This window comes from Tropicimonas sp., assembly GCF_047971885.1.
GTDB lineage: Bacteria > Pseudomonadota > Alphaproteobacteria > Rhodobacterales > Rhodobacteraceae > Tropicimonas.
In genome coordinates this window covers 1-56,173 of sequence record NZ_JBKEAE010000021.1, presented here as the reverse complement: position 1 = coordinate 56,173, position 56,173 = coordinate 1, and the positions used below count along the sequence as shown (strand labels likewise).

Genomic DNA, 56,173 nt, shown 5'->3' with positions numbered 1-56,173 from the left:
TGGCGGTCGGTTCGTCGAGGATCAGCACCTTGCCCGACATCTCGACCGCGCGCGCGATGGCGATAACCTGCTGGATGGCGATCGAATAGCTCGACAGCAGCAGGCCCGGGTCGATCTTCAGCCCGAAATCCGACAGGATCTCGTGCGAGCGCCGCATCATCTCGCGCTTGTTCAGCAATCCGTGGCGGGTCGGCTGCCAGCCGAGAAACAGGTTGTCGGCGACGGTCATGTTCTGCATGAGGTTGACCTCCTGATAAACCGTGCCGATGCCCAGCTCCTGGCTCTGCAGCGGATCGCGCGGATCGACCTCCCGGCCATCCAGAACGATCGTCCCGCCGTCGCGGTGATAGGCGCCGGTGAGGCATTTGATCAGGGTGGATTTTCCGGCTCCGTTTTCGCCCAGCAGGGCGTGGACCTCACCGGGATAGAGCGTCAGTTCGACCTGATCGAGCGCGATGGCCCCGGGGAAGAACTTGTTGATTCCCGTCGCTTGCAGCACGGGTGCAGTCGGATTCGACATCTTTACCTCCCGGTTCCTGGGCGCCACCGGCCCTGAGGGCCGGCGGCAGTTCGGGCCACCGGAAGATTCCCGGCAGCCCGGGGAAGAAGGTCAGTAGCCGAGGCCCTTCTTCATGTCATAGATGGCCTGGTTGTCGTCAGCCGAGGTGAAGAGCTTCGATTCGGTCTGGATCCATTTCTCGGGCATCGCCCCGTCGGCCCAGTAGGCATCGAGCACGTCGAACGCGGGACCGGCCATGTCCGGCGTCAGTTCGACCGTGGCGTTGGCTTCGCCGTTGGCAATGGCAAGGTGCATGTCGGGCACGGCGTCGATGGCGACGACAAGGATATCCTCGCCCGGTTTGGCACCCGCTTCCTTGATCGCCTGGATGGCGCCCACCGCCATGTCGTCGTTGTGGGCGTAAAGCGCGCAGATGTTGCCGGCGCCTTCGGCCTTGAGGAAGCTTTCCATCACGACCTTGCCCTGTGCGCGGGTGAAATCGCCGGTCTGGCTGCGCACGATCTCGACATTCGGGGCATCGGCGATGGCCTTTTCGAAGCCGGCCTTGCGATCGATGGCGGGCGACGAACCCGTCGTCCCCTGAAGCTCGACCACGCGGCAATCGCGGCCGCCCAGCGTATCGACCAGCCACTTGCCGGCAACCTCGCCCTCGTAGACGGTGTCGGAGGTGACGGCGGTCATGTAGAGATCGTCGGGCGCATCGATCTTGCGGTCGAGCAGAATGACCGGGATCTCGGCATCCTGCGCCTCTTCCAGAACCGAATCCCAGCCGGTGGCGACAACCGGCGCCAAGAAGATCGCGTCGACGCCCTGGGCGATGAAGCCGCGCAGCGCCTTGATCTGGTTTTCCTGCTTCTGCTGGGCATCGGCAAACTTGAGGTCAACGCCGCGCTCTTCGGCCTGCTGCTTGGTCACGGTCGTTTCGGCCGCGCGCCATCCGGATTCGGAACCGATCTGCGAAAAGCCGATGGTCTTGTCTGCGGCAAGGGCGCCGACGGGGGTCAGCGCAATGGCGGACAGAAGAAGGGTAGAGATGGTTTTCATGTTAGCCTCCCAATGAAAATCTCCTCGCACAGCAATAAGTATTACTTTTGGGAGTCGGTAAATGGACGTTCGGGCTGCAAACATGGCCAATACTCTTGGCGCAGCGGTTACTGCCCCGGTGGGGAGAGTTGTTATGGGATTGTTTCAATCCACGGTTTATCCGGCCCGGCAGGATACCGTCGATGCCGCCATCATGTCAGCCAATTCCCCCGCGCGAAAGGAAGAAATCGGGGTGGGCGCGTTCAAGCGGCTCGATCTGGCCGAGCAGTTGCGACAGATGGTGCCGCATGACGCGGGTTGCAGCCTCGCCGTCACCCGCCCGGATCGCATCGACGATCGCGGTATGCTCGGCAAGCGCCGCCGCGGCACGGCCCTCGTCCGGAATCATAAGCAGGCGCGCGCGCCGCAGCTTCAGTGAAAGCTGCCCGGCCAGATCGACCGCCTTGCGGTAACCGGTGAATGACAGGATCAGGGTGTGAAACGCCTCGTCGGCCTCGAGAAAGCCGGGATAATCGCGATCCTCGACCAGCAGTCCCTGAAGGCGCAGGTTGCGGGTCAGTTGCGCAAGCTGGTCGTCGGTCCGCCCTTCGGCGACCCGCGCCGCCGCCGTCGTTTCGATGGCATCGCGCAGAAAGGACTCTTCGCGAATTTCATCGAGCGAAAACCGTGCCACGCGGGTGGCCGATTGCGGGATCACCTCGACCAGCCCTTCCGCACCGAGAAGCGTGATCGCCTCGGCGACCGGGGAACGCGACACGCCGAACCGGGCGCAGATCGCCGCCTTGCGCAAAACGGTGCCGGGCGGAAAGGTCAGATCGAGGATCGCCTTTCGCAGCGCCGTATAGACCCGTTGCGAAAGCGGCCCGGTCATCCCCTCGATGCTCGCCAGCGCCTCGACCGGCGGTGTCTGGTCGGCCGTATTTTCGATTGCGGCGCTCGACATGCGGACTCCTTGCCATCTGAACTGGCATGTTAGTTGACATATGTTGCATGTCAAGCTAACGATCCGCGATATCATCGGCAGCCAGCATGGCCACCCCGGGAGGTACGGAATGACACCCAAAGCCGACGCGATCCGCCTCAACCCCGACGACAACGTCGTCGTCGCCCTGACCAACCTGAAAGCGGGGCAAAAGATCGGTGCCGTGGACGCGCCGCTGGTCCAGCCGGTCCCACGCGGCCACAAGATTGCGACGCGCGCGATCTCGAAGGGCGAGAATGTGCTCCGCTACGGGCAGATCATCGGTCAGGCCAAAGCCGATATCGCGGTGGGCGAACATGTGCATGTCCACAATCTGGGTGTGGGCGAGCACACGCAGGATTACGCCTTCGGCACCGCCGCCCGCCCCCTGCCCGCCCCAACCGACAAGCGCAGCTTTCTCGGCTATCATCGCGCCGACGGCCAGGTGGGAACACGCAACTACATCGGTATCCTGACCACGGTGAACTGCTCGGGTTCGGTGGCGAAGTTCATCGCCGAAGCGGCTGAAAAATCGGGACTTCTCGACGATCTGCCGAATGTCGACGGGATCGTTCCCATCGCCCACGGCACCGGCTGCGGCATGTCCGGCAAGGGTGAAGGCTATGATACGCTGTTCCGCACCATTGCCGGCTACGCCCGGCAGCCGAATTTCGGTGGCATCCTTCTGGTCGGCCTCGGCTGCGAGGTGATGCAGCTTTCCGCCCTCGCCGATGGCCGGCCGATCCGTGCTGACGGCGCGCTGCGCTACATGGCGATCCAGAACGAGGGCGGCACCCGTGCGACCGTCGCCCGGGGACTGGAGGAATTGCGCGGAATCGCCGCGATCGCCAACCGCGCCGAACGCGCGCCGGCGCCGGTTTCGAAACTGGTCGTCGGCATGCAGTGCGGCGGCTCTGACGGTCTGTCGGGCATCACCGCCAACCCGGCGCTCGGCGCGGCCTCGGACCTTGTGGTGCGCCACGGCGGCACGACGATCCTGTCCGAAACCTCGGAAATCTATGGCGCCGAACATCTGCTGACACGCCGCGCGGTTTCCGCCGAGGTCGGCGAAAAGCTCGTCGCCCGCGTGCGCTGGTGGGAGGATTACACCTCCCGCAACGGCGGCGAGATGGATAACAATCCCTCGCCCGGCAACAAGCGCGGCGGGCTGACGACGATCCTCGAAAAATCGCTCGGCGCCGTGGCGAAAAGCGGCACCGCCCCGCTGACCGATGTCTACCTGTTTGGCGAAAGGATAGACAAGACGGGGCTGGTCTTCATGGACAGCCCGGGTTTCGACCCCTGCTCGGTCACCGGCCAGATTGCTTCGGGCGCCAACCTGATCGTATTTACCACCGGGCGCGGTTCGGTCTCGGGCTACATGCCGACACCCTGTATCAAGGTCGCCTCCAGCAGCGAAATGTACGCGCGGCTGGAGGGCGACATGGACGTGAACTGCGGCACGATCATCAGCGGACAGGACAGCATCGAAAGCAAGGGCGGCGATCTGTTCGAACTTTTCCTGCGGGTCGCTTCGGGCGAGAAAACGAAGAGCGAGGAACTGGGCTACGGTGGCGTCGAATTTGTGCCATGGCAGATCGGCGCCGTCATGTGACGGCCGGATGATCCGCGCCTGTGGCTGCTCAGGCGCCGGGGATCCGCGCCGTGACCTCGATCTCGATTCTCATTTCCTGCTCCTGAAGACCGGCGACAATCATCGTGGCGGCCGGGCGGGCACGGGCAAAGGCCGTGCTGGTGATCGGCCAGCAGGCGGGCCAGTCCGCAGCATCGGGCAGGATGTAGCGGATGCGAACCACATCGTCGAGCCCCGCCCCGGCTTCTCTCAGCGCGCGTTCGATCGTCTTCAGCGCGTTGGCGCATTGCTCCTCGATTCGTTCGGGCATGATCATCGTTGAATAATCGTAGCCGGTCGTTCCGGCGACAAAGACCCAGCCGTCGCAAACCACCGCACGCGAATAGCCGATGCGCGCCTCGAAGGGCGAGCCGGTGGAAACAAGCCGGCGTGTCATTGAGTTACCTCCCCAACCGGTTCTGCGGGCACGTGGTGCCGCAATACCGGCTCTTCCCGTTTTCGCAAGCCATGATATTGTTTCGGAAAACCACTCGGGAACCGCACGATGGCAAAAGACGTCTCGATACTTCTCGGCACGACAAAAGGCGTGTTCATCCTGTCATCGGATAGTGTGCGCCAGAATTGGGCGGTACGCGGCCCGCTGTGCGACGGATGGCCGATCAACCACGTCGTCGGCGATGCGGAAACCGGCCGGCTCTGGGCGGCGGGCGGCGGCGCCTGGGACGGCGCGGGCGTGTGGCGCTCCGACGAGAGCGGCGAAAGCTGGACGCTCTCCAAATTCGCCAATGGCGAGACCGACGCCTGGATTGCCGCCAACCCCGACGAGGCGGCGGAATACGGCATGGTGGCATCACCGCCCGCGCCGTTTACCGGCGAGGTCGATGCGATCTGGTCGCTGGCGCATGCCGGCGGGCGGCTCTATGCGGGCGCGAAACCCGCCACGCTGTTCGAAAGCACCGATGGCGGCGCAAACTGGTCGCGCGTACAGGGGCTGAGCGAGCATCCGTCGAAAGGAAGCTGGCAGCCCGGCGCGGCGGGGCTGACGCTGCATTCTATTGCGGTCGATCCCGATGCGCCGGCGCGGATGTGGATCGGGATTTCCGCCGCCGGGGTCTTTGCCACCGAAGATGGCGGTGCAACCTGGGAGCGGCGCAACCGCCGCTCCAATGCGGATGCCGCCGCCGGCGGCGACGCGGCCGAGGTCGGTCATTGCGTGCACAACCTGCAGATCGCACGCGACGATGCGAACGGGGGTACCCTGCTCTATCAGCAGAACCACCATGGCACGTTCCGCAGCGCCGATGGCGGCCGAAGCTGGCGCGATATCGGCGGCGGACTTCCCAGCACATTCGGCTTTCCCGTCGCCGTGCATCCCGGCGATTGCCGGACGATCTGGGTTCTGCCGCTGAACGGCGACAGCAAGGGGCGCTTCCCGCCCGACGCCTCGGCAGCGGTCTGGCGCTCGCGCGATGGCGGCGAAAACTGGGAAGCGCAGAACAACGGGCTACCGACGCGCGATTGCTATTTCACCGTACTGAGACAGGCGATGGCCACCGATCGCGCCGAACCGGCCGGAGTCTATTTCGGCACCAACAGCGGATCGGTCTTCGCGAGCCTAGACGATGGCGACACCTGGAGCGAAATCGCGCGACACCTGCCGACAATCCTGAGCGTGGAAACCGTAACCCTCTGACAAAGGCATCAGCGCAACATCAATTTTCATCTGTAACGCATTGCCAAAAATAAAAACCCGCCGGATATCTCCGGCGGGTTATCGGTTCGGCACCAATTGCCTCACCCGGCGGTTGCGTCCCGGTTTTCCGAATAGATCAGCAGCGGCTGCGATTCCGAGGTAACGGCTTCCTCGTTGACCACAACCTCCTGAACCCCTTCGAGGCTTGGCAGGTCGAACATCGTGTCGAGCAGGATGTCCTCCATGATCGAGCGCAGGCCGCGCGCGCCGGTCTTGCGCTCGATGGCGCGGTGGGCGATGGCGCGCAGGGCATCGTCGGTGAAGGCAAGCTCGGTATCCTCCAGCTCGAACAGGCGCTGGTATTGCTTGACGATGGCGTTCTTCGGCTCGGTCAGGATGGTCACCAGCACATCCTCGTCAAGGTTTTCCAGCGTTGCGATCACCGGAAGGCGGCCGACGAACTCGGGGATCAGGCCGAATTTCAGCAGATCCTCGGGTTCGAGTTGCGAGAACAACTCGCCCACGTCCTGATTGCCCTCGTCCTTGACATCGGCGCCAAAGCCGATCGCCGATCCCTTGCCCCGCTGGGCTATGATCTTGTCGAGCCCGGAAAAGGCCCCGCCGCAGATGAACAGGATGTTGGTGGTGTCGACCTGAAGAAATTCCTGCTGCGGATGCTTGCGCCCGCCCTGCGGCGGCACGGAGGCGACGGTTCCCTCCATGATCTTCAGCAGCGCCTGCTGCACCCCCTCGCCCGAGACATCGCGGGTGATCGAGGGGTTGTCCGACTTGCGGGTGATCTTGTCCACCTCGTCGATATAGACGATGCCGCGCTGCGCCCGCTCGACATTGTATTCGCTGGCCTGCAACAGCTTGAGGATGATGTTCTCCACGTCCTCGCCGACATAGCCGGCTTCGGTCAGCGTCGTGGCATCGGCCATGGTGAAGGGCACATCGAGGATGCGCGCCAGCGTCTGCGCGAGATAGGTCTTGCCGCAGCCGGTCGGGCCGATCAGCAGGATATTGGATTTCTGCAACTCGATATCGGCCGATTTCGTCGCATGGTTGAGGCGCTTGTAATGGTTGTGCACGGCCACCGAAAGCACCCGCTTGGCACGCCCCTGCCCGATCACGTAATCGTCGAGCACGTCGCAGATCTCGCGCGGGGTCGGCACGCCATCCGAGGATTTCAGCCCCGAAGTCTTTGTTTCCTCCCGGATAATATCCATGCACAGTTCGACGCATTCATCGCAGATGAACACCGTCGGACCGGCAATCAGCTTGCGCACCTCGTGCTGGCTCTTTCCGCAGAAAGAGCAGTAGAGCGTGTTCTTGCTGTCGCCACCGGATGAGTTCGCCATACCAATCCCCTAAGGCTCGTCGCCTGTTCTGCTTGCCGTAACGTCGGGTCGCATTCCGGACGAGCGTCCGAAACCGGCCCGACAAGACTATGGCAGCCCCCTTCGGGGTACAATGCCCAAATGAACCACCTTTTCGGCAGTCGCTTCAACCGGACTGCGCCCGGTCAGGATTTGCCTTCGTCGCCGGGTGTCTTGCGGCTTTCGACGATCTCGTCGATCAGGCCCCATTCCTTTGCGTCCTCGGCCGACATGAAGTTGTCGCGCTCCAGCGCCGCCTCGACCTTTTCGAGCGGCTGACCGGTGTGCTTGACGTAGATCTTGTTGAGCCGGTCCTTGAGCTTCTGCGTTTCGGCGGCGTGGATCATGATATCCGTCGCCTGTCCCTGATAGCCGCCCGAGGGCTGGTGCACCATGATGCGGCTGTTGGGCAGCGAGAAACGCATGCCCTTTTCACCCGCCGTCAGCAGCAGCGAACCCATCGACGCCGCCTGCCCGACAACCAGTGTCGAGACCTTGGGCTTGATGTACTGCATCGTATCGTAGATCGACAGGCCCGAGGTCACGACGCCGCCGGGGCTGTTGATATACATCGATATTTCCTTGGACGGGTTCTCGGCCTCCAGATGCAGAAGCTGCGCCACGACAAGCTGGCTCATGCCGTCATGCACCGGCCCGTTGACGAAGATGATGCGTTCCTTGAGCAGCCGCGAGAAGATGTCATAGGCCCGTTCGCCGCGGCTGGTCTGCTCGACGACCATCGGAACAAGGTCCATGTAGGTTTCATAGGGATCGCGCATGGGAGTTCTGCCTCGTGCATTGGGCCTCTGCTTGTGCAGGCGCCGCCGAAATTCTGCGTAGAGTCCTAGTGTCGCCCCCTCCGGGTTGCAAGGGCACCCGCCGGATTGGGCGACATTCGGACGGCGGCAAACGCGGCGCATTCCCCTTGCGGTCGCCGCATGGCGCCCGGAGCGGCGCGCAACCGCAGGTGGAAAAGTTTGACAGCCCGGGCACCAAAGTCTTACCTTGGGTAAAGATCAGCACCGTCTGCGGCCCCACCTGCGACCCGCCGCCGACGGTCCTGCCCGACCACCGCCCATGCCCCATTGCCAACCGGAAAGGAACCGCATCTTGTCCGAGACCGATACCGCAATCCGCAAGACCCTGAAGGTGCCACTGGAGGCACCGGAGGCATTCCATCTCTTCGCCCTCCGCCTTGCCGAATGGTGGCCGCTTGCCTCCTATTCGCTCTCGGCATCCGAGGGAAAGGCCGCAACCGATCTCGCGCTCGATCCGCGTGTCGGCGGCCGGATCGTCGAGACCCGTCATGACGGCAACACCGCCGATTGGGGGGAAATAACCGTCTGGCGACCGGCCCGGAACATCGGGATCGACTGGTATGTCGGGCGCGATCCCGATCAGGCGTCGCATGTCGCGCTGTCTTTCACCCCCGGCGGCGCGGGATGCGTGATCGAACTGGTGCACAGCCGGTTCGATCGCATGGGTGCCGCCGGCGCCGCAGCGGCGGCCAACTACGACGAACGCTGGGATTTCATCCTTGGCGAGTGCTTCCGCCGGGCCTGCGACGCGCAGATCGCATCCTGACCGCACGGTCGCGCCGGAATGAAAAGTGTCCGGGGATCACGGTGTCTCACCCCGGCGTCGCGCCATTGTGATGTGCCGCCAAAGGCCCTACACCGCGAGGACAGGATATCCCGGAGGACACCATGACCGACGACCGCAAACTCGGCTTCGACACGCTGCAGGTACATGCCGGCGCAAAGGCCGACCCCGCCACCGGCGCGCGGCAGATCCCGATCTACCAGACCACGGCCTATGTCTTCAAAGACGCCGATCATGCCGCGCGGCTCTTCAACCTCGAAGAGGTCGGCTATATCTATTCGCGCCTGGCCAACCCCACCGTCATGGCGCTGGCCGAGCGGATTGCGGCGCTCGAAGGCGGCGTTGGCGGCATCACCTGTTCGTCGGGGCACGCGGCGCAGATCATGGCGCTGTTTCCGCTGATGATGCCGGGCTGCAATCTTGTCGCCTCGACCCGTCTTTACGGCGGCACGATCACCCAGTTCACCCAGACCATCAAACGTTTCGGCTGGTCGGCCAGATTCGTCGACATGGACGACCCCGAGGCCGTCCGGGCGGCCATCGACGACGATACGCGGGCGATCTTCTGCGAATCCATCGCCAACCCCGGCGGTTACATCACCGACATTCCGGCCATGGCAGCCATCGCCAACGACGCCGGCATCCCGCTGATCGTCGACAACACCTCGGCCACGCCCTACCTGTGCAACCCGATTGCGCTGGGGGCGACGCTGGTGGTGCACTCGACCACCAAGTACCTGACCGGCAACGGCACGGTGACCGGCGGCGCGGTCATCGATTCGGGCAAGTTCGACTGGTCGGCCAGCGGAAAGTTCCCGTCGCTCAGCGCGCCCGAACCCGCCTATCACGGGCTGAAGTTCCACGAGGCGCTGGGGCCGATGGCCTTTACCTTCCACGGCATCGCGGTCGGTCTGCGCGATCTTGGCATGACGATGAACCCGCAGGGCGCCCATTACACGCTGATGGGGATCGAGACGCTCAGCCTGCGCATGGAAAAGCACGTCGCCAACGCGATGAAGATCGCCACCTGGCTGGAAAACGACCCGCGTATCGAAAAGGTCACCTATGCCGGCCTGCCATCGTCGCCCTATCACGAGCGGATTGCCCGCATCTGCCCGAAAGGGGCCGGCGCGCTGTTCACCGTTTCGGTCCGGGGCGGTTACGAGGCCTGCGTCAAGCTGGTGGATTCGCTGGAGCTGTTCAGCCATGTCGCCAACCTTGGCGATACGCGCTCGCTGATCATCCATTCGGCTTCGACCACCCATCGCCAGCTTACACCCGAACAGCAGGAAGCGGCGGGCGCCGGCCCCAGCGTGGTGCGGATCTCGATCGGGATCGAGGACGCCGACGATCTGATCGCCGATCTCGATCAGGCGCTGGCCAGGGCCACCGCCTGATCTTCGGCCCGGCGGATCACTTTTCGCCGGGCAGCACTTCCCACACGATGCGAACCCCGGCGGTGACGGCCACCTCGCCGGCGGCGGTGGGCATCGACTCGCCGGCATAGGCATCGGCGGCCATCCGCATCATCATCGGCTGCGAGGTTCCGAATTCGTCGATGCTGCGAATCCGCCCCAGCCGGACCCCCGCCGCCCCGGCCAGCAGCGCCGCCTTGCGGGTGGCATCGGCCACGGCGCGGGTTCGCGCCGCGTCTTCGGACGGCACCGGATCCTGAAGCCCGAAGGTCAGCCCGCGCAGCAGGTTCGCCCCGTCGCCAACCGTTGCGTCCAGCAGGCCGCCCAGCTTTTGCAGGTCGCGCACCCTGACCGACACCTCGGTCGAGGCCGTATAGCCCTCGATCCGCGCCGCCTCCTGCCGCGGCAACGACTGATAGGAGGTCCAGCGCGGTTCGAGCGACATCCCCGTCGTCTGCATGTCGGCAGCGGCGATACCGGCGGCTTCGATCCGCGCCAGAACGGCGGTGGCCTGCTCTCCCATCCGGCGGATTGCCGCCGCCGCCTCGGTATCTTCCGTCACCACGCCGAAGGTCACCGTGGCCATGTCCGGCGGTGCGGCGACCCGGCCCTCGCCCTGCACCGTCAGGATGGCGGGCTCCTCGGTCGGCGCCCGGGGTTCGGCGGCCCCGGCCGCGCTCAGGGAAACCGTCAGCGCCGCCAGCATCGCCGGAATAATGCGTTTCATGTCATGGGTCCTTTTGCTACCAGCCCTCATCTGCAGGAACAGACGCGCGCCGGCAAAGGAATCTTGGCCGGTTCCTGTTTGTTTCAGCAGATTTCTGCTATAGACACTCGCCAAGATGTTTGCCGGCTTGCGATTGCCCGGTGCACGGCCCAGAAGGTTGCGATGACCACGCGTTTTGTCCTGACACTCGACCAGGAGAGTATTGCGCTTCTCGAGCGCGCCACCGGCGGGTGGTTGCCGCTGGCCGAGGTGCTGCTCGACGCACCCGACGCGGCGGCGCAACTTGCCCGGCTGAAGGCGATCGCCGCCGAACTGGCAACGGACGGGCCCGCCACGGTGGCGCTTGTCCTGCCCGATTCCCAGATTCTCTATCTTGCGCTGGCGGCCGATACACCTGGCGACGAAACGCCGCCCGAGCGCGTCGCGCAGGAACTCGACGGCGCCACCCCCTATGCGCTGGACGAACTTGCCTATGACTGGGCGCTTGAGAATGGCACCCTGCATGTCGCTGCCGTCGCGCTGGAGACGCTCGACGAGGCGCAGGATTTCGCCGTCGCGCACGGGTTCCATCCCACCGGTTTTCTGGCCTGGCCCAGCGGGAACAACTTCCCCCGCGCGGCCGATTTCGGACCGGCGGCCACATGGGACTCCCTGCCGGAAGCCGATGGGAATGCCTTTGCCGAGCCGCCGCCGCCTGATACCGACGAGGCCGGCGAGCTTTCCGACGAGGCTGTCACACCGGCAGAGGAACCGCAGAACGAGAGGCCCGGCGGCGACGCACCGGTCCCGCCCCCGGATGGCGGAACCGGATCGCCCGCCATCGACACCGGTGCAGCGGATATCGCGCCGGTGGACGAGGCTACAGACAACCTGCCCGCCGCCACGTTCGTTTCCACGCGAACGCCCGAGGTCCGGGGCGCGCCGGACGATATCGAACAATCCGTGCCGCCGGCACCGGCGCCCTCTGCCGCGATTGTCGAAGATGCCACACCCGTCGCGCCAGAGATTGCGCCGCCCCCCGTGGCTCCGGCCCCGCAGACCGCCGACAAGCCGGCGCTGACCATCATCCGCCGCGAGGCACCGGAACCTTCCGCCACCACGCCGGCGCCGGAACCGGCCCCATTCAACGCCGCGCCGGACACCAGAATCTCGGCGGAAAAGGCAGCCGTGGCGGCTGCGGCGCAGGTAAAGCCGGCGCCAACGCTTGCCGCACCGCCGCGCCCGCCGAGGTCCGAGGCGGAATCGATGGCGATCTTTGGAACGCGCGACAGGCCGCCGCGCAACAACGGGCGGCGCAACATGGCGATTGCCGCCGTTGTCGCCGTGCTTGCCGTGGTGGCCGCGGCATTCGCCCTGTGGCCGGACGGCGATTCGACCCCCGCACCCGGCGAGCCCGTCGCCTCGGTTTCTGCCCCCGAACCTGTCGCGGACGAACCGGCTGCGTTCGATCCGGTTCAGGCCGCGATTTCCGACGACGACCTGCTCGAACGCGCGCCAGACCCCGGTTTCCTGCCGCGCGAGGATCAGATCGCCGATCTCTATGTCGCCTCGATCGACCCGGCGATCGCCGACCACGATGCGCTTGCGCTTCCCGATCTGGGCGACAGCGAGGATCCGCGCCCCAGGCGCCCGGCGCCGCCGCGCAACCCCAATGCCGCGGTCGAGTTCGATGCCGAAGGTCTGGTGGTGCCCAGCCCGTCCGGCACCGCCAACCCCGACGGCGTTCTGATCTATTCGGGCAAGCCCGATATCGTGCCGCCGAAACGGCCGGCGACGCTCGATACCACCGTCCCCACACCGGACGAGCCACCGGCAACCGACGCGCCGCAACGGCCGCGCGGGCGGCCCGGCGATCTGGTACCGGAATACGAACGGGCAACCCTGGGCGGTCACACCCGCAGCGAGCTTGCCGCGCTGCGCCCGTTGCGCCGCCCGCTTTCCAGCCAGGAAACCGCCGAGGCACTGGATGCCGCGATGCGGATGGCGGATGCGGAAACGATCGAAGGTCAGCAGGAGGCGGAGGCTGGCACCGAGGCCGGTCAACCGGCCGAGAACGCCGCGCTTGCCGCCGACCTCGTCACGGCCTCCCGGCGTGCGGTCGCGCAATCGCCAATGCCGCGGCTCAAGCCGGCCAATATCTCGCAGATCGCCGCCCGGGCACGGGCCGTCAACGAGGCCGCCGAACAGGAACGGGCCGAAGCACAGGCGCGGGCCGAAGCGGAAGAGGAGCAGGCCCGTCAGGTAGCGGCCGCCGCAGCCCGGCAACAGCAGGCGGCCGCCGCCGCAGCCGCCGCGCGCGATCAGCAGGTTGCCGCCGCCTCCGCAGCCGCGCGCCAGCAACAGGCCGCCGCAGCCGCAGCGGCAAAGCAGCGCGAGGCAGAGGCCCGCGCGGCCGCCGAGGCCAAGGCCAGGGCGGCCGAAGAAGCCGCTGCCGCCGCCTCCACCGCATCGGCTTCGCGGTCGAGCGGCCCGGCGGTTCCGCGCAGCGAACGGGCGAACCCGACCGGTCCGATCTCCAAGACGGTGGCCCGGCGGGCGACGGTTTCCAACGCGCTGGCGCTCAACAAGGTTTCCCTGATCGGCGTCTATGGCACCTCGAACGACCGCAGGGCGCTGGTACGGCTGCCCTCGGGCCGCTACGAGAAGGTCAAGGTCGGTTCGCGGCTCGACGGCGGCCGGGTTGTCGGCATCGGACAGAGCGAGGTGCTCTACAAGAAGGGCAACCGGAACATTTCCCTCAAGATGCCCAAAGGCTAGGCGCGACCGCATCGCGCACGGCACGGATGCCGGCGCTGCCGGGATGTGCCCTGCCGATGCCTTTGCGCGCATGGACAGACGCGCCGCACCGCACTACCTGTTGGCCGACGCCCCGGAAAACCGAACCGCCTGCGGCAGGCTGGCCGTTTCACGAGGCAGGCCGGATGATCAGCCGCGCCGGGGGCCGAGAAGGAGAAGCGATGGAAGGCTTTCTGGACGACGCGACGCTTCTTCTGGCAGGCGCCGTCATCGGTGTGCCCCTGGCAACGCGGCTCGGGCTCGGCTCGGTGCTGGGTTACCTGTTGGCCGGAATCCTGATCAGTCCCCTGCTCGCCCTTGTCGGGACCGAGGCCGAGACGCTGCGCCACTATTCCGAATTCGGCGTTGTCCTGATGCTGTTCCTGATCGGCCTCGAACTCGACCCCCGGACGCTCTGGGCGATGCGCGACAAGCTGCTCGGGCTGGGCGGGCTTCAGATCGTGCTGACCACCGCCGCCATCACCTTTCTTTCGATGCTGATGGGCGAGACCCTGAATACTGCCATCGCGATCGGGCTGATACTGGCCCTGTCCTCGACCGCCATCGTTTTGCAGACATTGTCGGAAAAGGGCCTGATGAAGTCGCCCGGCGGCAGGGCGACATTCTCGGTGCTGCTGATGCAGGACATCGCGGTCATTCCGATGCTGGCGCTCATGCCGATGCTTGCACCGGCGCCCGCACCCCGGATCGACCCGAGCGGCGCCATCCAGCGCGGCGGAACCGAGGAAATCGAGGCCGCGCATCATTCGTTTTCGCTGATCGCCGGGCTTTCAGGCTGGCAGGCGACGCTTGTGATCATGGGGGTGGTCGCCTCGGTCATCCTGGCGGGTATCTACCTTGCCCCGATCCTCTTCCGCTTCGTTCACATGGCCAAGCTGCGCGAGATCCACACGGCGACGGCGCTTCTGGTGGTTTTCGGCATCGCCTATCTGATGGTCGCCATCGGCCTTTCGCCGGCGCTCGGCGCCTTCCTCGGCGGTGTCGTTCTGGCCACCAGCGAATTCAGGCACGAACTGGAAGCCAACATCGAACCGTTCAAGGGGCTGTTGCTGGGGGTCTTCTTCCTGTCCGTGGGGGCGGGAATCGATTTCGGCTACATGTCGTCCAACTTCACCGACATCATCGCGCTGACGGTGCTGCTGGTGCTGACGAAGATGGCGGTTCTGTTCCTGCTCGCCAATCTCTTCGGGCTGCGCCGGCGCGACAAGTGGCTGTTCACGCTCGGGCTTGCCCAGGCGGGCGAATTCGGCTTCGTGCTCGTCTCCTTCACCATGCAGGAACAGCTTCTGAGCAACCGCATGGGCCAGACTCTGGTTCTGGTCATCACCCTGTCGATGATCATCACGCCGCTGCTGTTCATCCTTTACGACAAGATCGCCCACCGCATGGGCGATCATGCGGACGCGACCGATGTACACCGCAAGCACGACGAGATCGACGAGCAGGCCCCGATCATCATTGCCGGGATCGGGCGTTTCGGGCAGGTGGTGAACCGGATGGTGCAGATGGCCGGTCTGCGGGCGACCGTTCTCGATCACGATCTCGCCTCGATCGAGCTGATGCGCAAGTTCGGGTTCAAGGCCTTTTTCGGCGATCCGACCCGCCCCGTCCTGCTCAATGCGGCCGGGCTCAAGGATGCCCGCGTTCTGGTGGTCGCGCTCGGCAGCCGGCAGGACACGATCCGGCTTGTCGCCTATGCCCGTTCGCAGCGGCCCGACCTTCACATCGTCGCCCGTGCCCATGACCGGGTTCATGTCTACGAACTCTATCAGGCCGGGGCGAACGATATCGTTCGCGAGCTTTTCGACTCGTCGCTGAGAGCCGGGCGATATGTTCTGGAAAACATGGATTTTTCCGAGTTCGAGGCCAACCAGATCGAGCGCACGTTCTTCCATCAGGACAGGATGGCGGTACGCGAGCTTGCCCCGCTCTGGGATCCGACCAGACCGCTGGCAAACAATCCGGCCTACCTGGCCCGGGCACGCGAACTTAACAAGGAAATCGAGACCGCCATTCTCGAAGCGCTGGAAGCCGAGCGCGCCAACCAGAACACAGCCCCGGCCAGATCGGTGGAGTGAGCCGGCGGCGGTTCGTGTACGCCGCTACTGCCTGCAGAATGTCTCCGGCCCCTCCCCGGTCAGTTTTCGCCGCCGGAGACCCCCGCTTCGGCGAAGCTTGCCATCCCCGAATGACAGGCCACCGCCCCCTTGAGAACGCCGATCGCCAGCGCCGCACCGGACCCTTCGCCAAGGCGCATGCCCAGCGACAGAAGCGGCGCCCTGCCCAGCCTTTCGAGCAGTTGCGCATGCGCACCCTCGGCCGAGACATGGCCGGCAACGGCGTGATCGAGCGCCCCCGGCTGCTGGCATTCGAGCACCGCCGCCGCCGCCGTGCAGATGAATCCGTCGAGGATGACCGGAAGGCGATAATACCGCGCCGCAAGGATCGCGCCGGCCATCGCGGCGATTTCGCGCCCGCCCAGCCGGCGCAGAACCTCCAGCGGGTCCGACAGCGCCTCGGCATGGCGTTCGATCCCCGCTTCGACCGCCGCGCGCTTGCGCATGAGCCCCGCATCGTCGATCCCGCTGCCGCGCCCGACCCACTCGCCACCGTCGCCGTACAGACCCGCCGCGATTGCCGCCGCACTGGTGGTGTTGCCGATCCCCATCTCACCGGTAACCAGAAGCCCCGCGCCGGGATCGACGGCCTCCCAGCCCGTTGCCATGGCCGAAACCAGTTCTTCCTCGCTCATCGCCGGATTTTCGGTGAAATCGACCGTTGGCCGGTCGAGGTCGATGGCGACCACCTCCATTACCGCATCGAACGCCCGGGCAAGCTGATTGATCGCCGCTCCGCCGGCACGGAAATTCGCCACCATCTGCACGGTGACCTCGGGCGGAAAGGCCGAAACGCCGCGCGCCGCGATCCCGTGGTTGCCGGCGAAGACGATGATCTGCGGCGTGCCGAAGGCCGGGCGCGCATCGCCCCGCCAGCCGGCGTACCAGATCGCCAGATCCTCGAGCCTTCCCAGTGCGGCGGGCGGCTTTGTCAGCGCGGAATTGCGTGCCTGCGCTGCCGCGATCGCCGCCCTGTCGGGCCCGGGAAGGCGGCTCAGCGCGGCGCGGATGCCTGCCATGTCGGAAAATGGGGCGCTTCTGCTCATGTCATGCCTCGTGATGCTCTTGCCACCGGGGTTCTGCGCCCATATTCCGACCGCGACAAGCCCCTGCATGGATTGGTCGCATGACAACTCGTGCCCCCCTGTTTTCGTGGCGGGATCTTTCCCTCGCGCTTTCGCTTCTGACCCGCCTGCCGGTTCGCGTTCCGCCCGAATACGCCACGACACGCGGGGCACGCGCCGCCTGGGCCTATCCGCTGGCCGGCGCCGTGGCAGCGCTGCTGGCCGGCTGCGTGGGCTGGCTGATGCTGACATCCGGCACCCCGGCATCGGTGGCTGCGGGGGGGGCACTGGCGGCGCAGGTCGTCATCACGGGCGCGATGCACGAGGACGGGCTTGCCGATGCGGCGGACGGGCTCTGGGGCGGCTGGGACAGGGCGCGGCGGCTCGAAATCATGAAGGACAGCCGGATCGGCAGCTATGGCGTGCTCGCCCTGATCCTTGCCATCGGCCTGAGGTGGGCCGCCCTGACCGTGCTGGCCCCGGTGCTGCTTCCGGCAATGCTGACCGCCGCCCTGCTCAGCCGCGCGGTGATGATCGTGGTCATGGGCACCCTGCCCAACGCGCGTGATGGCGGCCTGTCGCGCAGGCTCGGGCGGCCCGGCCGCGCCGTGATGGTTGCAGGCTTCGCTTTGGCACTGCTGCTCGCGGCGATGCTTGTCGGCGCCGCGGCGTTGGGGTTGCTGACTGCAACCATCGCCGCCGCCGCGGCCGCCGCCGTGATCGCACGGAGGAAGATCGGCGGCCAGACCGGCGACATTCTGGGCGCGACCCAGCAGATGGCCGAGATCGCCTGCCTGGTCGCGGCGACGGCGCTTCTTGTCTGAGGGCACGGGCCCGGCCATGAAAAAGGGGGCCATGCGGCCCCCGTTTCCGTCGCTGTCGATCCTGCTTACGCGGCGCGGCTGACCAGCACGTCGTCAACCTGCTTCTGCGCATCGTTTTCGCCAAGCCCGGCCACGGCGGCAACCTCGCGCGTCAGGCGTTCCAGCGCCGCCTCGTAGAGCTGGCGTTCGGAATAGGATTGCTCGCGCTGGTCGTCGGTGCGGTGCAGATCGCGCACGACCTCGGCGATGGCGATCAGATCGCCCGAGTTGATCTTCTGCTCGTATTCCTGCGCCCGGCGCGACCACATGGCCCGCTTGACCTTGGCCTTGCCTTTCAGCGTCGTCATCGCCCTGGACACGGTGTCCGGCGACGAAAGCCCGCGCATACCCACCGAAGCGACCTTGTTCGTCGGCACCCGCAACGTCATCTTGTCCTTCTCGAACGAGATCACGAACAGTTCAAGCGAAAGCCCCGCGACCTCCTGCTCTTCGATCGAGATGATCTGCCCGACGCCATGCGCCGGATAGACGACGTAATCGTTCGGGCGAAACTCCGGTTTTTTTGTCTTTGTCATGTCTACCCCTTGGTTCGATCCCCGATCACAGCAACAAAAAACCCGCGCCACGAAATCTCTGGCGAGGTTCTGTGTATCGGGGTTCACATACTCCCGCCAACCGGACGCAGCCCCGGTTGTCGGGTCGTGTATTTCTTGCGCTCATCGTCACAGACAGATAACATTTTTTTTGCAAAAATCAAAGCGCCGCAGTGCAGAATCGCCTACAAAGGCCTGTGAACAGCGAAAAACTGCTGGAAACGGGTCAGTTGGGGTGTATTTTGGTGTGCCATCCGGCAAATCGACCGGGCGCGGGGCGCGAATCAGTGGCTCAGCCGCCCTCGCCCGGCCTCTCCGAAAAGAGTTCCATCTTACCCGGCTTGCCGTCCATCTCCTCGGCGTCCGGCAGCGGATCCTTCTTGGTCACGATCACCGGCCATTGCTCGGAGTACTTCCGGTTGAACTCGACCCATTGCTCCATGTCCGGCTCGGTATCGGGACGGATGGCATCGGCCGGGCATTCGGGCTCGCACACGCCGCAGTCGATGCACTCGTCGGGATGAATCACCAGAAAATTCTCGCCTTCGTAAAAGCAGTCGACCGGGCAGACCTCGACACAATCGGTATATTTGCAGGCGATGCAGTTTTCCGTGACGACGTAGGTCATGAGAGTCTCCGGGTTCGCGTTTCCGTGTGACCTAACCGACGCTTACGGCCTAATCAAGGGGATCGGGGCGAGAATTGATGAATCTGCGATATACTTTTTTAGTCGGACGTGGGCCGCCTCTTGCCAGCGGGGTCTGAACGGTCTGGTTTTCAGGTGACGAGAGATCTTCGTAGAGTGCCTGCGCTTCGGGCGCCGGGCCGCGCCTCGTGCCGAGCGCCAGGATTCTCACCACACGGATCGCATGCGCCTGCGGAAAGGTCAGGACATCCCCGATACCAACGGTCCGGGCCGGTTTGGATATCCTGACGGAATTGACGCGCACCTTGCCTTCGGCAACCTGCTTCGCGGCAAGGCTGCGGGTCTTGAAGAACCGTGCCTGCCACAGCCACTTGTCGATCCGAAGGCCCGTCTCCGGGCCCGTTTCTCCGGTCATTGACGGCACATGGGGTCACTTCTTTCCCGTCAGCCCCATCAGGGCGGCGGCGAAGGGGTTGTCCGGGTCGATCGGCTTTTCCTTGCGCGGCGGGCGGGCCTCGTAGGTCTTTGGCCCCTGCGGCTTGCCATCCTTGCCCCGGCCCTTGCCGTCGGGCCCCTTGCCATCGGCGCGCTGGGGCCGTTTGCCGCCCTTGCCGCGTGGCGGCTTGCCGCCCTGACGTTCGCCGCGCTCGCCCCGTCCCTGACCCTCTCCTCGGCCGCGCTCGCGGCCCTGCTCGCGGTGCGGGCGGCCACCGCCCTGCCGCCGTGCACCCCAGAAGAAGGTATAGAAAACCTCGGTCTCCGGTTCGTCCGCGCTATCCGCCGGCGTTGCCGGTTCGGCCGGAGCAGCAGCGAAAGAGGTTTCCACCGCATCTGCCGGCATCGCTTCCGCTGGCATCGCCTCTGTCAGCGTCGGTTCCGGCGCCGTATCGGTCGCAACCGGCACCGGTTCGACCTGGGGTGCATCAACATCAGCCGTCACATCGGCGGCCACGATATCCGCCGCACCGGTCGCTGCGTCAGGCTCGGCGATTGCCAGCGCGGCATCGTCGGCAGGGGTTTCGGCAGCGATGGCGGTTTCGTCACCTTCCGGCGCGCCCCCGCCATCCGCCCCGGGTTGCGGTTCGGATTTGGGCGCGCGGATCTTGAGCCGCTCGCCCTTTTCGACGCGATATCCCAGCCCCTCCATCAGGGCGGCAAACTGATCGAGCGTCATTCCGGTGATCGACAGCATGTCGGCGGTCGCCTCGAAACCGGCGCGGCTGTCCCGGTTGCGAAGCTGATCGGCAAGCCGCTCCAGCATGTCGATGCGAATCGCCCGCTCTCCGGCGATCCGGTAGCCCGACATCGCCGCGTGCTCCTGCGGCGTCCCTTCGGGAACCGGAACGGTCACCAGCCCCGGTGGCGGCGCCTCGGGAAACTGATCCAGATCGTTCCACAGCGACCACAGCACCAGCCTGAGGCGGGTCGGCGCGGGCTTCAGCAGCGCCGGCATGAAAACGGTATACTGGCCAAAACGCACCCCGTGCCGGCGAAGCTGCCCGCGTGTTTCCTGATCCAGTTCCTTGACCTCGGCGGCCACGCCGTCGCGCGGCAGAACGCCGAAAGCCTCGGTCAGCCGGAAAGCGAAGCCGCGCGCGAGGCCGGTCAGGGTTTCGTCCTTGCCCATCCCCGTCAGCGGCTCGAACAGCGTGGCAACCTTGCGCCCGATGAAATGCTGCAACCGGCGTGTCACCTTGTCGACGACCTCGTGGCCGGCGTCTTCCTCGACGAAGGCCACCACCTGCGGATGCAGCGCATCGCCGCCCCTGACCAGCTTGCCCACCGCATGCTCGCCCCACATGAGGCCGCCCTGCTCGGTAAAGTCGATCTCGGTGTCGGGCGCATTGTAGAACCGGTCGGCGCGCAGATAGAACTCGGGCCGCAACGCGGTCATCGCCGCCTGGCGCAGCATCCTGGCCTCTTCCGGCGTCGCGGATTTGTCCTGGCTGAAGCGGAATCCCTCCAGCCGGCCAACAAACTGGTCCGCAACCGTCACTTCGCCCTTGTCGTTCACCTCGGCCACGAGGATCTCCTTCTGCTTCAACCGGCGCATGAGCACCGATGTGCGCCGGTCAACAAATCTCTGCGTCAGCGCACCGTGCAGGGCGTCCGACAGGCGGTCTTCTACCGCGCGAGTCTCCTCGCGCCAATGCGATTCATCGTCCAGCCAGCCCGAACGCTGCGCCACGTAGGTCCATGTGCGGATATATGCCAGCCGCTTGCTCAGCGCGTCGATATCGCCGCCGGGCCGGTCTATCCGCTTGACCTGCTGCGCCATCCAGTCGTCCGGCACCCGGCCGACATCGTGCAGAAAGCCGAATATCCGTTCCAGCAGCCCGGCGTGTTCGGCGTGCGAAATGCCCCGGTAGTCGGGGATCCGGCAGACCTCCCACAGCAGCCGCACATCGCGGGCGCCGTGCAGGCGGCCGGTGACCCCGGCATTTTGTGCCAGCGATTTCAGCACCATGAGATCGTCGGACTCGCGGGTGCGCGTCAGCCATTCGTCGCCGGTCTTTTCCTCGAGCGACTGGATCAGCCGGTGGATCGAGCCGAATTCGAGCTCCGAATTGCGCCATTGCAGCTTGCGCACCGGTGCAAAGCGGTGGCTGGTGATCGCCTGCGCCACCTCGTCGTCGAGCGGCGGCGCCTCGCCCGTCACACCAAAGGTGCCGTTGGTCTTGTAGCGCCCGGCGCGCCCGGCGATCTGCGCCAGTTCGTTCGGAGCAAGATGTCGCATGCGCCGGCCATCGAATTTTACCAGCCCCGAAAACGCCACATGGGCGATATCGAGGTTGAGCCCCATGCCGATCGCATCGGTGGCGACCAGATAGTCCACGTCGCCGTTCTGATAGAGATCGACCTGTGCGTTGCGCGTGCGCGGGCTGAGCGCACCCATCACAACCGCCGCGCCCCCCTTCTGGCGGCGCAGCAGTTCGGCAATGGCATAGACGTTCTCGACCGAGAACCCGACGATGGCGGAACGCGGCGGCATGCGCGAAATCTTGCGCTGGCCGGTATAGGACAGCTCGGAAAACCGCTCGCGATGCAGGAACTGCACACGCTCGACCTGTGCGGCGATGGCGCCGCGCATGGTGTCCGAGCCGAGGAACATCGTCTCGTGCAGCCCGCGCGCATGCTGCAACCGGTCGGTAAAGACATGGCCGCGCTCGGGGTCGGCACAAAGCTGGATTTCATCGACCGCCAGAAAATCGGCGCCCATTCCGACCGGCATCGCCTCGGTGGTGCAGACCCAGTACTGCGCCCGTTCCGGCACGATCCGTTCTTCCCCGGTCAGAAGCGCGACCACCGAGGGGCCGCGCAACCCGACGATCCGGTCGTAGACCTCGCGCGCCAGCAGCCTGAGCGGCAGTCCGATGACGCCGGTCCGGTGCGCCAGCATGCGTTCGATCGCGTAATGGGTCTTGCCGGTGTTTGTCGGACCCAGCACCGCCGTAACGGTCGTGCTTCTCAACATGTCGGGTCCCTCAGATGCCGGGGCGAATCTCAGAGATTCTCGCCCTCGACCGTCTTCTCCAGCCGTTCGATGGCCTCTCTTACTTCCGGGCGGTGCGGATGTATAGCCTGCAGCATCCGGTAGGCCCCGAGCGATTCGCGCTCGTTGCCGAGTTCTTCCAGTATGATCGCCAGCCCCGAAAGCGCACCGAAATGGCTGGGATTGAGCGCAAGCGTGCGGCCGATGTCGCCCAGCGAAAGGCCCGGTTCGCCGGCATGGAAGAACGCGGTGGCACGGGCGTTCCAGCCTTCGGCGAAATCCGGTGCATGGTCGGTCAGGGCGGTCAGGTGGGCGATCGCGGCGTCGGTATCGCCCGCCTCCATCGCTTCCGTGCCCCGTTGCAGCAACAGGTCCATGGCAGGAGATCCTGACTTGGACCATTCGCGCACGATGCTATCCTCGATCTGACGCCACCCCGGCTGATCGGGTTTCGCAAGTTCGCGAAGCAGGCGCTCGGCCTCGGGGTTGGCGGGCATTTCGGCCAGCGCCGGAAAAACGGAAACGGTGACGGCAAGGAATGCCGTTACGAATTGATTGAGAAATGGTATCTTCGTTCCCATAACGATTTCAATGTATCGCACCTGCGGGGGATTCCAACTGCCCCGCCACGCAACATCTTAAAGTATTACAGGAGAGACGTGTGAGTGAACTTCTTGACAAGGCCGTGATCGCCCTCGGAAACCGTATGCAGGGCGCGTTTGACGGTTCCGCCAAATTCGTCATCAGGGATGAGGGGGCCGTGATGATCGACGGCGGCGGCATTCGCGTTTCCGACGAACGCGCCGACGTGACGCTGACATCCGACGCCGAGACGTTTCAGGCTATTCTGGCCGGCGATCTCAACCCCACAACCGCCTTCATGCAGGGCCGTCTCACCGTCGAGGGTGACATGGGAACAGCCATGCAGCTCGGCACGGTGCTTTCCTGAAGCGAAAAGAACAAAATGACCTTTGAACCGGCTCCGTTTTTCAAGGATATCGCCAACGCCCCACAGGAGGCGCGCGCCTATTGGGCAACCGCGCCCGACGGCGTGCGCGTGCGGCTGGCCCATTACGGAACACCTGCCACGGATACCCCGAAGGGCACCGTGCTGCTGTTCCCGGGACGCACCGAATATGTCGAGAAATACGGGCCGGCGGCGGCGCGGTTCATCTCGCACGGCTTTGCCTGCGTCGCCATCGACTGGCGCGGCCAGGGCCTTGCCGACCGGCAACTCGACGATCCGGCGACCGGCCATGTCGGCGCGTTTCGCGAATACCAGCACGACGCCGATCTTCTGCTGGAACTGGTTCGGGCACTGGGGCTGCCGCGCCCGCTGTTCCTGCTGGGCCATTCGATGGGCGGCGGAATCGGCCTCCGGTCGCTTCATCGCGGGCTTCCGGTCGATGCGGCCGCGTTTTCCGGCCCGATGTGGGGCATTTCGCTGCCGGGTGTTGTGCGGCCGCTGGCGCAGGTTCTGGCAACGCTTTCCCACTCGGCCGGGTTCGGACACACCTATGTACCATCGACCAAGCCCGTCACCTACGTTCTGGGGACGGATTTTCACGACAACACGCTGACCCGCGACCGCGAGATGTTCGACTGGCTGCGCCGCCAGCTTACCGTGCATCCCGAGCTTGCGCTCGGCGGGCCGTCGATGACCTGGCTGAACGAGGCGCTGCGCGAAATGCGCATTCTGCGCAACCTGCCCCCGCCCGAGATTCCCTGTCTTACCTGGGTTGGCGCCAACGAACGCATCGTCGACATCCCCACGATCCGCCGGCTGATGACGAACTGGCCGGAGGGCACACTGCGGATCGTGCCCGAAGCCGAGCACGAACTGATGATGGAAGTACCCGTCACGCGCGATGCATTCATCGATGCCATCGCCGCCCACTTCTCGGTTGCCCGCCGCCGGGCCGCGGCCTGATCGCGGGTGTTCCGCCGGCGATCGGCGGGCAATGGCGCAACCGGCGGTTGCGACGTTCGCTCCGCTGGACACCGCATGCGTGCCGTGCGACAGATCGCGCGATGGTTCCCGGCTTGGACGAGTCGGGTGAAAAGGGAACGCGGTGCGGGCATGGCCCAAATCCGCGACTGCCCCCGCAACTGTAGGCGGCTAGCAATCCCGATATGAAACCACTGGATCGTCTGGTCCGGGAAGGTTCGGGAAAGCCCAGATCCGCGAGTCAGGAGACCTGCCATCTCCGGTGCAGATGCACCGCAGTCACCTCAGACCGGGCGGGGTGCCCCGGAGCGGAGATTGCATGATGGTCTATCCGGTCCACGACGACATCGCCGTTGCCTGCGCCCTGCCGAAACTCATATCGGAGATATGTTATGATTCGCAGGACGACAGCAGTCGCAGTTGCTTTGGCGCTGTTCATTCCGGGCATGGTCTCGGCACATGACAGCTTCATGGCCCACCGTTTCGGGGCCTGGACGCTGGTGAATGGCCATTGGGGCGAAGGCGACGACGCCTACACCCTGTCGAGCCTCGCCAATATGGCGGCGCACGATGCGGCAGGCAACGATGCGGCCGTTCAGGCCGAGGAACGTGTCGATCACGTCGCCTTTCTTCCCGGCGACGGCGCGGTAGTCCTTGCCGGCACCTATGCCTCGGGCTTCTGGACCAAGGACACCGATGGCCGGTGGCACCCGCTGCCCGCCAACGAGGTCGCCAATGCCGACACCTCGACGGAAACCTATCGCCATACCATCGCGGTCGCCGATCACGCCGACAGCTTCACCCCCTTCGGGCTGCCGCTCGAAATCATGCCCGGGGCCGATCCGCTTTCGCTGAAGGCCGGTGATACGCTTCCGGTTGTGGTGCTGTTTAACGGCCTGCCGCTGGCCGATGCCGACCTGACATCGTTCATTCCCGGTGTCGCTCCGGTCAGGACGGATGCCGAAGGGCGGGCCGGCTGGACGGTGCAGCCCGGCGAAAACATCCTTCTGGTTGCCCATGCGGTCGACCATCCGACCCCGGAAAAGGCGCAGAAGTTCAGCAACAAAGTCACGCTCAGTTTCATGGCGCCCGTCGGCGAACACTGAACGACAGGCCATGATCGTCCGCCGGGCGTGGAAACGCGCCCGGTGGATCGCCGGATGGTACCGGGCGCCTGTTGCGGCCCGGTCGTCGGATCGGAAACTGTTCATCCGCCCCGGCGCGGGATACGCTTGTTCCCGCATGGTCGCTCTGGTATTGGCCCTGACCTTGGGCTATCCCGCCGCCAGCTTTCCGGGGACCATGACGTGACCGACACAACTTATGCCGATGCAATCTCGCCCGTCGACGAGATCATCGACGAGGCCCGCAACGGACGCATGTATCTTCTCGTCGATCACGAGGATCGCGAGAACGAGGGCGATCTGTGCATTCCCGCCCAGATGGCGACGCCCGATGCGATCAACTTCATGGCCACCCACGGGCGCGGGCTGATCTGCCTGTGCCTGACGCCCGAACGGATCGACGCGCTCGGCCTGCCGCTGATGGCCTCCAACAATTCCTCGCGGCACGAAACCGCCTTCACCGTCTCGATCGAGGCGCGCGAAGGGGTCTCGACCGGCATTTCGGCCCACGACCGCGCCCATACCGTGGCGGTTGCCATCGACGACAATTCGATCGCCGCCGATATCGCGACGCCCGGCCATGTCTTTCCGCTGCGGGCGCGCGAGGGCGGCGTGCTGGTCCGCGCCGGCCATACCGAGGCGGCGGTCGACGTGTCGCGGCTGGCGGGTATCAACCCTTCGGGCGTTATCTGCGAGGTGATGAACGAAGACGGCACCATGGCCCGCCTGCCCGATCTGGTTGCCTTTGCCCGGAAGCACGGGCTGAAGATCGGCACGATCTCGGATCTCATCGCCTATCGTCGCCGCTACGACAACCTCGTCCGCGAAACCGAAACCCGGCAGGTCGACTCGCTCTTTGGCGGGCAATGGACGCTGCGCATCTTCACCGACGAATCCGAGGGGACCGAACATGTCGTGCTGGTCAAGGGCGACATCGCCACGCCGGGGCCGGTTCTGGTGCGCACCCATGCCATCGACGTGATGGAGGACATGCTCGGCATCGGCACCGACCAGCCGGACATGCTCGGCCGGGCGATGAACATCATCGCCCGCGAGGGGCGCGGCGTGGTCTGCCTGTTCCGCAACCCGGACCGGAAGCTGAAGCTCGACGAAGAGGAAGGCCCGCGCATCGTAAAGAACACCGGGCTCGGCGCGCAGATCCTGTCGAGCCTCGGGCTGCACGAACTGATCCTGCTGACCAACTCTCCGGCAACGCGCTATCTGGGAATCGACGCCTACGGGCTCCGCATCGTCGGCACGCGCCCCATTTCGGAGTAGACAATGGCCCAGGCCGAATCCCAACACACCCTGCCGCTGCCGGAATTCGACCGGCCGGTGAAACTGCTGATCGTAGTCGCCCCCTATTACCGGGATATCGCCGACCAACTGGTCACCGGCGCGATTGCCGAAATCGGCAAGGTCGGCGGCAGCCACGAGGTTGTCGAGGTGCCCGGCGCGCTCGAGGTGCCCACCGCGATCCGGATCGCCTACCGGCAGTCGGACTTCGACGGTTTCGTGGCGCTCGGCTGCGTGATCCGCGGCGAGACCTCACATTACGATACCGTCTGTAACGACAGTTCGCACGCGCTTTCCCTGCTGGGGCTCGAAGGCGCCTGTATCGGCAACGGCATCCTGACGGTCGAGAACCGCGCCCAGGCCGAGGTCCGGGCCGAGGCCGCCGGCCAGAACAAGGGCGGCGGGGCGGCGGCGGCGGCGCTGCATCTGATCGCCCTTTCCCGCCGCTTTGGAAACGAAAAGAAACGTATTGGCTTCAAACCGCTGCGAGATGAAGTGCAACTTGCAGGCGAAGCCGGAGGCCCCGCGTGCGCATGACCGACAAACGCCAGATGAAATCCGCCGCGCGGCTCTATGCGGTGCAGGCGCTGTTCCAGATGGAGGTTTCGGGGCAGACCACCGACCAGATCAGCCGCGAATTCGAGGATCTGCGCTTCGGCGCGGTCTATGACGGCGTGGAAATGGCCGAGGGCGATCCCGATACCTTCCGCAAGCTGGTCTTCACCGCCGTCAACGAACAGGCGAGGATCGACCAGATGACCGATCGCGCGCTGGTCGCCAAATGGCCGATCGACAGGATCGACCCCACCCTGCGCGCCCTGTTCCGCGCTGCCGGGGCGGAACTGGTCGCGGCGAAAACCCCGCCCAAGGTGGTGATCGTCGAGTTCGTCGATATCGCAACGGCGTTTTTCCCCGAGGGGCGTGAGCCGAAATTCGTCAATGCGGTGCTCGACCACATGGCGCGCGAGGCCCAGCCCGAGAAATTCTGATCTCGTCTTCGCCCCGGCGACCCGTTTGGGCGGTGACGCATATTACGTCAGGACATATTCGGTATTTTCATTTCGTTTTACCGCCCGGCACGTTATGCTTTGCCGCAACGCCCAGACCTCAGACGATCGAATCTCAGCCAAAGGTCCGCCATGCCCGAGCTTGTCCGCCTCTATATCCGCCAGGTCATCATCGGCTATGTCCTTTCGGCGATCTTCGTCACCCTGCTGCTCGGGCTCGACGTGGCAAACCTCTGGCACCTCGTCACCCATACCAGGGGCGGCTGGATTGCGGTTCTGATGCTTTGGGTATTCAACGGCATCGTCTTTGCCGGGGTGCAGTTCGGCATTTCGATCATGCGGATGACCAGTCACGACGAGGATGCTGGGCGTGGCAAGCGCATCGCATTCGCCACGCCGACCGTCCCGCAGGACGGACGCCTGACCGTTTCGACCGACGACAGCCGCGCCTGACAATCGCCATTCTCGATATCGGGTTGGCTTTCCGCTCCGGGGTCCACGCCTGAACCGGCGGGAACCCCGGCAAACGGAGGTGGCGGGGACCGCACGCAACCGTGGGGGCTTTCGATTCCCGAGGACCTGTAAATACAGGTGGGCGCCGGATAACCGAACCAGGGTCCGGACAGAGCCAGCTCCATCGGAATTGCTTAAGGCCACTGGAATGCTGACCCCTGCACAGGAAGGGCAGATCCGCCAGCGTCTGACATAAGCTTTTCACCACGTTCCGGCAAGAGCCACGTTCGGGTTCCGGCGCCAATCCGAACCGCCGGGTCCGGGGAAAGCGCCACAGACCGAATCTGGACCATTGCAAAATGTTCGCCAATTGTTCACATTCAGGACATGACAGACCACGCGCTTCCCAACGCCGAAACGCTGATGCCCGGCCAGTTGCTGGCGCGCGGTGTCTGCCGGCATCTTGCCAGCCACGGCTTCGTCACCGTCGAGGAACTGGTCCCGGCGCCGGGGCTCAGGGTGGATGTGATGGCGCTGGGTCCCCGGGGCGACATCTGGGTGGTTGAGTGCAAATCGAGCCGCGCCGATTTCACCTCGGACACCAAGTGGCATGGCTACCTCGAATGGTGCGACCGGTTCTTCTGGGCGGTGGACGCGGAATTCCCGACCGAGTTGCTGCCCGGCGATTCCGGACTGATCGTTGCCGATTCCTACGATGCCGAGATCCTGCGCATGGCGCCCGAACGCAAGCTCGCCGGAGCAAGGCGCAAGGCGATGACGCTGAGGTTCGCCGTTCACGCCGCGCGGCGGCTGCACGCCCTGCGCGACCCGGGCGTGCGCGGTCTTGTCGGCGACTGATTATTTCTTCATCGTCATCGCACGCGCCCGTTCGGCAGCGGCGCGAAGTTCCTCGGCGATGTCCTCGGCCTCTTCGGGCTCGAAATCGAGCGGCAGATCCACGCCGTCGGCCTCGATATAGATACGCACCATGCCAAGGGTCGTCGGCCCGATCTGCAGGTTCGCCGAAACGTCGCTTTCCTTGTTGATACCCATGGCCCGCTCCTTTCAGGTTGACGATTGCGTAGCGCGGTGCGGCGGGCTGGGCAAGCGCCTGCGATCGGCATATGCGCCTGCCGCCATATGGCCGACCCGCAGGAAAACCTGCCCCGGCAGGCTGTCGGGTCTTGCGCCCTGCCCTCGCCCGGAGTAAACGACCGCCCTGTGCCGCCTTAGCTCAGTTGGTTAGAGCGCTGGATTGTGGATCCAGAGGTCCCCCGTTCAAGCCGGGGAGGCGGTACCACCGAATCCCGCAGAATCTGGCAATTGTCGCGCGCCGGATCGGTATTTGCCGGTCTTCTTCCCCCGTGCCGCACAAGCCTGCGGATTTCTCCGAACCTTCATCGGGGCGACGCGTTACCGTTACATCCGCCGATTAGCTGGCCTTCATCAGTTCAACGGGGAAATCCTATGAAGACCATGACTTCTCTCAGCATGCTTGCCGCGCTCCTGGCCACCTCCGCGCTGGCGCAGGACCTGCCGCAGGCCGGCAGCAAGTGGTACACCGATGCGCAGGCGCACATTCAGCAGATGGTTGTCCGCCAGCCCAACACGAATCGCGCCAGAAACGTGATTCTTCTCGTTGCGGACGGTAACGGCGTGGGCACGAACTATGCCATCCGCCTGTTCTCCGGTCAGGCGGCGGGCGGGCTGGGCGAGGACTACGTTCAGCCGCAAGAGGCGTTCCCGAACCTTGCGCTGGTCAAGACCTACAACATCAACGCCCAGACCCCGGACAGCGCCCCGACCGCCGGTGCGATGAATACCGGCGTCAAGCAGCGGTTCAACCTGATCAATCTCGGCGAAAACGCGATTCACGACGATTGCACGACCGAGTCAGGTAACCGCCTGACCACCTTTGCCGAGATCGTCGCGGCGGCGGGAAAATCGGTCGGTACGGTTTCGACCGCACGCATCACCCATGCCACGCCGGCTGGCGTCTATGCCAAGACCGCCAACCGCGACTGGGAGGGCGAAGTTCCCGAAGGCTGCACCGACAGCAAGGACATCGCCACCCAGCTCATCGACCAGATGGAAGCCGGCGTGATCGATCTGGCCATGGGCGGCGGCAGCCGGTATTTTGCCCCCGAAGGCGTGGCGACCGAAGACGGCGGCGAGGGCCGCCGCACCGACGACAGCAACCTTATCGAGCGCGCCAGGGGCCTCGGCGTGCAATATGCCTGGAACACCGAGAGCTTCAGCAACCTGACCCTCGACGGTTCGGCGCCGATCCTCGGCCTGTTCAATTCCAGCCACATGGAATACGAAGCCGACCGCGCGGAGGAAGACGAGCCCTCGCTGGCCGAGATGACCAGAGCGGCCATCGAGGCCCTGTCGCATAACGAAAACGGCTTCTACCTCGAGGTAGAGGCCGGCCGCGTCGACCACGGCAATCACGACGGCAACGCCTATCGCACCCTGACCGACGGTGTGGCCTTTGCCGACGCGATCAGGGTCGCCGACGAGATGACCGACGATGCGGATACGCTGATCATCGTCACCGCCGACCACGAGCACGCCATAGCCTTCAACGGCTATTGCGGGCGGGGCACGCCGATCCTCGGCCTGTGCTACGGTGTGGCGCAGACGGGCGTCGAGCATTCGGATCAGCCACTTCTGGGCGACGACGGCAAGCCCTATACGGTGATCGGCTACCTGAACGGCGTCGGTTCGGTCCTCAGGCAGCAGGAAGGCGGCAACGATTATTCCGGCTCGCGCCCCGAACTGACGCAGGACGAGGCCACCGACATCGACTATGTGCAGCAGGCGCTGGTCCCGCTGTCGTCGGAAACCCACTCGGGCGAGGATGTCGCGGTTTATGCCAAGGGTCCGTGGGCGCACCTGTTCGACGGCACCATCGAACAGAACATGATCTTTCACGTGATGAACCACGCGGTGAACGCCGAGTAATCCGCAGGTCCGGAACGAACGGGGCCCGGCGGCTGCCGGGCCCCTTCTTCCGCCGCCGGTCGGGCCGCCGGTCGCAGGTTACAGGTTATTCGGCCTCGAAGGCATGGCGCATCACATGATAAATGTAGCTCTGCTCCACCGTTCCGTCGAACAGGTGCGCCCACGGCCCGCGCGCATAAATCGCCACATCGGCGGGCGAGTGGGTTTCCGAGGGAAGCGGCAGCATCGCCTGCTGGACGAAATCGGGGTCGGTGGCCTCTTCCTGCGTCAGGATCGGCCGCGTGCCGAAATAGCTTCCGTCCGCCTGCCTGACCAGCACCGAGCCGACACCGTTCATGTAACCGATGGCGGTATAGGGCTTGCCGTCGTCGGCGAGGTTGGGCTCTTCGATATATTTCTCGCCGGCATCGTCGATCTGGTGGCACAGCCCCTCGATCGGCGAGCCACGCCCGCAATAGCCGTTGAAGGACATCGCATGCCCGTGATCGGCGGTGACGACGATCAGCGTGTCCTGCTCGTCGGTCAGTTCCACCGCCCGGGCGATAGCCTCGTCAAAGGCCACGCCGTCGGACAGGGCGCGATAGGCGTTGCCGTCATGGTTGCCGTGATCCACCCTGCCCCCTTCGACCAGAAGGAAATACCCCTGATCGTTGTGCGAAAGATAGTCGATCGCGGCTTCGGTCATCTGAACGATCGACGGCTCGCCGGCGCGGTCATGCTCGTAGAACATGTGCGAGCTTTCGAACAGGGCCAGCAGCGGTGCCGAGTAATCCATGTTCAGCCCGGCAAGCGTTTCGTCGTTCCAGACATACTGCACGCCCGCCTGCCTGAGTTCATCGACCAGGTTTCGCCCGTCGTTGCGCTTTCCCGCCTTCCCCTCGTCGTCCTCGAAATCGGCGGGAACAAAGGCGCGCCGGCCGCCGCCCATCGCCAGATCGACGGTGCCCGACTGGATATTCTCGGCAAGCTGCACCGCGATATCGGGCACCTCGCACCCTTCGGGCAGGTCGGAATCGGCTTCGAAATCGCGGTTGGCGGCATGGGCGTAGACAGCCGAAGGCGTTGCGTGCGTCACCCGCGCCGTGGTCACGATACCAACCGATTTTCCCATCTCCGCCGCCACATCGCCGATGGAATCGATCCTTGCCGCCTCGACATCGGCGCATTCGCCCCGGCGCAGTGTCTCGTCCACGCCGATCACGCCCGACTTGGTCTTGATGCCGGTCATGAAGGCAACGGCGGTTCCGGCGGAATCCGGCGTTTGCGCATTGGTGTTATAGGTCTTGGAAAGGGCGAGATAGGGCAGCGCCTCCTTTGCCATGACGTTTTCGTCGCCGTATCCGCCGTTGCGCTGGCCTTGAAAGATCCGGGTTGCGTAATTGGTCGAAACCCCGTTGCCGTCGGCGACAAACAGGATGACGTTCTTCGCCCTGGCGGTGATCGGCTGGCGCGCGAGCTTCGCCTGAATCTCGGCCTGACCGGCCTGATACCACGCGTTGTCCGTGTCCGCCCGCGCCGCAGCAGGCAGAACGGCGGCAGCCGCCAGCACCGCGAGCGAACATGCCAGCGGTTTCGCTGTGGTTGTCTTTCTCATTCTGGTGTCCTCCATTGCAATCGATCCGCACCACCGGCAGCGTTTTGCCGGTCGCGCGACGGTTGTGACCTCCTCTGTCACAAAACCGTTATAATCGCACTCCGCGCAGTTGGAAAAGACAAACCCGCCGCCGGCACATGCTGTCAATTCCGGTATTATAGAAATATATTCAATCGGATAGAACGCCCGCGAAATCCTCTGGCTGGACTGGCGCATGAACCCGGACTAGACTGTGCGATACCCCAAAAAGGAGAGTTCCGCCCCAGCCCGTCACCCGCGTCCGTCGCCCGACTCGCTCGCCATCAGAGCCAAATCAGATCGAGTATCAGATGAAACGCCGCCAGTTCCTTGCCCTGTCCGCCCTGCTCCCCCTCGCCCCCGGCGCACTGCGCGCCGCCGGGGACGACCTCATCAAGATACGCGATCTCTACAACAAGAACCTGAGCCTCTCCCCGCTCGCCCGGTCCGCCGAAGGCACGCGCATCCGGGTCGAGGGGTTCATGGCGCCGCCGCTCAAGGCGGAAAGCACGTTCTTCGTGCTGACGAAAAAGCCGATGGCCGTCTGCCCGTTCTGCGAGACCGAGGCCGAATGGCCGAACGACATTCTGGCAATCTACACCAAGCGGGTGGTCGATGTGAAACCGTTCAACGTGAAGATCGTCACCTCGGGCACGCTGGAGACCGGCGCATACAAGGACCCTGATACCGGGTTTCTCAGCATGGTGCGGCTGGTGGACGCGACGGTTTCGGGCACCTGACCACAATGGCTGTGGATATGAACGCCAGCGCGCGCCTCGCCCTGCGGGTTGCGGGCCTCACCGTGAAAGCCGACAACGGGCGCCCGATCCTGCGCGCCGGCAGGCTCGACATCGCGCCGGGCGAAGCGGTTGTCGTCCGTGGCCCCTCGGGTGCCGGCAAATCGACCCTGCTGCATGTGCTGGCCGGGTTGCTGCCGGTCGCGAGCGGCGAGGTACGCTGGGGCGAGACGCGCCTCGACGGTCTTGGCGATGCGGCGCGCACCGCGTTTCGGCGCCGGCATATCGGCTTCATCTTTCAGGAACACCATCTGTTCGAGGAACTTTCCGCCATTCAGAACGCCACCCTCGCCGCCGCCTATTCGCCCCGGACCGAGCGCGCGTCCCTGCTCGCCTCGGGGCGTGCACAACTCGAACGGCTGGGCCTCTCGAAGAGCGTGGAACGCAATATTGCCACCTTCTCGGGCGGGGAGCGCCAGCGGGTTGCGGTGGCACGCGCGCTTGCCGGAAACCCGGCGATCATCCTCGCCGACGAACCCACGGCCAGCCTCGACCGGCGAGCCGCCGACCGGTTGATCGACGATCTGACGGCACTGGCGCGCGACGACGGGCGAACGCTGATCGCCGTAACTCACGATGTGCACTTTCACCACCGGGCGGATCGCATCCTCGATGTGATCGATGGCGTGTTGCAGCCCGAAGGAGGGCGCGACGATGGCTGATTTCTGGGTATCGCTGCCGGTCTGGCTTCAGGATTTCGGCCTGTTCCTCGCCCTGCTCACACCCGCCGTACTGGCCGGTCTGGTCACGCTGCGCGGATATACGCCCTGGGGGCTGCTGGCGGGTCTGCTGCGCCGGCACCTCTGGGTCTCGCTGACCTTTGTTGCGCTGATCGCCGTTTCCGTCGCCATCGGCACCGGGTTGCTGGCGCAGGAGCGCGGTCTGCGCCGTGGCACCGCGATGGCCGCCGACAGGTTCGACCTGATCGTCGCCGCGCCGGGCAGCGAGGTCACTGTCATGCTGGCGGCCGTCTACCTGCAACCGGCCGACATGGCGCTGCTCGACGGGCCAACCTATGAGACCATCGCCAGCCACGAAAACGTCGATCTCGCCGCGCCGATCGCCTTTGGCGACAGCTGGCACGAATCGCCGGTCGTCGGCACCACGCCGCAGTTCGTGACGCATCTGGGTGGCGAACTGGCCGAAGGCGTGGTATTCGGCGCCATTGACGAGGCGGTAATCGGCGCAAGGGTGCCGCTTGCCATCGGCGATACGCTGACGCCGGCGCACGGACACGGCGACGCGGCCGAAGACGACGCGCACGGCGACTTCAGCTATCGCGTCAGCGGCCGCATGCTCCCCACCGGAACACCGTGGGACAAGGCGATCCTCGTTCCCGTCGAAGGTGTCTGGCTGGTACACGGCCTGCCCAACGGGCACAGCGACGGCTGGAACGGTCCGCCCGGCCCACCCTTCGATCCGGCGTTCTTTCCCGGCACCCCGGCCGTGCTGGTGCGGGCCGAGGCGCTCTGGGCCAATTATGCACTGAAATCCGCCTTTACCACCGATCGGACGATGGCGTTCTTCCCCGGTTCGGTGCTGGCGCGGCTGCTTTCGCTGCTTGGCGATGTGCGCGAGGTCATGTCGCTGCTTGCCGTCGTGACACAGGTTCTGGTTGCGGTTGGCGTGCTGGCCGGGCTGTTCATCCTGATGCGGCTGTTCGCCCGGCGACTGGCGCTGCTGCGGGCGTTGGGGGCGCCCCGGCGGTTCGTCTTCGCGCTGGTCTGGAGCTATGCCGCAACGCTGATCGCCGCCGGAACGCTGCTGGGGCTTGTGCTCGGCATGGTTGCAAGCGCGGCAATCTCGCAGGTCGTTTCCGAGCGGACCGACATTCTGATCGAAGCGAGCCTCGGCTGGCCCGAATTGCACATGGTGGCGGCCTTTCTGTCGCTGAGCGTGCTGCTGGCACTGCTTCCCGCCGCGCTGACCCTGCGGCGCTCGCCCGTCGCCGACCTGCGGTCCACCTGACAATCACCGGAGAAATCGACCATGCGACTTGCAGCTTTCAGCCTCGCCCTTGCCCTGATGCCCCCGGGCGCCCTTGCCGACGACGATCATGCCGATCACCTTTCGGAACTGGGCGGTATCCGCGCCATTCACGCATGGACCCGCGCAACCTCGCAGGACGATGCACTTGTCTTTGTCGAGATCGAGAATACCGGCGACGAAACGGTAACCCTGCAAGGCGGACAGGCGGAAATCGCAACAGGTGGCGAGCTTGTCGGTTTTCGGCTGAAGAACGGCAATGAAAGCCATGTGGCGCTTCCCGGCATTCCGGTTGCACCGAAAACGACCCTGATTCTGGCGCCGGGCGCCGCCGCAATCCGGCTGAGCGGATTGACCCGCCCCCTGCGGCAGGGCGAGGCTTTCGAAGCCGGCCTCGACTTCGACATCGGCACGCTTGCGGTGCATGTCGAGACCGAGGCGGCAGACGCCGACCGGCACAGCCATGCCGGCCACGGCCACTGATGGCCCGTCCAGCGTGAAAGCGCCCGGATTTCCGGGCGCTTTCCTGTCGGTTCGCGAAGACGGGATCAGCCGATAATCGCGTTCAGCGTTGCGCTGGGGCGCATCACGGCGGCGATTTTGACCGGATCGCCGTGATAATAACCGCCCAGATCGGCGGGCTGCCCCTGAACGGCGGCAAACTCGGCGACGATCTGCGCCTCGCCATCCGCCAGCGCGTTGGCGATTGGCGCGAAATGCGCGGCCAGATCGGCATCGGCCGTCTGCGCGGCCAGTTCCTCGGCCCAGTAGCGGGCGAACCAGTAGTGGCTATCGCGGTTGTCGGGCTGGCCGACCTTGCGGCCGGGCGAGCGCTGATCCTCGAGCACCCGCGTCGTCGCATCCTCGACCGCCTTGCCCAGCACCGCCGCCCTGGCGTTGCCCCTGGTGTCGGCGAGGAAGGTGAAGCTCTCACCCAGGGCGCAGAACTCGCCCAGCGAATCCCAGCGAAGGTGGTTTTCCCCGACAAGCTGCTGAACGTGCTTGGGGGCCGAACCGCCGGCACCGGTCTCGAACAGGCCGCCGCCCTGCATCAGCTTGACGATCGACAGCATCTTGGCCGAGGTGCCAAGTTCGAGGATCGGGAACAGATCGGTCAGGTAATCGCGCAGCACGTTGCCGGTGATGGCGATGCTGTCCTCGCCCTTGCGGATGGTCTCCAGTGTCAGGCGGGTCGCCTCGCGCGGTGCCATGATCCGGAATTTGTCTGCAACACCGGCACGTTCAAGGATGGGCTTCACATAGGCGATAAGCTGCGCGTCATGGGCGCGGTTCGCATCCAGCCAGAAGATCGCCTGCGCGCCGGTGGCTTTCTGCCGGTCGATGGCAAGCTGCACCCAATCCTCGATCGGGGCCTTTTTCGCCGTCGACGAACGCCAGATATCGCCCTTTTCGACCCGGTCCTCGAACAGAACGTCGCCGTTGGCCAGCACGTATCGCACCGTGCCGTTCATCGGAATCTCGAAGGTGGTCGGGTGCGAGCCGTATTCCTCGGCTTTCTGGGCCATCAGGCCGACATTCTGCACCGCCCCCGCCGTGGCGGGATCGAGTGCGCCGGTTTCCCGAAAATAGGCGATGGTCTCGTCATAGACCGGCGCATAGCAGTTATCAGGTATGCAGCACTTGGCATCGGCCTCCTGCCCGTCCGGTCCCCAGCCCTTGCCGCCGGCACGGATGAGCGCCGGCATCGAAGCATCGATGATGACATCCGAAGGCACATGCAGATTGGTGACCCCCTTGTCGGAATTGACCATGTAAAGCGGCGGCTTGGCGGCGAGCGCGGCTTTCAGGTCGGCCTCGAGCGCGGCGTCGCCCCTGATGCGCGTCTCCAGATCGCCGATGCCCGCGTTCGGATTCCAGCCGAGTTCCCCGAGCTTCGCACCGTGTTTCGCGATGAAATCCTCGAGATAGACCGAAACGAAATGGCCGAAGATGATCGGGTCCGAAACCTTCATCATCGTTGCCTTCAGGTGCACCGAAAACAGAACCCCGGGCTCCATCGAGGCAACCTCGCCCCGGATGTAATCGCGCAGTGCGCTGGCCGACATATGGGTCGCGTCGACAACCGTGCCCTGGTCGAGCTTCAGCCCGTCCTTCAGCACCGTTTCGCTGCCGTCCTCGCCAGCCAGCACGATCCTTGCGGCGCCGGCCTGCGCGGCGGTGATCGTTGCCGATTTCTCGTTGGCGTAGAAATCGTCGCCGGGCATCGAGGCGACGCTGGTCTTGCTGTCGGGCGCCCACCTGCCCATGCGGTGCGGGTTCTTCTGCGCATAGAGCTTGACCGCCTTGGCGGCGCGGCGGTCGGAATTGCCCTCGCGCAGAACAGGGTTCACCGCCGATCCCTTGATCGCGTCATAGCGGGCGCGGATGGTCTTTTCCTCGTCGGTGACCGGGCTTTCCGGATAGTCGGGCACCGCAAAGCCCTGCGCCTGCAATTCGGCGATCGCCGCCGTCAGTTGCGGCACCGAGGCCGAGACGTTGGGCAGCTTGATCACATTGGCCTGCGGGGTCTTCACCAGTTCGCCCAGTTCGGCCAGATCGTCGGCGATCCGCTGATCCGCGTCCAGGTATTCGGGAAACGCCGCCAGAATCCGCCCGGCAACCGAGATATCGCGCGTTTCGACCGAAACACCGGCGGCGCCGGCAAAGGCGCGAATGATCGGCAGCAGCGACGCGCTGGCCAGTTCGGGCGCTTCGTCGACCTTGGTATAGATGATATCCGGCTGGTTGGTATCGGACATGTGTGTTCCCTCTCCCCGGTTCAGGTAATGGCTCTGGTTGCGCCCGCGCGGCCCGGCGCATGGCCGGGCGCCCGTTGCGCTTGCTCCGGGCGGTAGCATATACAGGCCGCCCGGCCAAATGGAATGGACGCGCGGCGGTCAGTTGCGCAACGAAACACGGGGGTCGCGGGTTTGCTGGTGCCCGAGGTCGGACTCGAACCGACACGCCTGTTTAGGGCGGAGGATTTTGAGTCCCCTGCGTCTACCATTCCGCCACTCGGGCCACCGGCGGCGTGTCTAGCGCCAGATGCGGCGATGTTCCACCGGAATCTTCATCCGTGCCGCCGTCAGACCATCACCGGCCCGATGATCGAGGGCTGTGCGTTGATCGCCTCGACGGTCAGCCCGGTTGCTTCCTTGTAGCGGTCGGAACAGGCGCGCCGCTCGTCCAGGCTCATCACCGCGTCAATATCCTCGAACCCGCCGGGCGCCCGTTCGGCCACCTCGTCGAGCACTGCATCCGGGCCCTGTTCGCGGTTGGCCAGGATGATGTCGTTCACAGGGCCCCGGCGGATCCGGTCGTAGGATTGCAGCGCTTCCGCCCCCTCGCCCAGGGCGCTCAGTTCACGCGCCATCACGCGCGCATCGAGAATGCCCTGCGATGCGCCGTTCGAGCCGATGGGGTACATCGGATGTGCTGCGTCACCCAGCAGCGCGATGCGCCCGTCCACCCAGCCCGGCAGCGGGTCGCGGTCGATCATCGGGTATTCCCACACCGCTTCGGTGCCCGCGATCAGGGCGGGGATATCGAGCCAGTCGAATTTCCAGTCGGCGAAGGTCGGCATCACATCGTCGATCCTGCCGCGCCGGCTCCAGTCCTGCGCATCCCAGTCGCGTTCGGGCGCAACGTCGATATCGGCGATCCAGTGGATGTAGCTCTGCGTCCTTCCCTTGTTGGCGATCGGATAGGCGACGAATTTCGCCCCCTTGGTGCCGCTGATCGTCATCGTGCGCCCGCCGAGGAACTTCGGGCCATGGGCGACACCGCGCCACATCATCGTCTTGCGCCAGTTCGGCGCCCCCGCCTCGGGGAACAGTTTTGCCCGCGTCGCCGAGCGCACGCCGTCACAGGCCACCAGAACCGATCCGCGCAGCCGGTCGATCTCGAACCCGTATTGCCGGTCGGTCAGGACGACCTCGAGCCCCTGCGGGGTTTCGAACCATTCGTTCACCTTGGCACCGGCCAGGATCGCCCGCGCCCCGCAGCGTTCGAGCAGCGTCTCGTGCAGCATCATCTGCAATCCGCCGCGATGGATCGAGTATTGCGGGTAGTCGTAGCCGGCGTCGATGCCGCGCGGTTCGGACCAGACTTCCTGCCCCTTCGCGTTGAAATAGCAGATCCGCTCGGTCTTCAGGCCGACGGTGTCGAGCTTTTCCTCAAGCCCGAGGTCGTAGAGCTCGCGCACTGCATGCGGTTGCAGGTTGATCCCGAAGCCAAGCGGGCGAAGTTCGGCAATCGCCTCGATGATCCGGAAGGGCACGCCAAGCTGATGCAGCGAAAGGCCGAGCGTCAGGCCGGCGATCCCGGCCCCCGAAATGAGAACTGTCATCGTGCCTGCCTCCGGTCCGGGTGAAACCTGTCAGTCATATCCATGCCTTACTAATCGGTCCATGGCCATGCGATTGCAAGCAATCAATCCGCAGGCATCCGGCCGGAGCGCGTTCCGCCCGCCCGGCGACGGCGCCATGTCGCCCGACGGTCCGGCGCTGCTTGACCTGCCGGGCCGCGCGTGATGTGTGCTGGCCAAACGATGCAGGATTCCGTGATTTGATACGAGGACTTTACGACTGGACTATCTCGCTTGCCTCCGGCAGGCACGCGCTCTGGGCGCTGGCCGTGGTGGCATTTGTCGAAAGCTCGTTCTTTCCGATACCGCCTGACGTGCTGATGATCCCGATGATCCTGGCACGGCCGAACCGCGCCTTCGTGATCGCCGGTGTGGCGATGGTCGCCTCGGTGCTGGGCGGCATGTTCGGCTACATGATCGGCGCCTTCGCCTTCGACGAGATCGGACGCCCGATACTGGAAAGTCTCGGCAAGACGGAATCGATGGAAGCCTTCAACGACAGGTTCAACGATTTCGGCTTCTGGGCGGTGCTGATCGCCGGGCTGACGCCGTTCCCCTACAAGGTCATCACCATCATGTCGGGCTGGACCGGCATGCCGTTCTGGACCTTCATGGCAACCTCTGTCATCGCCCGCGGCGGGCGGTTCTTTCTCGTCGCCGGACTGCTCTACAAATATGGCGAACCGATCCGCGATTTCATCGAAAAGCGCCTCGGCCTGGTGATGAGCGTCTTTCTCGTCCTGCTGGTTGGCAGTTTCTACCTGGTGAAATACCTATGACCCGCAAATCGCTTCTCTGGCTCGCCTTCGCCTTCTCGGTCCTGACCCTGGCCGGCGCCTATTTCTTTCAGTACGCGGTGGGCATACTGCCCTGCCATCTCTGCCTGCTGCAACGTTACCCGCATGCCGCCATGGCCGCGTTCGCCCTGATCGGGCTGGTCTGGCGGGGACCCGTCGCGCCGTTTCTCGGCGCGATAACGGCGGTCTGGTCGCTGGGGCTGGCAATCTATCACAGCGGTGTCGAGCGCAAGCTCTGGGCCGGGCCCGCCGATTGCACCGGCGGACAGGACCTGAGCGGGCTTTCCGGCAGCGACCTGCTGAGCACAGAAATCGCCAGCCCGATCATCCGCTGCGACGAGGTATCGTTCGACATCCTCGGCCTGAGCTTTGCCAACATGAACGCCATCGGATCGCTGCTGCTGATCGTCATATGGGTCCGGGCGCTGCGCAAAAGCTGAACGCCGTCAGTTGAGAAGAAACTCGCCCCGGACGTTTCGCCATTCTCCCGGGGCGATCTGCCTGCGGTGGACAAAGCGCACCGAATGCAGCGGACCCTCGATCTTCTCCTGCCAGAATTCGATGAAGCGGAAAAGCCGGGGATGATCCGGCGCGATATCGTATTCCTGCCAGACAAACGTGTTCAGCACGCTGCGGAAATCGGGCAAGCGATAGAAGAATTCCGCCGTTGTCAGGCCGTATCCTTCCAGCATCAGTTCGGTTTCGGTCCTTTCCATGATGACTCCTTTCCTGCTCGCCGGAAAATCGTCGCGCGACTCTGATTACTTTTCAATGAAAACAATTCACTGGCAGATATGCGGCGTGGCTGCCAAAGCATCGGCGCCAGCGCCATTGCACCCGATCTCGCGGATCGGCTATGATGGCTCAACAACATATAGCGGTGCGCCGAAAGAACGGGCAGAACATGAACGACACCCCGGAAACACCTGAAAACGACGAGGAAGAAGGCCGGCCCGAGCGTCTGCTCCATGACGGGCCGTCGATCTCCATTTCCGAGGAGATGAAGACCTCGTACCTCGACTATGCGATGAGCGTCATCGTCAGCCGGGCCATTCCCGACCTGCGCGACGGGCTGAAGCCGGTGCACCGGCGCATTCTCTACGCGATGCACGAAACGGGCAACACGCACGACAAGCCCTATCGCAAATCGGCCCGTCCGGTCGGCGACACGATGGGGAAATACCACCCCCATGGCGACAGTGCGATCTATGACGCGCTGGTGCGGATGGCGCAGCCGTTCTCGATGTCGCTGCCGCTGCTCGACGGTCAGGGCAACTTCGGCTCGATGGACGGCGACAGCGCGGCGGCCATGCGCTATACCGAAGTACGGATGGACAAGCCGGCCGCCTTCCTTCTGGCCGACATCGACAAGGACACTGTCGATTTTCAGGACAATTACGACGGCAAGGATCAGGAACCCACGGTCCTGCCGGCGCGGTTTCCCAACATGCTGGTCAATGGCGCGGGCGGTATCGCCGTGGGCATGGCCACCAACATTCCGCCGCACAACCTGGGCGAGGTGATCGACGCCACGCTGGCGCTGATCGAAACTCCCGATCTTTCGACCGAACAGCTTATCGACTATGTTCCCGGCCCAGACTTTCCCACCGGCGGGATCATCCTCGGGCGGTCCGGGGCGCGCAAGGCCTATCTCGAAGGGCGCGGCAGCGTCATCCTGCGCGCCAAAACCCGGATCGAGGAAGTCCGCAAGGACCGCTACGCGATCATCGTCGACGAGGTTCCCTATCAGGTGAACAAGGCCGCGATGATCGAGAAGATCGCCGAGATGGTGCGCGACAAGAAGATCGAGGGCATCTCGCATGTCGCCGACGAATCAGATCGCATCGGGGTGCGCGTGGTGATCGAACTGAAGCGCGACGCCACGCCCGACGTGGTGCTGAACCAGCTCTGGCGCTTCACCCCGATGCAGACGACCTTCGGCTGCAACATGCTGGCGCTGAACGGTGGCCGCCCCGAGGTGCTGTCGCTGCGCCAGTTCCTTACCGCTTTTCTCGATTTCCGCGAGGAGGTGGTGGCGCGCCGCACCGCGTTCGAACTGCGCAAGGCGCGCGAGCGCTCGCACATCCTGTGCGGGCTGGCGGTTGCCGTTTCCAACGTCGACGAGGTTGTGGCGACGATCCGCGGCTCGGCCGATCCGGCTGAGGCGCGCGAAAAGCTGATGAGCCGGCGCTGGCCGGCCGAGGATATCGCCGATTACATCCGCCTGATCGACGACCCGACCCATACGATGAACGATGACGGGACCTACAACCTGTCGGAAACCCAGGCGCGCGCCATCCTCGATCTGCGCTTGCAGCGCCTGACCCAGATGGGCGTCAAGGAGGTCACCGACGAACTGGAAGAGCTTGCCGCCCGGATCAAGGACTATCTCGATATCCTGCGCTCGCGCGACCGGATCATGGGTATCATCGCCGACGAGTTGAACGAGGTGCGCGGCCAGTTCGCCGTGCCGCGCCGTACCGAGATCGTCGACTGGTCGGGCGACATGGAAGACGAGGACCTGATCGAGCGCGAGGACATGGTGGTGACGGTCACCCAGTCCGGCTATATCAAGCGCACGCCGCTGACCGAGTTCCGCGCCCAGCGGCGCGGCGGCAAGGGGCTCTCGGGCGGGGCGCTCAAGGATGACGACGTGGTGACCACGCTTTTCGTCGCCAACACGCATACGCAGCTTCTGTTCTTCACCACCGACGGCATAGCCTACAAGCTCAAGACCTGGCGCCTGCCAGCGGGCGGGCGCAGCGCGCGCGGCAAGGCCATCGTCAACATCCTGCCGATTCCGACCGGCGTTTCGATCGCCGCGATCATGCCGGTGGACCGCGACGAGGAGGAATGGGGCGAATTGCAGATTGTCTTTGCCACTTCGGCCGGTACGGTGCGGCGAAACCAGTTGTCGGATTTCACCAACGTGAAATCCAACGGCAAGATCGCCATGAAATTCGAGGACGAGCATGCCGATACCCGCCTCATCAATGCCCGGATCTGTTCCGACGACGACGATGTGATGCTGGTGACCCGCGACGGCCGCGCCATCCGCTTTCCCACAACCGATGTGCGGGTGTTCAACAGCCGCAGTTCGGTGGGCGTGCGTGGAATCAGGCTGGCTGAAGACGACGAGGTGGTCTCGATGTCGGTCATCCGCCACTTCGAGGCGACGCCGGGCGAGCGGGCCGCCTATCTCAAGCAGCGCCGCCTGATGGCCGGCAACATCGAGGACGAGTCAGAGGCCGATATTGACGAAGACGAGGAAACCGTCGCCGAGGGCCAGTTGAGCCAGGAGCGCTATGCCGAGATGTCGGCGGCCGAAGACCTGATCCTGACCATCACGGCGCGCGGCTTCGGCAAGACCTCATCGAGCCACGATTACCCGGTGCGCGGACGCGGCGGTCAGGGGGTGGCGGCGATGGATCGCGCCATGCGCGGCGGGCCGCTGGTTGCCTGCTTCCCGGCCGAACTGGACGATCAGATCATGCTTGCCACCTCGACCGGCCAGTCGATCAGGTGCCCGGTCGACGGAATTTCCTTCCGCTCGCGCAGCGCCGGCGGCGTCAGGGTGTTCAACACCGCCGAGGGGGAAGAGGTCGTCTCGGTCGCGCGGGTCGCCGATCAGGGTGACGAGGAAAACGGCGAAGAGTAACCGGAACCGGAGGCAGGCTGCCCTGCCTCCCTGCCGCATTCCGGCGGCGGGGGTGTTCCATTCCCATGCAACGGGGCCCGCCCCGAAAAAAGCAACGGCGACCGAAGCCGCCGCCGCCCCCCTTTCGGGGACAAGTCACTCGTCACCACTCACTCATCCACTTCAGGCCAAACACGCCCGAAGAAACTGAACTCGCTCTCGGTGCGAAATCGCCGGTATCCCGTTTTGCTGAAACATCAGAGCCAACCCCGGCTCCCTGGCATCACCCGATGCCTGTCATGCAATATTCCCAGAACACCTTTTCACCACGCCACCCGGCGCTGCGATCTCTTACTCCACAAGCAATTACTTCTGGATAGGGCTGTGAATCCCTACTCTATTTTTTACCATCTGGTTGATATTTTTCAACAGCCCATTCATCTTTTTTGCCGGACAGACACTTGGAAACCGTTGTTCCGTGTCAGAATGTCGCAATTCCGCACCCCACATACGGGCCGTTCGATCTGCGTTTACCGCCATGACCGACTGCACTAAAACTTCGTTCCCGCCCTCGTGACAAACGTTCGCATCCAGTCCGCAACCCGCCTGCCCGCCAAATTCGGCAATTCAAACATTGTGTTCGTTGACCTCGGGTTACCATGCGACAAAATGTACTCCTTCCGGGTCACGGCGGTTGTCGCGCTGGCAGGGCGGCCGGAGCATCCGCCGGAGCGGAACTGCCCTGCTGCAGAAGCCCGGCTTTTTTTTCTGCGCAAGCCGGCATTCACATTGCCGACGCATGGTTCAAAAATTTCCAATAATCCGGACAATCGCCTCGCTTCTCCTATTTTTGCACAGTTGTCGTTGTGATTGTTCGAGAATCACCGGCCTGTGGCGGTTGCGACGGCGCGGCTCTTCGCTTCACCGCAGCCCGGCACCTGGACCGGCTTTGCAAACCGTCGGCAATCGCCTAGATCGCAAACATGACAGGACCCATACATATCATCGGTGGCGGCATGGCCGGCTCCGAAGCTGCGTGGCAGGCCATTCAGATGGGCGTGCCCGTGGTGCTGCACGAAATGCGCCCGAAGGTCGGCACCTTTGCCCACCGGACGGGAAACCTCGCCGAGATGGTCTGCTCGAACTCCTTCCGCTCGGACGATGATGAAAGCAATGCTGTCGGTCTGCTCCACTGGGAGATGCGCCGCGCCGGCGGGCTGATCATGAACGCCGCCGATGCCCATGCGCTGCCCGCCGGCGGGGCGCTGGCGGTGGATCGCGATCCCTTCTCCGAGGAAATCACCCGGCGCCTGCGCAGCCATCCGCTCGTCACCGTCACCGAAGAAGAGGTCACCGCCCTGCCCGTCCCCGGGGACGGCCCGGTGATCATCGCTACCGGCCCGCTGACCTCGGGAGCGCTGGCCGCGGCGATTGCTGCTGAAACCGGGCAGGACTCGCTGGCGTTCTTCGATGCCATCGCCCCCATCGTCCATGCCGACAGTATCGACATGGAGATCGTCTGGGCGCAATCGCGCTACGACAAGGGCGACACCGAAGAGGAGCGCACCGCCTACCTCAACTGTCCGATGAACCGCGACCAGTACGAGGCGTTCATCGACGCGATGCTCGCCGCCGACAAGACCGAGTTCCGCCCCGGCGAAGCCGCCGGCTATTTCGACGGCTGCCTGCCGGTCGAGGTGATGGCCGAACGCGGGCGCGAGACGCTCCGCTTCGGACCGATGAAGCCCATCGGCCTGACCAACCGCCACAAGCCGGCCGAAAAGCCGTTTGCCGTTGTCCAACTTCGCCGCGACAACGCGCTCGGAACGCTGTTCAACATGGTGGGATTTCAGACCAAGATGAAATACGGCGCGCAAACGCAGGTGTTTCGCATGATTCCCGGCCTCGAAAACGCCCGCTTCGCCCGGCTGGGGGGCATTCACCGCAACACCTTCATCAACTCGCCAACCCTGCTCGATGCGCAAATGCGGCTCCGTACGAAACCTCACATCCGTTTTGCCGGGCAGATCACCGGGGTCGAGGGCTATGTGGAAAGCGCTGCGATGGGGCTGCTGGCGGGCCGGATGGCAGCGGCCGAGGTGCTGGGGACAGACCTGCCGCCCGTGCCCGTCGACACCGCCATGGGCGCGCTGCTGAATCATATCACCGGCGGAGCCGAGGCGAAGACGTTTCAGCCGATGAACGTCAACTTCGGACTGTTCCGTCCGGTCGAGGCCAAGGGCGGGCGGCGTGGCCGCAAGACGCGCTACAAGGCCTATACCGACCGAGCCAAGACGGCATGGGCGGAATGGCTCGGCCGATCCCTGTCCGGGACGACCGGCCCCGCCTGATGTTTCGCACCCGCTTCGCGCCCTCTCCCACCGGCCCGCTGCATCTTGGCCATGCCTATTCGGCGATGCTGGCCAGCGATATGGCGCGGCGCGCGGGCGGCAATTTCCTGCTGCGGATCGAGGATATTGACCAGGGCCGCGCACGGCCGGAATGGGAGGCGCTGATCTGCGATGATCTGCACTGGCTCGGTCTCGGCTGGCCCGAACCGGTGATGCGTCAGTCCGGCCGGCTTGGAATCTATCGTGCCGCGCTCGAAAAGCTCTGGGCGCGCGGCCTGCTCTATCCCTGCACCTGCAAGCGTCGCGACATTGCCGAGGCCGCCTCGGCTCCACAGGAAGGTGGCGCGCCGGTGGCCGGCCCCGACGGGATCGTCTATCCCGGCCCCTGCCGCGACTCTGCGCGCACCGGCCCCCTGCCCGGAAACGCCGCGCTCAGGCTCGACATGGCGCGCGCCCTTGCCGCAACCGGGCCGCCGACATTCGACGAAACCGGCAGCGGGCCGAATGGCGAAACCGGAACGATCCGCCCCGACCCGCGCGCCATGCTGCGGGAAATCGGCGATGTGGTGATCGCGCGGCGCGACATGGGCACCTCCTATCACCTGTCGGTTGTGGTGGACGATGCGGAACAGGCGATCACCCACGTGGTTCGCGGACAGGATCTGTTCGCGGCAACGGCAATCCATGTCGTGCTCCAGCGCCTGCTGGGCCTGCCCACCCCTTTTTACCATCATCACCGCCTGATCCGTGACGATACCGGCAGGCGCCTGGCGAAGCGCGACGATGCCCGCGCCATCAGGACCTATCGCGGAGAGGGTCTGACGCCGGGCGGGATCAGGGCGATGGTCGGCCTTGCGGCCTGACACCCCGCGTCATTCCATCGGTGCCATGATCTCGACTTCCTCGCCCCGGCGGATGGCGGTGTAAAAGCAGCTTCGCCGGTTGGTATGGCAGGCCGGACCGGTCTGGCGAACCTGCAACAGCAGGCAATCGCGGTCGCAATCGAAGCGCATTTCAACCAGTTCCTGAACATGGCCCGAGCTTTCACCCTTTACCCAGAACGATTTTCTCGATCTTGACCAATATGTTACCCGCCCGGTTTCAAGCGTCTTTCGAACAGCGTCGGCATTCATCCAGGCCAGCATCAGCACTTCGCCGGTGCCGGCCTCCTGCGCGATGGCAGGGACAAGGCCCTGCGCATCGAACCGCAGGCTTTGCGGATCAAATCCCATGGATTGCTCCTTTGAAAATCCGTTCGTCGGGGTTAGATAGAGATCTCACCGCCTCTCGGGGAACAGCCAATGGTCAGCGACAACGATCTCGTCAAGCTCTATTCCGGGCGTATTCTCGCGCTGGCGGCCGATATTCCGTATCTGGGGCGGCTCGAGCGCCCGACGGCGACCGCCCGCAAGCGGGCGCCGCTCTGCGGATCGACGGTGACGGTGGACATCCTGCTCAGCGACGGGCGGATCGCCGGTTTCGCGCAGGACGTGAAGGCATGCGCGCTCGGCCAGGCGGCGGCATCGGTTCTCGGGGCGAATGTGATCGGCCTGACACGGGTCGAGGTCGAAAAGGCGCGCGGCCAGTTGCGCGCAATGCTGTCGTCCGGCGGACCGGTACCCGATGCACCGTTCGCTGAACTCGAGGTTCTGCTGCCGGCGCGCGATTTCACCAATCGCCACGCGTCGATCCTGCTGGCTTTCGATGCCACCGTCGATGCGATGGCCGAGGCCGAACAGGCGGCGTGAATTTCCGGCACCGTCCGAAAAAAACCGCCGCGCATCCGGGGGGATGGCGGCGGCAGGGTGCGATTCCGTCAAGCCGACAAAGGGGAGAGGCATACCCCTGAAGCCGTTGGGGACAGGCAGATCGGCGAAACATCCTGTTGGGGACAGAGGCGTTCGCCGCAGGCTCACAGATCGCGGGCAGGCAAATCAGAAAACTCCGGGCAGATGCAGCCCCACCACCAGAATCACCATGAGCGATACGGCACCAGCGGCGTCCTGCAGCAGCGTCGCCTCGCTGCGCGCAAGAAGATCTCGGAACTCCTGAAACATGGTGCGGCTCCTGTGGGTTTACTCAGTTGTTGCTCTTTTGTTCTCATATTGCGCCGATTGTGTAAAGAACATTTTAAGAACATTTTCGGAAAACTGCTAACCTGCTGAAATCAGGCGGATCGCCTTGTCCTGTTCCATCAGCCACAGCAGGACCCGCGCCGCCTGCCCGCGCGGCCCCTCCAGCACCGGGTCGTCCGCCAGCAGGCGCCGCGCATCGTGCTGGGCCACCTGCATCAGCCCGGCCTGCCGTTCCAGATCGGCGATCCGGAACTTCGGCAGCCCCGATTGCGCGGTGCCGATCAGATCGCCGGCCCCGCGCATTGCCAGATCCTCTTCGGCAATGCGAAAGCCGTCTTCGGTTTCGCGCAGGATTTCCAGCCGCCGCCGCGCCGTCTCGCCCAGGGGCGGCTGGTACATCAGCAGGCAGGTCGATGCCGCCGCGCCGCGCCCGACGCGCCCGCGAAGCTGATGCAGTTGCGACAGGCCGAAGCTTTCGGCCTGTTCGATGACCATGATCGAGGCGTTGGGAACGTCCACGCCAACCTCGATCACCGTCGTCGCCACCAGTACCGCCGTTTCGCCGGCCACGAAGCGTGCCATCGCGGCGTCCTTTTCGGCCGGCGGCATCTGGCCGTGAACCAGACCCACCCGGCCCTCGCCCAATATCGCGCGCAGATGGCGGAAACGGTCCTCGGCCGCTGTCATGTCCACCACTTCGGATTCCTCGACCAGCGGGCAGACCCAATAGGCCTGCCGTTTCTCGGCCACCGCCCGCTGAAGATGGCGGACAACCTCGTCCGTCCGCCCGGCCGATACCAGGGCGGTTGTTACCGGCGTGCGTCCGGGTGGCTTTTCGTCCAGCACCGACAAATCCATGTCGCCGTATTGCGCCAGCGCCAGCGAACGGGGGATCGGCGTTGCCGTCATCACCAGCACATCGACGGCATGGCCCTTGGCACCAAGCTCCATCCGTTGCGCCACGCCGAACCGGTGCTGTTCGTCGATCACCGCAAGCCGCAGGTCGCTGAATTCCACATCCCGCTGAAACACAGCATGGGTGCCGATAAGAATCTGGATATCGCCCCGCGCAAGCGCCGCAAGTTTCGCCTTGCGTTCGGCCCCCTTGTCGCGTCCGGTCAGAATCTCGACCGTCACACCCGCGTGTTCGGCCAGCGGCCACACCGAACCCAGATGCTGCCGCGCGAGGATTTCGGTCGGCGCCATCATCACACCCTGCCCGCCCGATTCCACAGCCACCAGCAGCGCCAGAACCGCCACCAGCGTCTTGCCCGCGCCGACATCGCCCTGTAGCAGCCGCGCCATGCGCCGGTCACCGGCCATATCGGCGGATATTTCGCCCACGGCGCGCAACTGCGCCCCGGTCGGGCGGAATGGCAGCGCGGCGATAACCTTTTCCTGCAATGCGCCGGTCGCCACCGAGGCCCGCCCCTTTCCCCGGCGCTCGATGCTGCGGGCCAGTGCCAGCGCAAGCTGGTGCGCGAACAGTTCGTCATAGGCCAGCCGCCGGCGCGCCGGCGCATCGGGCGACAGGTCGCGCAGCGACCCGGGCGCATGCGCCACCGTCAGCGCCGATTGCCAGTCGGGCCAGCCCTCGCGCCGAACCAGCTCCGGATCGATCCATTCGGCAAGCCCGGGCGCGCGCGCCAGTACCGAGCGCGCCGCCCGGATCATCAGCTTCTGGGTGATGCCGCCGGTCAGCGGATAGACCGGCTCGAACGCCGGTATATCCCCCGCCGCCTCCGGACGCAGGATATGGTCGGGATGGACCATCTGCGCGATCCCGTCGAAGAACTCGATCCTGCCGGAAACCACCCGGCGCTGCCCGGTCGGCAATTGCCGCTGAAGGTAATCGGGGCGGGCGTGGAAAAAGACCAGCTGAAAGCTCGTCCCGGCGTCTTCCACCGTTATCCGGTAGGGGCCGCCCTTGCGCTGCGCCGGCCGGTGCGCACCGACCGTCACCTCGACTGTCGCGGTATCGGGCAGTTCCAGCCCACGGATCGTGCCGACCCGTCGCCGGTCGATGCCCGAATAGGGCAGCGTGAACAGCAGGTCGCGCGGGCGAAGGATTTCTGTCTGCGCCAGATGCCCGGCCGTCTTCGGCCCGATACCGTCGAGCGTCTCGATATCCGCGAACAGCGGAAACAGGATCGGCGGTCGCCCGGTCATGCCGGCCCGATGAGCGCCAGCCAGCCGTCCTCGTCCAGCGTCTCGATTCCCAGTTCCGCCGCCTTTCTGGCCTTGGATCCGGCACCCGTCCCGGCCACCACAAGATCGGTCCTGGCCGAAACCGAACCCGAAACCCTGGCCCCCAGCGCCTCGGCGCGCGCCTTGGCCTCGGCGCGGGTCATCTTTTCCAGCGTCCCGGTGAACACCACGGTCTTGCCGGAAACCGGGCTGCCGCCTGTGGCGGGGCGCTGCGCCGCTTCGATCCTGAGTTGACCCGCCAGCCGGTTGATCGAGCCGCGTTCGTGCGCCTGGGCGAAGGCGGCAACCAGCGATGTGGCGGCAATGGCGCCAAATCCCTCGATTCCGACAAGATCGTCCCATGCCTCGCGCGCCCCTTCAGGCAGAGCCGGCGCCTGTGTCCACACGGCATCGCGCGTTTCCCTGATCTTCGGGCGCCGGTTTTCCACGGCGGCGTTCCGGCGCTCCTCCTCGACCGCGGCTTCCGCCGCGTGATAGCGCTGTTCCGCTTCACGTGCCGCATCGACCGCACCGGTCAGCGCCTCCCAGGTGCCGTAGTGACGCGCCAGATCCTGTGCCGCAACCTCGCCCACATGCCGGATACCGAGCGAAAAAATCACCCGCGACAGGGAAATCTCTCGCCGCTCATCAATGGCATCAAAGAGGTTGTTCGCGCTCTTTTCACCCCATCCCCTGATTGCGCTTAGCGGGGTTTCGGACAGCGAACGGATCGCTTCTTCAAGGGTTGCTTCATCGACCGCCTCCACCTGAACATCAACTGCGTCAAGCAATTCACGGTATTTTATCTGTATTTCACCCTCGCGACCGGGCCGGCCGAATTGTCGGCGCAGAAATTTCCCGGGTCCGTCCAGAAGTTTGCCATGCGTGCGGTCCCGCTCCCGCAGAGTGAAAATATCGGCAGGTTCCGCAATCCAGTGAAGGTAATAGAACAACTCCACCTGCTTGGCGCCCAGCCCATCGATGTCGAAGGCCGCACGCGAGACGAAGTGCTTCAGTTTCTCGACCGCCTGAGCGGGGCAGATCAACCCGCCCGTGCAGCGCCGGATCGCATCGCCCTCCTCGCGGATCGCCTCGGAGCCGCATTCCGGGCATATGGTCGGAAAGACAAAGGGCACCGCACCCGCCGGACGCTTCGCCAGATTCACATCGGCAACCTTGGGTATCACGTCCCCCGCCCGATAGACCTCGACCCAGTCGCCTTCGCGGATATCCTTGCCGTCGCGGATCGGCTCGCCGCCGGCCGACCGTCCGGCGATGTAATCCTCGTTATGCAGTGTCGCGTTCGAGACGACGACCCCGCCCACCGTCACCGGCATCAGCCGCGCCACCGGGCTGAGCGCCCCGGTGCGGCCGACCTGAATTTCGATCCGCTCCAGCCGCGTCCAAGCCTTTTCGGCGGGAAACTTGTGCGCGATCGCCCATCGCGGCGTGGTCGCCCGGAACCCGAGACGTTCCTGATAATCGAGCCTGTCTACCTTGTAGACCACCCCGTCGATATCGTAGCCCAGCGTCGCGCGCTGTGCCTCGATCGCGCGATAGCGGTCGAGCAGTTCGGGAACGCCATGGCACAGACGCGTCAGCGGATTGGTGACAAACCCGAGGCCCGATAGCCGGGCAATCGCCCCCATCTGGGTGTCGGCAAGCGGCGCGCCGATCTCGCCCCACGAATAGGCGAAGAACCGGAGCGGGCGCGTCCGGGTGATCCCCGGGTCGAGTTGGCGCAACGATCCGGCGGCGGCGTTGCGCGGGTTGGCAAAGGTCCTTCCGTCCTGCTCCTGCGACCTGACGTTGAGGGCGACGAAATCGGCGTGGCTCATGTAGACCTCGCCGCGCACTTCCAGCACGTCGGGAGCGTCGTCGATACGTTGGGGTATGTCTGCAATCGTGCGCGCGTTGGCGGTCACGTCCTCGCCAACCGAACCGTCGCCGCGGGTGGCGGCCTGAACCAGAACTCCGCTCTCGTAGCGCAACGACAGTGACAGCCCGTCGATCTTGGGTTCGGCGGTATAGGCGATCCTGTCTTCTTCCGACAGCCCGAGGTACTTTCTGATCGAGCGGTCGAATTCCCGCACATCCTCGTCATCGAAGGCGTTGCCGAGCGAAAGCATGCGGACGGAATGGGTGATCTTCGAAAATCCGTCGGCAGCGGTGGCCCCCACCCGGTCGCCTGGGCTGTCACTTCGTTTCAGGCCGGGAAAGCGCGATTCGATTGCAGCGTTCCGGCGCCTCAGGGCGTCGAATTCCGCATCGCTGATGATGGGGGCGTCGTCTTTATGATAGGCAGTATTGGCTTCGGCGAGCCGCTTTGCCAGCCGGGCAAGCTCTGCCTCGGCATCCGCTTCGTTCAGCCCTTCGACAGGCTTTTCCTCGTTCATCGCACCCTCCGCCCGATCCGCAGATCAACTGATACGAAGCGTTGCCGCCCGGGTCCAGCAGGGTTCGGAATCATGGTGCAAAACGGACAACGGCGCACCCCGGCGCAGAACGCGTTAAACCAGACAGGCACGTCACAGCCTAGCGCCGGCGGCAAGGGGAAATCAGGTGCGTTTTCGTCCCGGGACAAGGAGCCATATTGCCCCGGGACGACCCGTGAGTGGATTGCGTCAGGCGCCAACCGCCATGCGCGGCTCCAGTTCCATAGGTTGCGGATCGCGCAGCACATAGCCGCGCCCCCACACCGTTTCGATATAATTATCGCCATCCGTGGCCTGGCTGAGTTTCTTTCTCAGCTTGCAGATGAAGACATCGATGATCTTGAGTTCAGGCTCGTCCATGCCACCGTAGAGATGGTTAAGGAACATCTCCTTGGTAAGCGTGGTTCCCTTGCGCAGGCTCAGGAGTTCCAGCATCTGGTATTCCTTGCCGGTCAGATGAACGCTGCGGCCGTCCACCTCGACGGTCTTCGCATCGAGGTTGACGGTGACCTTTCCGGTATTGATGACCGATTGCGCATGGCCCTTGGAGCGGCGGATGATCGCGTGTATCCGCGCGACCAGTTCCTCGCGATGGAAGGGTTTGGTCAGGTAGTCATCCGCACCGAAGCCGAAGCCCTTGATCTTGTTGTCGGTATCGTCGGCACCCGAAAGGATCAGGATCGGCGTGTCCACCTTGGCCAGCCGAAGCTGGCGCAACACCTCGTGACCGGTCATGTCCGGAAGTCCGAGGTCGAGCAGGACCAGATCATAATCGTACAGCTTCGCGAGATCGATCGCCTCTTCGCCAAGATCAGTGCAATACACGTTGAGGTTGGCATGCGTGAGCATTATTTCAATGCTCTTGGCCGTGGCCGGATCGTCTTCGACGAGCAGGACTCGCATGATCTTATCTCCGCTTCAACACATCTGTCGGAGACCATGGGACAAATCGGTTAATCCCCTGTTACCGTTAATGCCTTTGATCCCTACCAATTTAATCTCGCATCTTCTTTACCAAAGTTAACCTCGCTATTTTGGGGGAGGTGCCGGCGGGCGGCGGAATCGCTGCAATCGGGTGGTTTTCAGGCCCGAGATTCCATGCGCCGCCGCCGCATGCGTCCAGCTTTCGAATTCCTCCTTCGACAGGCCGTACATGGCGATTGCCTCGTCCAGATTGATCAGCCCCGACAGAACGCCCTTGACCACTGCGGCCTTGCGGCTGGCCACCCATCTTCGCGTGCCTTTCGGCGGCAGGTCGGCGCGCGTCATCTTGCTGCCATCGGGCAATGTGACCGTTCGCGGACCGTCGATCCTCTTGAGAAACATGGCTTGCACTCCCATTTCACACCCGGGCAAAAGACTGGCGCAACGCACTTAAGGAGCGGTGAAACCCGGCCTTGAGAGTATTTCGAATTTTCCTATAGTCCGGCGAACCCGCGAACGGAGCCGCAGATGCCACTCGATACCGAAACGCCCCTCAATTCGCTCGGCTTTGCCAAGCCGCCGGCCGAAACGCGCGTGGTTGTCGCGATGTCGGGAGGAGTCGACTCCTCGGTGGTCGCGGCCGAGCTTGCGGCCGAGGGCTACGACGTTATCGGGGTTACGCTACAGCTTTACGATCATGGCGCGGCGCTGGCCAGAAAGGGCGCCTGCTGCGCCGGGATCGACATCCACGACGCGCGCCGCGTCGCCGAGGAGATGGGCTTTCCGCATTATGTGCTGGATTACGAAAACATCTTCCGCGACGCGGTGATCGAAGAATTCGCCGACAGCTATCTTGGCGGGGCGACCCCGGTCCCCTGCATTCGCTGCAACGAGCGGGTGAAGTTCAAGGACCTGCTCGCGACGGCGCGCGATCTCGACGCCGACTGCATGGCGACCGGTCATTACATTCAGCGCAAGCATGGACCGAACGGGCCGGAACTGCATCAGGCGGGCGATCCGCGGCGCGACCAGTCGTATTTCCTGTTCTCGACCACACCCGAGCAACTCGAATTCCTGCGCTTTCCGCTGGGTCATCTGAAAAGCAAGGCCGAGACCCGGGCGCTTGCACAGCGCCATGGCCTCATGGTGGCCGACAAGCCCGACAGTCAGGACATCTGCTTCGTGCCCGACGGCGATTATGCCTCAGTGATCGAGAAGCTGCGGCCCGGCGCCGGCGAGCCGGGCGAGATCGTCGACATGGCGGGCACGGCACTGGGGCGGCACGAGGGGGTGATACACTACACCATCGGGCAGCGGCGCGGGCTGGGCATCGGCGGGCTTTCCGAGCCGCTCTATGTCGTCCGGCTCGACCCCGACGCGCGGCAGGTTGTCGTCGGCCCGAGAGAGGCGCTGGCACGCCGCATCGTGCCGGTGCGCGAGATCAACTGGCTGGGCGACGAGCCCTTCGAGTCGCACCCCGAACGGGAGATTTCTGTCAGGATCCGCTCGACACGGCCGCCGCGCGCGGCGATCCTGCGCCCCACGGGCCCGACGACGGCCGAGGTCGAACTGCTGACACCCGAGGAAGGCGGTTCACCCGGCCAGGCCTGCGTCTTCTATCAGGCCGGCGGCAGCCGGGTTTTCGGCGGTGGCTGGATCTGGCGCGGCTGAGCCCGCCGCGACCCGGCCGGCAACAGGGACGAGGGAGATCATGGCGCACAAGGTAGTCATCATCGGCGGCGG

General features: G+C 64.7%; 51 protein-coding genes, 2 tRNA genes and 1 riboswitch (1 of these 54 cut by a window edge). Of the genes, 28 read left to right on the top strand and 25 right to left on the bottom strand.

What is annotated here, in order from left to right:
- The 3 genes from ACK5IR_RS02405 to ACK5IR_RS02395 form a co-directional block, all read right to left on the bottom strand.
- On the bottom strand, positions 1–520 hold the beginning of the coding sequence (locus tag ACK5IR_RS02405; RefSeq protein WP_416925535.1) for a sugar ABC transporter ATP-binding protein. Its footprint begins 989 nt before the window's first position; 520 of the gene's 1,509 nt are visible here — the first part of the coding sequence; it begins with the start codon at positions 518–520; its stop codon lies beyond the left edge, outside the window.
- Positions 521–610: 90 nt separating this feature from the next.
- On the bottom strand, positions 611–1,564 hold the full coding sequence (gene ytfQ / locus ACK5IR_RS02400; protein WP_416925533.1) for a galactofuranose ABC transporter, galactofuranose-binding protein YtfQ: 954 nt from the start codon (positions 1,562–1,564) through the stop codon (positions 611–613).
- 196 nt (positions 1,565–1,760) lie between these two features.
- Positions 1,761–2,507 (bottom strand): GntR family transcriptional regulator, encoded by a 747-nt coding sequence (locus ACK5IR_RS02395; RefSeq protein WP_416925531.1) that lies wholly within the window; start codon positions 2,505–2,507, stop codon positions 1,761–1,763.
- Positions 2,508–2,616: 109 nt separating this feature from the next.
- On the opposite strand from ACK5IR_RS02395, the gene ACK5IR_RS02390 reads away from it, so the two are divergent.
- Positions 2,617–4,140 carry a UxaA family hydrolase gene (locus ACK5IR_RS02390; RefSeq protein ID WP_416925529.1) on the top strand — a complete coding sequence of 508 codons (1,524 nt, stop codon included), beginning with the start codon at positions 2,617–2,619 and terminating at the stop codon, positions 4,138–4,140.
- A 28-nt stretch (positions 4,141–4,168) separates the two neighbouring features.
- On the opposite strand, the gene ACK5IR_RS02385 is transcribed toward ACK5IR_RS02390, so the two are convergent.
- Positions 4,169–4,555 carry a RidA family protein gene (locus ACK5IR_RS02385; protein ID WP_416925527.1) on the bottom strand — a complete coding sequence of 129 codons (387 nt, stop codon included), beginning with the start codon at positions 4,553–4,555 and terminating at the stop codon, positions 4,169–4,171.
- Positions 4,556–4,663: 108 nt separating this feature from the next.
- Between ACK5IR_RS02385 and ACK5IR_RS02380 the strand changes: the two genes are divergently transcribed.
- A complete protein-coding gene (locus ACK5IR_RS02380; protein WP_416925525.1) occupies positions 4,664–5,812 on the top strand; it encodes a WD40/YVTN/BNR-like repeat-containing protein in 1,149 nt (382 codons plus the stop codon).
- Between the two features lie 101 nt (positions 5,813–5,913).
- On the opposite strand, the gene clpX is transcribed toward ACK5IR_RS02380, so the two are convergent.
- Both clpX and ACK5IR_RS02370 read right to left on the bottom strand, forming a co-directional pair.
- The gene (clpX, locus tag ACK5IR_RS02375) at positions 5,914–7,173 is read right to left on the bottom strand and encodes an ATP-dependent Clp protease ATP-binding subunit ClpX (protein WP_416925523.1); all 1,260 of its coding nucleotides are present in this window, start codon (positions 7,171–7,173) and stop codon (positions 5,914–5,916) included.
- 164 nt (positions 7,174–7,337) lie between these two features.
- Positions 7,338–7,970: an ATP-dependent Clp protease proteolytic subunit gene (locus ACK5IR_RS02370; protein WP_416925521.1), complete on the bottom strand. Its 633-nt coding sequence runs from the start codon at positions 7,968–7,970 to the stop codon at positions 7,338–7,340.
- Positions 7,971–8,301: 331 nt separating this feature from the next.
- On the opposite strand from ACK5IR_RS02370, the gene ACK5IR_RS02365 reads away from it, so the two are divergent.
- Together ACK5IR_RS02365 and ACK5IR_RS02360 are read left to right on the top strand one after the other, a co-directional pair.
- The gene (locus ACK5IR_RS02365; RefSeq protein WP_416925519.1) at positions 8,302–8,775 is read left to right on the top strand and encodes an SRPBCC domain-containing protein; all 474 of its coding nucleotides are present in this window, start codon (positions 8,302–8,304) and stop codon (positions 8,773–8,775) included.
- 122 nt (positions 8,776–8,897) lie between these two features.
- Positions 8,898–10,190 carry an O-acetylhomoserine aminocarboxypropyltransferase/cysteine synthase family protein gene (locus tag ACK5IR_RS02360; protein ID WP_416925517.1) on the top strand — a complete coding sequence of 431 codons (1,293 nt, stop codon included), beginning with the start codon at positions 8,898–8,900 and terminating at the stop codon, positions 10,188–10,190.
- Between the two features lie 16 nt (positions 10,191–10,206).
- Here ACK5IR_RS02360 and ACK5IR_RS02355 read toward each other — a convergent pair whose 3' ends face one another.
- Positions 10,207–10,935 (bottom strand): SIMPL domain-containing protein, encoded by a 729-nt coding sequence (locus ACK5IR_RS02355; protein WP_416925515.1) that lies wholly within the window; start codon positions 10,933–10,935, stop codon positions 10,207–10,209.
- A 162-nt stretch (positions 10,936–11,097) separates the two neighbouring features.
- Here ACK5IR_RS02355 and ACK5IR_RS02350 point away from each other — a divergent pair, with 162 nt between their 5' ends.
- Complete coding sequence (locus ACK5IR_RS02350) at positions 11,098–13,692, top strand: hypothetical protein (protein WP_416925513.1); 2,595 nt, start codon at positions 11,098–11,100, stop codon at positions 13,690–13,692.
- A 200-nt stretch (positions 13,693–13,892) separates the two neighbouring features.
- The gene (locus ACK5IR_RS02345; RefSeq protein ID WP_416925511.1) at positions 13,893–15,809 is read left to right on the top strand and encodes a monovalent cation:proton antiporter-2 (CPA2) family protein; all 1,917 of its coding nucleotides are present in this window, start codon (positions 13,893–13,895) and stop codon (positions 15,807–15,809) included.
- Positions 15,810–15,868: 59 nt separating this feature from the next.
- Here the strand turns inward: ACK5IR_RS02345 and cobT are convergent, their stop codons facing one another.
- Complete coding sequence (gene cobT / locus ACK5IR_RS02340; protein ID WP_416925509.1) at positions 15,869–16,894, bottom strand: nicotinate-nucleotide--dimethylbenzimidazole phosphoribosyltransferase; 1,026 nt, start codon at positions 16,892–16,894, stop codon at positions 15,869–15,871.
- Positions 16,895–16,974: 80 nt separating this feature from the next.
- Here cobT and ACK5IR_RS02335 point away from each other — a divergent pair, with 80 nt between their 5' ends.
- Positions 16,975–17,736, top strand: coding sequence for an adenosylcobinamide-GDP ribazoletransferase (locus ACK5IR_RS02335; RefSeq protein WP_416925507.1), 762 nt, complete (start codon positions 16,975–16,977; stop codon positions 17,734–17,736).
- A 65-nt stretch (positions 17,737–17,801) separates the two neighbouring features.
- Here ACK5IR_RS02335 and ACK5IR_RS02330 read toward each other — a convergent pair whose 3' ends face one another.
- The 5 genes from ACK5IR_RS02330 to ACK5IR_RS02310 form a co-directional block, all read right to left on the bottom strand.
- On the bottom strand, positions 17,802–18,311 hold the full coding sequence (locus ACK5IR_RS02330; protein ID WP_416925505.1) for a CarD family transcriptional regulator: 510 nt from the start codon (positions 18,309–18,311) through the stop codon (positions 17,802–17,804).
- 310 nt (positions 18,312–18,621) lie between these two features.
- A complete protein-coding gene (gene fdxA, locus ACK5IR_RS02325; protein WP_416925503.1) occupies positions 18,622–18,957 on the bottom strand; it encodes a ferredoxin FdxA in 336 nt (111 codons plus the stop codon).
- 49 nt (positions 18,958–19,006) lie between these two features.
- Entirely contained in the window at positions 19,007–19,390 is a 384-nt protein-coding gene (locus ACK5IR_RS02320; protein WP_416925501.1) for an RNA-binding S4 domain-containing protein, read from the bottom strand.
- Between the two features lie 15 nt (positions 19,391–19,405).
- Complete coding sequence (locus ACK5IR_RS02315; protein ID WP_416925499.1) at positions 19,406–22,450, bottom strand: helicase-related protein; 3,045 nt, start codon at positions 22,448–22,450, stop codon at positions 19,406–19,408.
- A 29-nt stretch (positions 22,451–22,479) separates the two neighbouring features.
- Entirely contained in the window at positions 22,480–23,049 is a 570-nt protein-coding gene (locus tag ACK5IR_RS02310; protein ID WP_416925497.1) for a tetratricopeptide repeat protein, read from the bottom strand.
- A gap of 80 nt (positions 23,050–23,129) precedes the next feature.
- Here ACK5IR_RS02310 and ACK5IR_RS02305 point away from each other — a divergent pair, with 80 nt between their 5' ends.
- From ACK5IR_RS02305 to ACK5IR_RS02270, 8 genes are all read left to right on the top strand, one after another.
- Entirely contained in the window at positions 23,130–23,417 is a 288-nt protein-coding gene (locus ACK5IR_RS02305; RefSeq protein WP_416925495.1) for an SCP2 sterol-binding domain-containing protein, read from the top strand.
- Positions 23,418–23,432: 15 nt separating this feature from the next.
- Positions 23,433–24,398, top strand: coding sequence for an alpha/beta fold hydrolase (locus ACK5IR_RS02300; RefSeq protein ID WP_416925493.1), 966 nt, complete (start codon positions 23,433–23,435; stop codon positions 24,396–24,398).
- A gap of 85 nt (positions 24,399–24,483) precedes the next feature.
- Positions 24,484–24,689: riboswitch (cobalamin riboswitch) on the top strand.
- 119 nt (positions 24,690–24,808) lie between these two features.
- Positions 24,809–25,522, top strand: a complete 714-nt coding sequence (locus tag ACK5IR_RS02295; RefSeq protein ID WP_416925491.1) for a DUF4198 domain-containing protein — start codon at positions 24,809–24,811, stop codon at positions 25,520–25,522.
- Positions 25,523–25,723: 201 nt separating this feature from the next.
- Positions 25,724–26,818, top strand: a complete 1,095-nt coding sequence (gene ribB / locus ACK5IR_RS02290; RefSeq protein WP_416925489.1) for a 3,4-dihydroxy-2-butanone-4-phosphate synthase — start codon at positions 25,724–25,726, stop codon at positions 26,816–26,818.
- 3 nt (positions 26,819–26,821) lie between these two features.
- A complete protein-coding gene (locus ACK5IR_RS02285; protein ID WP_416925488.1) occupies positions 26,822–27,373 on the top strand; it encodes a 6,7-dimethyl-8-ribityllumazine synthase in 552 nt (183 codons plus the stop codon).
- Entirely contained in the window at positions 27,370–27,825 is a 456-nt protein-coding gene (gene nusB / locus ACK5IR_RS02280) for a transcription antitermination factor NusB (protein WP_416925583.1), read from the top strand. The genes ACK5IR_RS02285 and nusB overlap by 4 nt, the downstream gene beginning before the upstream one ends.
- 150 nt (positions 27,826–27,975) lie before the next feature.
- Positions 27,976–28,296, top strand: coding sequence for a hypothetical protein (locus ACK5IR_RS02275; protein ID WP_416925487.1), 321 nt, complete (start codon positions 27,976–27,978; stop codon positions 28,294–28,296).
- 387 nt (positions 28,297–28,683) lie between these two features.
- Positions 28,684–29,154: an MmcB family DNA repair protein gene (locus ACK5IR_RS02270; RefSeq protein ID WP_416925485.1), complete on the top strand. Its 471-nt coding sequence runs from the start codon at positions 28,684–28,686 to the stop codon at positions 29,152–29,154.
- Here the strand turns inward: ACK5IR_RS02270 and ACK5IR_RS02265 are convergent, their stop codons facing one another.
- A complete protein-coding gene (locus ACK5IR_RS02265; protein ID WP_416925483.1) occupies positions 29,155–29,349 on the bottom strand; it encodes a DUF6324 family protein in 195 nt (64 codons plus the stop codon).
- A 170-nt stretch (positions 29,350–29,519) separates the two neighbouring features.
- On the opposite strand from ACK5IR_RS02265, the gene ACK5IR_RS02260 reads away from it, so the two are divergent.
- Together ACK5IR_RS02260 and ACK5IR_RS02255 are read left to right on the top strand one after the other, a co-directional pair.
- Positions 29,520–29,596, top strand: a tRNA-His gene (locus ACK5IR_RS02260).
- Between the two features lie 167 nt (positions 29,597–29,763).
- Positions 29,764–31,263, top strand: a complete 1,500-nt coding sequence (locus ACK5IR_RS02255) for an alkaline phosphatase (RefSeq protein WP_416925481.1) — start codon at positions 29,764–29,766, stop codon at positions 31,261–31,263.
- A gap of 85 nt (positions 31,264–31,348) precedes the next feature.
- Here ACK5IR_RS02255 and ACK5IR_RS02250 read toward each other — a convergent pair whose 3' ends face one another.
- Complete coding sequence (locus tag ACK5IR_RS02250) at positions 31,349–32,857, bottom strand: alkaline phosphatase (protein ID WP_416925479.1); 1,509 nt, start codon at positions 32,855–32,857, stop codon at positions 31,349–31,351.
- A gap of 329 nt (positions 32,858–33,186) precedes the next feature.
- Between ACK5IR_RS02250 and ACK5IR_RS02245 the strand changes: the two genes are divergently transcribed.
- The 4 genes from ACK5IR_RS02245 to ACK5IR_RS02230 are packed head-to-tail and all read left to right on the top strand — an operon-like array spanning position 33,187 to position 36,141.
- Entirely contained in the window at positions 33,187–33,615 is a 429-nt protein-coding gene (locus ACK5IR_RS02245; RefSeq protein ID WP_416925477.1) for a hypothetical protein, read from the top strand.
- Between the two features lie 17 nt (positions 33,616–33,632).
- The gene (locus ACK5IR_RS02240) at positions 33,633–34,334 is read left to right on the top strand and encodes an ABC transporter ATP-binding protein (protein ID WP_416925475.1); all 702 of its coding nucleotides are present in this window, start codon (positions 33,633–33,635) and stop codon (positions 34,332–34,334) included.
- On the top strand, positions 34,327–35,640 hold the full coding sequence (locus ACK5IR_RS02235; protein ID WP_416925473.1) for an FtsX-like permease family protein: 1,314 nt from the start codon (positions 34,327–34,329) through the stop codon (positions 35,638–35,640). The genes ACK5IR_RS02240 and ACK5IR_RS02235 overlap by 8 nt, the downstream gene beginning before the upstream one ends.
- A 21-nt stretch (positions 35,641–35,661) precedes the next feature.
- Positions 35,662–36,141 (top strand): copper chaperone PCu(A)C, encoded by a 480-nt coding sequence (locus tag ACK5IR_RS02230; RefSeq protein ID WP_416925471.1) that lies wholly within the window; start codon positions 35,662–35,664, stop codon positions 36,139–36,141.
- A gap of 65 nt (positions 36,142–36,206) precedes the next feature.
- Here ACK5IR_RS02230 and ACK5IR_RS02225 read toward each other — a convergent pair whose 3' ends face one another.
- The 3 genes from ACK5IR_RS02225 to ACK5IR_RS02215 all read right to left on the bottom strand — a co-directional run bounded on the left by ACK5IR_RS02225 (position 36,207) and on the right by ACK5IR_RS02215 (position 40,006).
- Positions 36,207–38,417 carry an NADP-dependent isocitrate dehydrogenase gene (locus ACK5IR_RS02225; RefSeq protein ID WP_416925469.1) on the bottom strand — a complete coding sequence of 737 codons (2,211 nt, stop codon included), beginning with the start codon at positions 38,415–38,417 and terminating at the stop codon, positions 36,207–36,209.
- A 175-nt stretch (positions 38,418–38,592) separates the two neighbouring features.
- Positions 38,593–38,679: transfer RNA gene (locus ACK5IR_RS02220), tRNA-Leu, on the bottom strand.
- A 64-nt stretch (positions 38,680–38,743) separates the two neighbouring features.
- Positions 38,744–40,006: a flavin-dependent oxidoreductase gene (locus tag ACK5IR_RS02215; protein ID WP_416925467.1), complete on the bottom strand. Its 1,263-nt coding sequence runs from the start codon at positions 40,004–40,006 to the stop codon at positions 38,744–38,746.
- 218 nt (positions 40,007–40,224) lie between these two features.
- On the opposite strand from ACK5IR_RS02215, the gene ACK5IR_RS02210 reads away from it, so the two are divergent.
- Both ACK5IR_RS02210 and ACK5IR_RS02205 read left to right on the top strand, forming a co-directional pair.
- Positions 40,225–40,803, top strand: coding sequence for a YqaA family protein (locus tag ACK5IR_RS02210; RefSeq protein ID WP_416925465.1), 579 nt, complete (start codon positions 40,225–40,227; stop codon positions 40,801–40,803).
- The gene (locus ACK5IR_RS02205; protein ID WP_416925463.1) at positions 40,800–41,261 is read left to right on the top strand and encodes a disulfide bond formation protein B; all 462 of its coding nucleotides are present in this window, start codon (positions 40,800–40,802) and stop codon (positions 41,259–41,261) included. The genes ACK5IR_RS02210 and ACK5IR_RS02205 overlap by 4 nt, the downstream gene beginning before the upstream one ends.
- A gap of 6 nt (positions 41,262–41,267) precedes the next feature.
- On the opposite strand, the gene ACK5IR_RS02200 is transcribed toward ACK5IR_RS02205, so the two are convergent.
- Positions 41,268–41,537, bottom strand: coding sequence for an usg protein (locus tag ACK5IR_RS02200; RefSeq protein ID WP_416925461.1), 270 nt, complete (start codon positions 41,535–41,537; stop codon positions 41,268–41,270).
- A 188-nt stretch (positions 41,538–41,725) separates the two neighbouring features.
- Here ACK5IR_RS02200 and gyrA point away from each other — a divergent pair, with 188 nt between their 5' ends.
- From gyrA to gluQRS, 3 genes are all read left to right on the top strand, one after another.
- Positions 41,726–44,479, top strand: a complete 2,754-nt coding sequence (gyrA, locus tag ACK5IR_RS02195; RefSeq protein WP_416925459.1) for a DNA gyrase subunit A — start codon at positions 41,726–41,728, stop codon at positions 44,477–44,479.
- A 962-nt stretch (positions 44,480–45,441) separates the two neighbouring features.
- Entirely contained in the window at positions 45,442–46,809 is a 1,368-nt protein-coding gene (trmFO, locus tag ACK5IR_RS02190; RefSeq protein WP_416925457.1) for a methylenetetrahydrofolate--tRNA-(uracil(54)-C(5))-methyltransferase (FADH(2)-oxidizing) TrmFO, read from the top strand.
- Positions 46,809–47,672 (top strand): tRNA glutamyl-Q(34) synthetase GluQRS, encoded by an 864-nt coding sequence (gene gluQRS / locus ACK5IR_RS02185; protein WP_416925455.1) that lies wholly within the window; start codon positions 46,809–46,811, stop codon positions 47,670–47,672. The genes trmFO and gluQRS overlap by 1 nt, the downstream gene beginning before the upstream one ends.
- A 9-nt stretch (positions 47,673–47,681) precedes the next feature.
- Here the strand turns inward: gluQRS and hisI are convergent, their stop codons facing one another.
- Positions 47,682–48,041: a phosphoribosyl-AMP cyclohydrolase gene (hisI, locus tag ACK5IR_RS02180; protein WP_416925453.1), complete on the bottom strand. Its 360-nt coding sequence runs from the start codon at positions 48,039–48,041 to the stop codon at positions 47,682–47,684.
- Positions 48,042–48,110: 69 nt separating this feature from the next.
- Between hisI and ACK5IR_RS02175 the strand changes: the two genes are divergently transcribed.
- Positions 48,111–48,557, top strand: a complete 447-nt coding sequence (locus tag ACK5IR_RS02175) for an iron-sulfur cluster assembly scaffold protein (protein WP_416925451.1) — start codon at positions 48,111–48,113, stop codon at positions 48,555–48,557.
- A 186-nt stretch (positions 48,558–48,743) separates the two neighbouring features.
- Here the strand turns inward: ACK5IR_RS02175 and ACK5IR_RS02170 are convergent, their stop codons facing one another.
- The 5 genes from ACK5IR_RS02170 to ACK5IR_RS02150 all read right to left on the bottom strand — a co-directional run bounded on the left by ACK5IR_RS02170 (position 48,744) and on the right by ACK5IR_RS02150 (position 54,832).
- A complete protein-coding gene (locus ACK5IR_RS02170; protein ID WP_416925448.1) occupies positions 48,744–48,866 on the bottom strand; it encodes a hypothetical protein in 123 nt (40 codons plus the stop codon).
- Between the two features lie 96 nt (positions 48,867–48,962).
- Positions 48,963–51,053 carry an ATP-dependent DNA helicase RecG gene (gene recG, locus ACK5IR_RS02165; RefSeq protein WP_416925446.1) on the bottom strand — a complete coding sequence of 697 codons (2,091 nt, stop codon included), beginning with the start codon at positions 51,051–51,053 and terminating at the stop codon, positions 48,963–48,965.
- A complete protein-coding gene (ligA, locus tag ACK5IR_RS02160; protein WP_416925444.1) occupies positions 51,050–53,467 on the bottom strand; it encodes an NAD-dependent DNA ligase LigA in 2,418 nt (805 codons plus the stop codon). The genes recG and ligA overlap by 4 nt, the downstream gene beginning before the upstream one ends.
- A gap of 228 nt (positions 53,468–53,695) precedes the next feature.
- Entirely contained in the window at positions 53,696–54,409 is a 714-nt protein-coding gene (gene ctrA, locus ACK5IR_RS02155; protein WP_416925442.1) for a response regulator transcription factor CtrA, read from the bottom strand.
- Between the two features lie 126 nt (positions 54,410–54,535).
- Positions 54,536–54,832 (bottom strand): DUF1153 domain-containing protein, encoded by a 297-nt coding sequence (locus ACK5IR_RS02150; protein WP_416925440.1) that lies wholly within the window; start codon positions 54,830–54,832, stop codon positions 54,536–54,538.
- 126 nt (positions 54,833–54,958) lie between these two features.
- Here ACK5IR_RS02150 and mnmA point away from each other — a divergent pair, with 126 nt between their 5' ends.
- Entirely contained in the window at positions 54,959–56,101 is a 1,143-nt protein-coding gene (mnmA, locus tag ACK5IR_RS02145) for a tRNA 2-thiouridine(34) synthase MnmA (RefSeq protein ID WP_416925438.1), read from the top strand.
- Positions 56,102–56,173: the final 72 nt, after the last annotated feature.

Bases quoted from the DNA above. Each gene is read 5' to 3' on its own strand.
- ytfQ (WP_416925533.1), bottom strand. From the start codon at position 1,564: ATGAAAACCATCTCTACCCTTCTTCTGTCCGCCATTGCGCTGACCCCC.
- ACK5IR_RS02395 (WP_416925531.1), bottom strand. From the start codon at position 2,507: ATGTCGAGCGCCGCAATCGAAAATACGGCCGACCAGACACCGCCGGTC.
- ACK5IR_RS02390 (WP_416925529.1), top strand. From the start codon at position 2,617: ATGACACCCAAAGCCGACGCGATCCGCCTCAACCCCGACGACAACGTC.
- ACK5IR_RS02385 (WP_416925527.1), bottom strand. From the start codon at position 4,555: ATGACACGCCGGCTTGTTTCCACCGGCTCGCCCTTCGAGGCGCGCATC.
- ACK5IR_RS02380 (WP_416925525.1), top strand. From the start codon at position 4,664: ATGGCAAAAGACGTCTCGATACTTCTCGGCACGACAAAAGGCGTGTTC.
- clpX (WP_416925523.1), bottom strand. From the start codon at position 7,173: ATGGCGAACTCATCCGGTGGCGACAGCAAGAACACGCTCTACTGCTCT.
- ACK5IR_RS02370 (WP_416925521.1), bottom strand. From the start codon at position 7,970: ATGCGCGATCCCTATGAAACCTACATGGACCTTGTTCCGATGGTCGTC.
- ACK5IR_RS02360 (WP_416925517.1), top strand. From the start codon at position 8,898: ATGACCGACGACCGCAAACTCGGCTTCGACACGCTGCAGGTACATGCC.
- ACK5IR_RS02355 (WP_416925515.1), bottom strand. From the start codon at position 10,935: ATGAAACGCATTATTCCGGCGATGCTGGCGGCGCTGACGGTTTCCCTG.
- ACK5IR_RS02350 (WP_416925513.1), top strand. From the start codon at position 11,098: ATGACCACGCGTTTTGTCCTGACACTCGACCAGGAGAGTATTGCGCTT.
- ACK5IR_RS02345 (WP_416925511.1), top strand. From the start codon at position 13,893: ATGGAAGGCTTTCTGGACGACGCGACGCTTCTTCTGGCAGGCGCCGTC.
- cobT (WP_416925509.1), bottom strand. From the start codon at position 16,894: ATGAGCAGAAGCGCCCCATTTTCCGACATGGCAGGCATCCGCGCCGCG.
- ACK5IR_RS02335 (WP_416925507.1), top strand. From the start codon at position 16,975: ATGACAACTCGTGCCCCCCTGTTTTCGTGGCGGGATCTTTCCCTCGCG.
- ACK5IR_RS02330 (WP_416925505.1), bottom strand. From the start codon at position 18,311: ATGACAAAGACAAAAAAACCGGAGTTTCGCCCGAACGATTACGTCGTC.
- fdxA (WP_416925503.1), bottom strand. From the start codon at position 18,957: ATGACCTACGTCGTCACGGAAAACTGCATCGCCTGCAAATATACCGAT.
- ACK5IR_RS02320 (WP_416925501.1), bottom strand. From the start codon at position 19,390: ATGACCGGAGAAACGGGCCCGGAGACGGGCCTTCGGATCGACAAGTGG.
- ACK5IR_RS02315 (WP_416925499.1), bottom strand. From the start codon at position 22,450: ATGTTGAGAAGCACGACCGTTACGGCGGTGCTGGGTCCGACAAACACC.
- ACK5IR_RS02310 (WP_416925497.1), bottom strand. From the start codon at position 23,049: ATGGGAACGAAGATACCATTTCTCAATCAATTCGTAACGGCATTCCTT.
- ACK5IR_RS02300 (WP_416925493.1), top strand. From the start codon at position 23,433: ATGACCTTTGAACCGGCTCCGTTTTTCAAGGATATCGCCAACGCCCCA.
- ACK5IR_RS02295 (WP_416925491.1), top strand. From the start codon at position 24,809: ATGATTCGCAGGACGACAGCAGTCGCAGTTGCTTTGGCGCTGTTCATT.
- ACK5IR_RS02285 (WP_416925488.1), top strand. From the start codon at position 26,822: ATGGCCCAGGCCGAATCCCAACACACCCTGCCGCTGCCGGAATTCGAC.
- nusB (WP_416925583.1), top strand. From the start codon at position 27,370: ATGACCGACAAACGCCAGATGAAATCCGCCGCGCGGCTCTATGCGGTG.
- ACK5IR_RS02275 (WP_416925487.1), top strand. From the start codon at position 27,976: ATGCCCGAGCTTGTCCGCCTCTATATCCGCCAGGTCATCATCGGCTAT.
- ACK5IR_RS02270 (WP_416925485.1), top strand. From the start codon at position 28,684: ATGACAGACCACGCGCTTCCCAACGCCGAAACGCTGATGCCCGGCCAG.
- ACK5IR_RS02265 (WP_416925483.1), bottom strand. From the start codon at position 29,349: ATGGGTATCAACAAGGAAAGCGACGTTTCGGCGAACCTGCAGATCGGG.
- ACK5IR_RS02255 (WP_416925481.1), top strand. From the start codon at position 29,764: ATGAAGACCATGACTTCTCTCAGCATGCTTGCCGCGCTCCTGGCCACC.
- ACK5IR_RS02250 (WP_416925479.1), bottom strand. From the start codon at position 32,857: ATGAGAAAGACAACCACAGCGAAACCGCTGGCATGTTCGCTCGCGGTG.
- ACK5IR_RS02245 (WP_416925477.1), top strand. From the start codon at position 33,187: ATGAAACGCCGCCAGTTCCTTGCCCTGTCCGCCCTGCTCCCCCTCGCC.
- ACK5IR_RS02240 (WP_416925475.1), top strand. From the start codon at position 33,633: ATGAACGCCAGCGCGCGCCTCGCCCTGCGGGTTGCGGGCCTCACCGTG.
- ACK5IR_RS02235 (WP_416925473.1), top strand. From the start codon at position 34,327: ATGGCTGATTTCTGGGTATCGCTGCCGGTCTGGCTTCAGGATTTCGGC.
- ACK5IR_RS02230 (WP_416925471.1), top strand. From the start codon at position 35,662: ATGCGACTTGCAGCTTTCAGCCTCGCCCTTGCCCTGATGCCCCCGGGC.
- ACK5IR_RS02225 (WP_416925469.1), bottom strand. From the start codon at position 38,417: ATGTCCGATACCAACCAGCCGGATATCATCTATACCAAGGTCGACGAA.
- ACK5IR_RS02215 (WP_416925467.1), bottom strand. From the start codon at position 40,006: ATGACAGTTCTCATTTCGGGGGCCGGGATCGCCGGCCTGACGCTCGGC.
- ACK5IR_RS02205 (WP_416925463.1), top strand. From the start codon at position 40,800: ATGACCCGCAAATCGCTTCTCTGGCTCGCCTTCGCCTTCTCGGTCCTG.
- ACK5IR_RS02200 (WP_416925461.1), bottom strand. From the start codon at position 41,537: ATGGAAAGGACCGAAACCGAACTGATGCTGGAAGGATACGGCCTGACA.
- gyrA (WP_416925459.1), top strand. From the start codon at position 41,726: ATGAACGACACCCCGGAAACACCTGAAAACGACGAGGAAGAAGGCCGG.
- trmFO (WP_416925457.1), top strand. From the start codon at position 45,442: ATGACAGGACCCATACATATCATCGGTGGCGGCATGGCCGGCTCCGAA.
- gluQRS (WP_416925455.1), top strand. From the start codon at position 46,809: ATGTTTCGCACCCGCTTCGCGCCCTCTCCCACCGGCCCGCTGCATCTT.
- hisI (WP_416925453.1), bottom strand. From the start codon at position 48,041: ATGGGATTTGATCCGCAAAGCCTGCGGTTCGATGCGCAGGGCCTTGTC.
- ACK5IR_RS02175 (WP_416925451.1), top strand. From the start codon at position 48,111: ATGGTCAGCGACAACGATCTCGTCAAGCTCTATTCCGGGCGTATTCTC.
- ACK5IR_RS02170 (WP_416925448.1), bottom strand. From the start codon at position 48,866: ATGTTTCAGGAGTTCCGAGATCTTCTTGCGCGCAGCGAGGCGACGCTG.
- recG (WP_416925446.1), bottom strand. From the start codon at position 51,053: ATGACCGGGCGACCGCCGATCCTGTTTCCGCTGTTCGCGGATATCGAG.
- ligA (WP_416925444.1), bottom strand. From the start codon at position 53,467: ATGAACGAGGAAAAGCCTGTCGAAGGGCTGAACGAAGCGGATGCCGAG.
- ctrA (WP_416925442.1), bottom strand. From the start codon at position 54,409: ATGCGAGTCCTGCTCGTCGAAGACGATCCGGCCACGGCCAAGAGCATT.
- ACK5IR_RS02150 (WP_416925440.1), bottom strand. From the start codon at position 54,832: ATGTTTCTCAAGAGGATCGACGGTCCGCGAACGGTCACATTGCCCGAT.
- mnmA (WP_416925438.1), top strand. From the start codon at position 54,959: ATGCCACTCGATACCGAAACGCCCCTCAATTCGCTCGGCTTTGCCAAG.